Raw genomic sequence first — 42,164 nt, 5'->3', positions numbered from 1 at the left:
AAAACAACAAAAAAAACTTATAAAAAATCGATAATACTTTTTTATTATTAAATAGATAATTGTATTTTCGCCCTCTGAATAAAAAAAATCAATATAAAAATGGCAATTTTATCAAAAATTAGACAAAGAAAAGGATTACTACTATTTTTTATCGCAAGTGCTTTATTAATTTTCATAATACAGCTTTCTTTAGAAAAAGGATTTCTAAGTTCAAATGTGGATTCTATCGGTTCTGTAAATGGAACAAAATTTGAGTACCAAGAATTTATGAATAAGGTGGCTAACGCTCAAAAATCGCAACAAGGAGCTAGTAATACGCAAGCTTTAAATTCAGTTTGGGAACAAGAAGTTAGAAAAGTATTATTAACTGATCAATATGATAAAATTGGATTATTGTTAGGAAAAGAGCAATTAATGGCCGTTATTAAAAATGATCCACAATTGTCTCAATCACCACAGTTTTTAAACGCTGCAGGTAAATTTGACGATAAAAAATTTGCTGAATACATCAACTCTTTACAAAGTGCTCCAGACCAAACCCAATGGAATAGCTGGAAAGCATATGAAGTTCAAATTGAAGATTTTGCTAAAGAGCAAATATATAATACGTTGATTAAATCAAGTGTGTATACTACAAAGGCAGAAGGAAAATTAAAATACGAAAGAGACAATAATAAAGTTGATTTTGATTATGTTGCTTTAGCATTTTCTACAGTTAGTGATGACCAAGTTAAGGTAACTGACGAAGAAATTATGGCATATATGAAGAAAAATCCTAAAAAATTCAAGTCAGATAATACAAGATCTTTAGAATATGTATTAGTTGAAAATAAGCCATCTGCAGCTGATGAAGCCGTAATGAAATCTAAAATGGATGGGTTTGTGAATGGTAAAATTGAATTAAAAAACGGTATAAACGATACGATTGCTTCATTTCGAACAGCAACAAACGTAGCCGCTTATGTAAACAAATATTCAGAAGTTAAATTTGACTCTACGTATTTAGCCAAAAAGGATATTAATCCGCAGTTTGCAGAACAATTATATGCATTAGCACCAGGACAAGTTTTTGGACCTTATACAGACAATGGATATTCAAAATTGTCAAGAGTAGCAGGAAGAAAAGCTGGCGCAACGGCTAAAGTTAGTCATATTTTGGTTGCCTATAAAGGCGCTATGCAAGCAGCTCCAACAGTTAAATTAACTAAAGAAGAAGCTAAAGCTAAAGCAGAAGGTCTATTGGCGCAAGTTAATGCAAACCCATCAAGTATGGCAATGTTAGCTATGTTAAATTCTGATGACCAAGGTTCAAAACAAAACGGTGGAGTGTATGATAATGTAGCACCAAAACAAATGGTTAAACCTTTTGACGATTTCTTATTTGGTAATCCAGTTGGGAAAACAGGAGTAGTAGAAACAGATTTTGGTTTCCACGTGATGAAAGTGGATGGTAAGAATGATGCGGTTTTATTAGCTACTGTAGCTTTAAAAATACAACCATCAGAACAAACAGAGGACGTTAACTATAATAAAGCATTAAAACTAGAATCTGATGCTACAGCAAGTGGTCTTGATAAAGCAGCGAAAACAGCAGGTTTAAAGATTGCTCCAGTTACTAGCGTGAAAGCTTATGATGAAAATGTTGCCAATTTAGGTTTACAAAGACAAATTGTTATATGGGCATTTAACGAAGATACAAATATAAATGATGTAAAACGTTTTGATATTGCGAATCAGGGATTTGCAATTGTAAAATTAAAATCTAAAAATGACGAAGGGCTTTTACCTTTAGAATTAGCAAAACAACAAGTTGAGCCATTAATTAAAAATGAGAAAAAAGCTGTAATTCTTAAAAAGAAAATGACTGGTACAACTTTAGAAGCAATTTCTAAAGCAACTGGTTCTTCTATATCCCCTGCAGTCGGTGCAACTATGGCATCTCCAGTTATTCCTAATTTAGGATACGAACCAAAAGTTGTAGGTGCTGCAATAGGATTAGCTTCAGGTAAAACATCTAAAGTGATTGAAGGAAATTCAGGTTTATTTATGGTAAGAACTAAAACATTTACTAAAGCACCAATTGTAAAAGATTTCAAAACACAAATTGATCAGTTAAACCAACAAACAAAAGGTTCTGCTCCATACAGAATTGTTCAAGGATTAAAAGATAAAGCCAAAATTGAAGACAATAGAGGTAAATTCTAAAAATATAAATTGAAAAATAAAAAAAGGGCTGATTTATTCAGCCCTTTTTTTATTTTTGTAAAAAGTTAATATGTCATTTATACAATCTTTATATAAAATTTTAGGTGTAAAAACTAAAATTCAAACAATTGAAAAGACGGCAGCTAATTCTCCAAAAATGAAAAAATTTTTAATAGTTGGTTTAGGCAATATAGGTTCGGAATATGTAAATACTAGACATAATATTGGATTTAAGGTATTGGATTATTTTGCCAATCAAGAAAGTATTTCTTTTCAAACCCAAAAATTAGGCGATGTAGCTGAGTTTAAAATTAAAGGTCGAAACGCCATTTTACTAAAACCAAATACGTTTATGAATTTAAGCGGAAAAGCGGTTAAATATTGGATGGAAAAAGAAAAAATTGAGAAAGATAATTTATTAATTATTACAGATGATTTAAATTTATCCTTTGGAAGTATTCGAATTAAAACAAAAGGCTCTGACGGAGGACATAATGGTCTAAAAAACATACAACTTTTATTAAATTCCTCAGAATACCCACGCTTTCGATTTGGAATTAGTGATGCTTTCAAAAAAGGCAAACAAGTAGATTACGTTTTAGGCGAATGGTCTACCGAAGAAAAAGAAGCTTTGAAAGAAAGATTAAGCATTTCTTCTGAAATAATAAAATCGTTTGTTTTAGCCGGATTAAATACTACAATGAATGCATATAATGGCAAATAAATAATCTCATTTATTTGCTTAATATTATAAAATAATTATTATTTTGTTATATTTGTTTCTCATCTAACCAAATTCTTAAATAAAATGAAAAAAATTACTTTAGTCCTTTCGTTTTTAATTTGTTTCAGCACGATTGCTTTTGCTCAAATTGATAAGAAAGAAAAAACTGTTTTCGGTAAAAAAATTAATCCTGAATTTATTTCTCCTTCTGGGCACATAAGATGTGCATCTACGGAATATGATCAGTATTTAAGAGAGCAAAATCCAAAAACAGAGTCCATTGCCCTTTTTGAAAAATGGATGGATAAAAAAATTAAAGAACAAAAATCTTTACAAGAAGTTGCATCTCAAAGTGGAGGCATAATTTATATTCCTGTAGTAGTTCATGTAATTCATAATGGAGACGCATATGGAATTAATGAGAATATAACTGATGAACAAGTTCAATCTCAAATTACTGTCATGAATCAAGATTACAGAAAATTGACAGGAACTCCTGGTTATAATACAAATGCAGTTGGAGCTGACACTCAGGTAGAATTTGTTTTGGCAAAAGTAGATCCAAATGGAAATCCAACAAACGGAATAAATAGAGTGAATTTATGTCAAGCATCATGGTCTACTGCCGCAATTAATTCTACTGTTAAGCCTACTACTATTTGGGATCCTATGCAATATATGAATATGTGGTCTATTAATTTTACAGATACCTCTTTACTTGGTTATGCACAATTTCCAGAATCTAGTTTAGGCGGAATGGCTACAACAGCTCAAAATCCCAATACAGATGGAGTTGTAGCTAATTATACTACTTTTGGTAGTTCAGATTTAGCCTCGGGAAGTTTTGCACCGCCTTATGATAAAGGAAGAACGATGACACATGAAGTGGGACATTTTTTAGGGTTAAGACATATTTGGGGAGACAATTCAACATGTCCTGCTACAAATACTGCTAATGATAAAGATTTTGTTGCAGACACACCTGCAGCTAATGCTGCAAATTTTGGCTGTCCTACTGGTACTAATACCTGCACAGGAAATCCTGGTAATGATATGATTGAAAATTATATGGATTATACTGATGATACATGTATGAGTGTTTTTACAACGGGTCAAAAAGCAAGAATCGTTACAGTTTTAAATGGTTCTCCTAGAAGATCAACTCTAAAATCATCAGTTAAAGATGTTGCGATTCCTTTATTTGCAAATGATGCCGAAGTAAAAATTGAAAATTTATGTACTTCTTCTTCTGCAACTTGTACGAATACAAATCCAACTTCTCCAGCAAAAACTATATTATTATATAATAGAGGGACTTCAAATTTAACCTCTGCTACTTTATCCTATAATTTCAACGGGAGTACTAATTATACGCAAAATTGGACAGGAAGTTTAGCACCAAATAAATATGCTCAAATAACTTTAGCTAATTCTACATCTAATGGACTTCTTACAGTTACAGTAACAACTGCTAATGGTGTTGCAGATCAAAGAGCATCAAATAATGTGGCTACAAAAACTTTTGGCTCTGTTTTGTCATATGCAAATGCAACTACATTTACCTTTACACTTATTGGTGATTCTTACGGTAGTGAAACTACATGGTCTTTAAAAAATCAAGCAGGGACAACATTGTATAGTGGAGGACCTTATACAGATATCACAACTGGCACACAAACCTTAGTAGATGCAGAAGTTTGGACGTTACCTGCAAATGGTTGCTATTATTTGACAGTAAACGATTCATATGGTGATGGTTTGTATGATGGTGTAAGTCAAGGCGTTTATACTGTTACCGCAGGTTCAACAACAGTTGTAGATGTGCAAGATTTCGTTGTTGCAGGTAACCCAGCAAATACCCTTGTATCAAGAGTAAGTTATTTTACAAATAATGCTGCATTAGAATCTGAGACTTTTGATATTTTTGAATCAGTTTCTTTATACCCAAATCCAGCAAAAGATAGAATTACAATTTCTATTCCTCAAGGTTTGGCAGTAACAGGTAATTTTGATGTATATAATGCAATTGGTCAAAAAGTTACCACAAAAAAAGTAACTACAGAAAGCGATTTGACAATTAATACAAATAATTATCAAGCAGGAATTTATTTTATTAATTTAACTATCGGAGAATTCTCTAAAACATTACGTTTTATAAAAGAGTAATTTTTTAATATTTTTCTATAAAAAGGATTGGTTTTTGCCAATCCTTTTTATTTTTGCATAAATATATAATTGACTTTGAAAATATATCAATCTCTTAACGAGTTTATTCCAACTAAAAAAACAATAGTAACCCTTGGAACATTTGACGGAGTTCATTTGGGGCACAACGTTATTTTGGATAAAATTTGTAACATAGCCAAGCAAGAAAACCTAGAAAGTGTGTTGCTTACATTTTTTCCTCATCCGAGATTAATCGTTTCTAATGATACGGAAATAAAGATGTTAAATACATTGTCTGAGAAAGCTATTTTGCTAGAAGAAAAAGGCATTCAAAACTTTATAATTCATCCATTTGATAAGTTCTTTTCTGAATTATTTCCGAGAGAATTTGTGGAACAGGTATTAATTAAACAACTCAATATTCAGAAAATCATTATCGGATATGATCATAAGTTTGGAAAAAACAGAGCGGCAGATTTTAATGATTTAATCGCTTTTGGTAAAGAGTTTGGTTTTGAAGTAGAAGAAATTTCAGCAAAACAAGTCGATGAAGTTTCCGTAAGCTCAACAAAAATTAGAAATTCGCTTTTAGAAGGCAATATTTCATTAGCGAACGCTTATCTTGGATATTCGTATATGTTGTCTGGAATCGTTGTAAAAGGCAATCAATTAGGAAGAACAATTGGTTTTCCAACAGCAAATATTGAGATTTTAGAAAATTATAAACTAATTCCTAAAAACGGAGTTTACATTGTTACAGCAATTGTAAATAAAAAAACGATTTTTGGGATGATGAATATAGGCGTAAAACCAACTTTAGGAGATAATATTCCGTCAATTGAAGTACATTTATTAGATTTTTCAGAAGATATTTATGGTCAAAAAATTCAAGTAAATGTTATTGAGCGACTTAGAGACGAACAAAAATTCGATTCTTTCGAATCGCTTAAATCGCAATTGGAAATTGATAAAATAAACACCATTCAATATTTTGAAAATTCGCCCACGTTAAAAAATTATTTTACTTAATTTACTGTTTTTAAAATCCACTTCTTGTTCATCAAAATTTATAAAAACTTAGTGCATAAATTTTTTCTTCAAATGTAAATTACTACTTTTGAAGCATTAATTTATGAATTTATGAGTGTTACCAAACATAACTGGACGAAAGAAGAAATAATTGCTATTTACAATAAACCATTAATGGATTTGTTGTTTGATGCCGCTTCAATTCACAGAGAACATCACGATCCTAATACGGTTCAAGTTTCTACATTATTATCAATTAAAACAGGTGGATGTCCTGAAGATTGCGGGTATTGTCCGCAAGCGGCAAGATATCATACCGATATTGAAGGAAATGATTTGATGTCGGTTTCACAAGTAAAAGCACAAGCGTTACGTGCAAAATCTTCCGGTTCTTCACGTGTTTGTATGGGTGCCGCTTGGCGTAATGTTAAAGATGGTCCGGAATTTGATCAGGTTTTAGAAATGGTTCGTACGATTAATAAATTGGATATGGAAGTGTGTTGTACCTTAGGTATGATAACTGAAAATCAAGCACATCGTTTGGCAGAAGCAGGTTTGTATGCATATAATCACAATTTAGATTCCTCAGAAGAATATTATAAAGAAGTAATTTCAACTCGTGGTTTTGAGGACAGACTTGAAACTATTGAAAACGTTAGGAAAACCAATGTTACGGTATGTAGCGGTGGAATTATAGGAATGGGTGAAAGTATTGAAGACAGAGCCGGTATGTTAGTAGCACTTTCTACCTTGAATCCGCAACCAGAATCGGTGCCAATTAATGCATTAGTTGCCGTTGAAGGTACACCACTAGAAGATGAAAAACCGGTTGAAATATGGGAAATGATTCGTATGGTTGCTACAACAAGAATTGTAATGCCTGAAACACAAGTGAGATTATCCGCAGGAAGAACCAATATGAGTAGAGAAGGACAAGCGATGTGTTTCTTCGCTGGTGCAAATTCTATTTTCGCAGGTGATAAATTGCTTACTACACCAAATCCTGATGTAAATGAAGATATGAAAATGTTTGAAATGCTTGGATTAAATCCGCAAAAACCTTTCATTAAAAAAATGCAACCTGAAACAGTAGAAGCACAAGATTCTAAATTTGAAGCTTTAGGCGAGAAACCAAAATGGACACGACCAGAACATAAAATTGAAAGAAATTTAGAAGCTTCTGGAAAAAAGTAAGCGTTAAATTTTATATAAATATAAAATCCCATATCTTTTTAGGTATGGGATTTTTTTATTTATAAAAAGGAAAAGAGCGACTATTTACCAACCAAATAAAATGAGAAAAAACTACTTTCTGTCACCCTTTGTCCAATTTATACAAATATTAACTCGTTATTAGATTGTGTGTTTTCTAAAATAACGTCTTCAATTATGTCTTCAATATTGCTTGTATAATTTACAGGAATAATTCTATTAGATAAAACCCATATTTCTATTAAATTGAAATCCAAGTTTTTAGCTGTTAATACACCCATTTTTTTTAATGCGAAGGCATTACATTCTTGTTCAATTTGTTTTTTTATAGGAATTACAAATAATTTCTTTTTCAAGAATAACGTTTCGGCAGGTAATTCAAATCCAGCATTACATAAAACGCCGGCACTATTTGCTATTGATTTTAAAAATTCATTTTCATCAATTGGAAATATCGTACAATTATTTGCCGTGTACGATGCAGTTGCTTCTTTCGAAAATACAATCCAATTGGCAGATGTTTTTTTCAATTCTTTAATAATTTTTATATCTGAAAAAGACGGCAAATACACCACATAATGCCCGGCATTTGAGGTTTTTAAGTCGCTTATTTTTTTTCTTATAACCGGTTTAAAAATTTGTTCGTTGTATTCTTCAAAGTGAAATCCATATTTTTTAACAACTGGAGCGTAATTTTTAAAAATTTTCCAACTCAACCATTTTATTTTTTTTGGTTTTGGCGTTTCATTAAAAAACAAAGATGATTGATGTGATAATGCTACAATATTTCCGCCTTTAAATTTGCAAGCCCAAGCTGAAATAGGTTCGTAATCGTTAATAATTAAATCGTATTGATGTACGTTTAACTTTAAGACTTTATATATAAATTGAGCGTAATTGTTTTTAAATAACGTTTTCAAAAAAGAAACATTTCCGTTGCTTCCATAAAATAAAGAAATGCCTTTAAAATCTAAAGCTACAGGAATGCCCAATTGAATTTGCGATTGACTTCCACTTGTTAAAACAGTAACGTCGCCATATTTTTCTAATATCGGAATAATTTCTTGAGCTCTTGCTAAATGACCATTTCCGGTTTTTTGTACGGCATATAATATTTTCATATTCTTTTAGTTAAATGAAACTACTTCTTTAATTAATTCGTCAATATTTTTCAAATCCACATCTTGGTGTTCAGAATCTAATTCTTCTTTAAAATCGTATTTGTTGTAAGTGTATATGCTCCAATTTTTGTTGTGATATTCTAAAGCGGTTAAGTTTTCAATCCAATCGCCACTATTTAAATACACACAATTCCCGTTTTTGCTTTTTACTTCTCGTATTTGGGGTTGATGAATATGGCCACAAATTACATAGTCAAATTCATTTTCTATGGCTAATTCTGTAGCAGCGTTTTCAAAATCTCCAATAAATTTAATGGCATTTTTAACGTTGTTTTTGATTTTTTTCGAAAACGAATATTTTTCCTTGCCTAATTTTGTTAAAAACCAATTGGTTAAAAGGTTTAATCGAATTAAAAAATCGTAACCAATACCACCTAATTTGGCAATCCATTTTGAATGTTGTACAGAAGCATCAAAAACATCACCGTGAAAAAACCAAGCTTTTTTCCCATCAAGGGTCATTATTTTTTTGTTCGTCAATTCAATATTTCCAAAAGAAGTATCGGCAAATCGACGTAAAAATTCATCGTGATTTCCTAAAATATAAACTACTTCAGTCCCTTTTGAGGCCAAATCAATAATTTTTTTAATCACTTTTAAATGGTATTTTGGAAAATAACTTTTGCTAAATTGCCAGATGTCTATAAAATCTCCATTGATGATTAATGTTTTTGGAGAAACAGATTTTAAATAAGTAAAAAGTTCTTTTGCTTGACAGCCATAAGTTCCTAGATGGGTATCCGAAATAACTACAACATCAACATCTCTTGCCATAATACGATTCAGTATTGTTTTGGCAAAGTAACAGTTTGTTTGTTAAGTAAATACTATTAGAAAATTAAGAAATTAATGTAAATGAAACTACCTAATTAAATTAACGTTAATTAGGTAGTTTGAATATTTACTGCGTTACAATTTGCAAGGTTTCGCGGCTTATTTGTTTGACTAAAACGGTTTTGTCTTTTTCAATTACTTCTGCAGAAATGGCATCAAAATGACGAATGGTATATAAAGAAACATTCTCATTATAGGAAACTTTGAATTTTTTTGATAAAATGGTTTTCAAATCTTTAAATTTATCAAAGTTATCTTCAATACAAACTGAAAAACTAATAGCTGTGTTTTGAATTAAACTCACTTTAATTTTATGTTTATGAAATAAAGCGAAAATTTCACTAATATTTTCTTCCATAATAAATGAAAAATCAATAGAAGAAAGCGATACTAAAATTTGATTTTTCTTTACAATAAAACAAGATGTTTTAGGTTCTAAATCTACGCCAGTACCCACTTTTGTTCCAGGTAATGTAGGGTTTAGAAATGATTTTACATATAATGGAATTTCTTTTTTCTGTAAAGGTTGTAAGGTTTTTGGATGAATCACGCTGGCGCCATAAAAAGCCAATTCTATCGCTTCTCTGTACGAAATTTGATTTAATAATACAGCATTTTCAAAATACCTTGGATCGGCATTTAAAACCCCCGGAACGTCTTTCCAAATAGTTACACTTTCAGCTCCTAAGCAGTATGCAAAAATAGCAGCGGTATAATCCGATCCTTCACGACCTAAAGTGGTGGTAAAGTTATTTTCATCTGCACCAATAAATCCTTGGGTAATAAATAACGATTTTTTTCTGTTTATTTTAGATATCAATTTTTGAGTGTATTCCCAATTTACATTAGCATCTCGATAATTCGCGTCGGTTTTAATATAATTACGTACATCTAACCACTGATTTTGAATTCCTGCAGCATTTAGATAATGACTTACAATAGTGGTGGAAACCATTTCTCCAATACTTATTATCTGATCATATACAAAAGGATAATTTGGAGATTTATTGCTTCTAACAAAATATTCTAAATCATCAAAATGCGTATTTACATCAAAAAATACTTCATGTTCCTCATCGTCAAATAAATCTAATAAAATTTGATTGTGATATTTTCTTATGTCTTGTAATGAAGCATATAATTCGTTGGATTTTTCAAAGTAATTTTTTATTACTACTTCAAGCGCATTTGTAGTCTTTCCCATAGCGGAAATCACTAACATTACATCTTCGTATCCAACGGTTTGTAATACATTTAATACGTTTTTTATCCCTGCAGCATCTTTTACAGAAGCGCCCCCAAATTTAAATATTTTCATAACTTATCAATTACAATAGTAAAATTTCAAATCCCAAATGGGTATTGAATTTTAATTAGTTGTTTTTTCTATATTATTTATAAATGTGTTTATTCCTATTTCATCCATGTGTACCACGCGCCAATCATTTAAAACCGAAGCGCCACTTTTTTTGTAAAATTCTATAGCGGGTGTGTTCCAATCTAACACGTTCCATTCTATTCGTCTTACGTTATCTTTTTTGGCTTGTTTTATAACTTCGGCGTATAATGCAAATCCAGCGCCAGTTCCTCTGTTGGTTTCTTTGACAATTAAATCTTCTAAATGAATGGTTTTTCCCTTCCAAGTTGAAAATCGATAATAATACAAAGCTACACCAATAATTTTATTTTGTACTTCTGCTACAAAAGTATAAAATAAAGTATTTTCAGAAAAGCCATCTCGTATTAAATCTTCTACAGTAACAACGACCGCGTTCGGTTCTTTTTCAAAAATAGCTAATTCTTTAATTAAAGCCAAAACTTCTGGCATATCTTCTGGTATTCCTTTTCTTATAATCATTTTTTCTTGAAGCTATTTCCTGCTTTCCACTATATTCCCGATGAAAAATCGGGAGATGCCGTTGCAATCAGGGCTATTTTACATCCGTTTTCAATACATTCTTCTGCAAAAATACATATACACAAACAACTTTCTAAATTAATTTCGCATTATCACAAAAATAACGATATTTGCACAACAATTCTACTCAATCGATTTCGTAATGGAACAAAGCAACAAAACCTTAGGTGAATACATCATCGAAAATCAAAATGCATTTCAATATTCGTCTGGCGAATTATCCCGAATTATCAACTCCATCCGTTTAGCAGCAAAAGTAGTTAACTACAAAGTAAACAAAGCAGGTTTAGTGGATATTGTAGGTGCTGTAGGAGATCAAAACATTCAAGGTGAAGACCAACAAAAACTCGATGTTTATGCCAATGAAGTTTTTATTCAAACATTAATAAACCGAGAAATTGTTTGCGGAATTGCGTCTGAAGAAAATGACGATTTTATAACCGTAGCTGGTTCAGATAAAAGTCATAATAACAAATATGTAGTATTAATGGATCCGCTTGACGGCTCTTCAAATATTGATGTGAACGTGTCTGTTGGAACAATTTTTTCAGTTTACAGAAGAATTACACCAGTTGGCACGCCTGTAACTTTAGAAGATTTTTTACAACCAGGAATCAATCAAGTAGCGGCTGGGTATGTTATTTATGGTACATCAACTATGTTAGTATATACCACAGGACACGGCGTTAACGGATTTACCTTAAACCCAGCTATCGGAACATTTTATTTGTCACACCCGAATATGAAATTTCCAGAAAATGGAAGTATTTATTCTATAAACGAAGGAAATTACGTGCATTTTCCTCAAGGGGTTAAAAATTACATAAAATATTGCCAATTAGAAGAAAACGACCGACCATATACTTCAAGATATATAGGAAGTTTAGTATCTGATTTTCATAGAAATATGATAAAAGGCGGCATTTATATTTATCCAACAAGTTCTAAAGCGCCTAAAGGTAAATTACGTTTGTTATACGAATGCAATCCAATGGCATTTATTGCCGAACAAGCAGGAGGAAAGTCTTCTGACGGCTTTGGAAGAACTATGGAAATTATCCCAACCGAATTGCATCAACGCGTGCCGTTTTTCTGCGGGGTAAAAAGTATGGTGGAAAAAGCCGAGGAATTTATGGAACAAGCAAAATAAAATTACAAAGCGGCAGAATTGTCGCTTTTTTATTTCCTAAAAATTCTGTAAGTTTGAAAAACCTTTTAAATGAAATGGTATGCAAGAATTTTTAATATATTTCAATTTGGGATTAAAGCACGTGTTAGATATCACGGCTTATGACCATGTCGTTTTTCTAATTGCTTTACTAATTCCGTACACGTTTAAAGATTGGAAACGCGTGTTTTTATTAGTAAGTTTGTTTACTTTAGGGCATACTTTTGCATTAATTTTATCTGTTTTTGGGATCGTTTCTATATCGGTATCAGTAGTGGAATTTCTTATTCCTATTACAATATTAATCACTGCTTTATATCATTTATTTACTGCAGGTAAATCGGCAAAAAAAGATACTATAACTTTTGTAGCTATAGTAACGGTTTGCTTTGGATTAATTCACGGACTTGGATTCTCAAATTATTTTAATACAATAATGGTGGGTTCAGGAATGTCTAAGTTAGTTCCTTTATTAGAATTTGCTTTAGGAATAGAGGTCGCTCAATTAATAGTGGTTCTTGCCGTATTGCTTCTTGCGTATGTTCTTCAAACTTTTTTTCGTTTTTCAAAAAGAGATTGGGCTTTGGTATTGTCAGGATGTATAATTGGTGTAGTTTTGCCAATGATATTACAAAGCGAAATTTTTAAATAAAAGATACCTATTTCCTTTTACCCTAAACCCTTCACCTAAACAATGAAAGAAAAGAAAAAATTAAAATACGATTTAGCCTATTTACGCATCGCATCAGAATGGGGGAAGTTATCTTATTGCAAACGCAAACAAGTTGGAGCGATTATTGTTAGAGATAAAATGATAATTTCTGACGGCTACAATGGCACACCAAGCGGCTTTGAAAATTGTTGCGAAGATGAAGAGAATTTAACCAAATGGTATGTGCTTCACGCAGAGGCAAATGCTATATTAAAAGTAGCACGGTCTACACAATCTTGTGAAGGCGCTACTTTGTATATAACCCTTTCACCTTGTAAAGAATGTAGCAAATTAATTCATCAATCCGGTATAAAACGAGTGGTGTATTTAGATGAATACAAAGACACTTCTGGTGTAGATTTTTTAAGAAAAGCAGGTGTAGAAGCGGAACATTTACAAGGAATTGATGAGTAAAAAACAAAGTAAATACTATATTTTTATTCCTATAATTATTGCTTTATCTTTTGTAGGCGGTTTGCTTTTGGGTAGCAAATTAAATGTCTTAAATCAAGTAAATATTAATGCTAAAACAAAAGGAAAATTAAAATTAAATCAGCTAATTGATTTTATTGATAAAGAATATGTAGATGAAATAAATACCGATTCAATTGTAGATTTAACGGTTTCTGGAATTTTAGAAAATCTTGATCCACATTCTATTTACATTCCAAAAGAACAATTGGCCGCTGTAAATGAAAGTATGGAAGGTAATTTTGTTGGCATTGGCGTAAATTTTTATATGTATAAAGATACGTTAACGGTGATTAAACCCATTCCAAACGGACCCTCTGCAAAAGCGGGAATACAATCAGGGGATAGAATTTTATTTGCCAATAACAAGCAACTTTTCAAAAAAAAATACCAATCAGAAAATTTATTTCCAATTTTAAAGGGTGAAATTGATACGCCGGTTAATTTGGTAGTGTATAGAAAATCTGAAAACAGAAAATTTAAAGTTACAGTTGTTAGAAATTTAATTCCAGTTAAAAGTATAGATGTCGCCACAAAAATTAACGATAAAACAGGTTATATTAAAGTAAATCGTTTTGCCGAAACGACATATAGTGAATTTCATAACGCCTTAGTTTCTTTAAAAAAGCAAGGAAGTAAAGAGGTAGTTATTGATTTAAGAGGAAATGGTGGCGGTTACTTAGAAATGGCAGTGGCTATGGCTGATGAATTCTTAAAAGACAAGCAAGTAATTGTTAAAACCAAAAATAAAAAAGGGAATATTGAAACATCTTTCGCTACTTCAAAAGGTATTTTTGAAACAGGGCGTTTGTATGTATTAATTGATGAAAATAGTGCTTCGGCAAGTGAAATTTTTACTGGTGCCATTCAAGATAACGACAGAGGAACAATAATTGGACGTCGTTCTTTCGGAAAAGGATTGGTGCAACGCGAAATGAAAATGAATGATGGGTCTGCCGTGCGTTTAACAATTGCTAGATACTATACACCATCTGGAAGAAGTATTCAAAAACCTTATGAAGATAAAGGCGAAAAGTATTTTAACGAATTCGAAAAACGATTTTTTAGTGGTGAATTATACGAAGCAGATTGCATTAAAGTAGCAGATAGTTTAAAATTTAAAACCAAAAAAGGTAGAATTGTATACGGCGGCGGCGGAATTATCCCTGATGTATTTGTACCGATTGAAAAAAATCACAACAAAGAAGGTTTAGAATTACTTCTACAATCGGAAATAATGAGCTATTATGCCTTTGAAAAATTAGATGAAAATCGTTCATTTTTCAGTAAAATGAATGCGGTACAATTAAAAAACGAATTGTTTAAAAAGAACAAGTATTTTACCCAGTTTAAAGAATACATTACTTCAAATGGCTTGCTTTTTAATATTTCAAATCAAAAGGAACAAGTCTTAACGTTCCTATATGCTGAATTTTCTAAACAGTTATTTAACGACACTTCTTATTATCAAATTGTACTTCCAAAAGACAAAATGATTACTAAAGTTTTAGAAAAGCAGAAATAATTTATTTTTTCACAACATCATGAACCTGAACAGGATTTCCATCATTCCATAAAGTTAATACATCGGTAGCTGCACTTGCGCCACTTCCAGCTGCAATTACAAGTTGACTTCTGTGTCCAGCTAAAGTTCCGATAGCATAAATACCTTCTGTTACCAAATGATCATTATTTTCTAACTGAATTCTGTTTTTCTCTGGAGCCGATTTTTTGTGTGGAATAATGTAGTTTTCTAAACCTTCAATCGTAAACGGATTTCCAGCGCCAATACCAATCATAATTAGTTTTGAATGATAGGTGTTTTTGTTTGTAGTAATTGAGAAGTTTCCAAATTCACCAGAAATTCTTACAACTTTTTCGCCTTCAATTTGTAAAATTTGTGGGTATAAATTTTGTAAATGTTCCAAACTACTATTTAATAAATTACGACCTAAAGTTCCAGGTGCAATTCCGTAAGCATTATTAAATAAGGCGTTTTGTAAAGAAGAGGCTTTCTGATGTGCAATAATGCCAATTTTTTTATCCACCATAAAAGATTTCTCTTTAGCTGAACCAAAAATTATTGCCGCTGAAACTCCAGAAACTCCGCCGCCAATTATTAAAACGTCAAACATATTATTTTGTTTGTTCTACTACTTTTTTTGCAACTCTAAAAAGTGTTACTATAAGGATAGCGCAAAATGAAGCAATAATTCCAATTATAGCAATTGTACTTTCTCCTTCAAATGGTTTTTCAAAATCAATTTTTGTAGCATTAAAAATAATTGTGATTACGGATAATGCGATAATAATGTAACTAAATATTTTCATTTTTCATTTTTTTAGTTGCTTGAGGATCTCTATGGCAACGATTTATTTAAATTATACAAACAATCCTTTTACGTTTGCGGCAAATAACTTTATGGAAATGGCTAACAAAATTACTCCAAAAACTTTTCTAATAATTCCTAAACCATTTACACCTATTAATTTTTCAATTTTTCCTGATGATTTTAATACACCATACACTAAAACAACGTTAATTAATATGGCAATAATGATATTAATTTTATCATAGGCAGCACGCAATGATAATAAAGTTGTCATAGTTCCAGCGCCAGCAATTATAGGAAAGGCAATAGGCACAATGGAAGCGGTAGTTGGATTGTCTTCTTTATATAATCGTACGCCTAAAATCATTTCTAAAGCCAAGAAAAACAATACAAACGAACCTGCAACAGCAAACGAGTTGGCGTCAATACCAATTAATTTTAAAATTTCTTCTCCTACAAATAAAAAAGCAATCATAATGATAGCTGAAACTATCGTTGCTTTTTCTGATTGTATATGTCCAATTTTACTACGTAAATCTACAATAATAGGAATGCTCCCTAAAATATCAATTACAGCAAATAATATCATCGATATGGTAAAAACTTCTTTCCAGTCAATCATAAAATATTTTTTGCAAAGATACGGATTAAGTTCAATTGGCGTGTTTTCAAATTGAAATTTGCGGTATTTAATTCCTATCTTTGCGCTTTAAATAAAATAAGTATGTTTCAACTTCAAAAAACCATAGTTTCTGAAGAAATTTTAGAAAAAGATTTTGTTTGTAATTTATCTGCTTGTAAAGGTGCTTGTTGTGTAGATGGTGATGCGGGTGCTCCCTTAACACAAGAAGAGACTCAAATTTTAGCTGATATTTATCCGAGAGTGAAACCATTTTTACGAAAAGAAGGTATTGCCGCTATTGAAGCACAAGGCACGCATGTTATCGGCACGGATGGCGAATTAGAAACTACATTAATTGATGGGAAAGATTGTGCGTATGTAATTTTTGATAATAAAACAGCACTTTGTGGCATAGAACAAGCCTATAATCAAGGAGAAGTAACTTGGAAAAAACCAGTTTCGTGTCATTTATATCCTGTACGAGTAAAAGAATATTCCGATTTTTCAGCGGTTAATTATCATAAATGGCATATTTGTTCAGATGCCTGCGCTTTAGGGGCAGAATTGCAAGTCCCGGTATATAAATTTGTAAAAGAAGCCTTGGTTAGAAAATTTGGAATTGAATGGTATGAAGAATTAGAAAAAGTAGCCGAAGATTTAAAAAAATAGATCTAAAAAACACACCTTAAAAATCGTGTTAGTAGTTGTGTTTTCAGCTGATTAACCCGATTTTTTTATTTTGTTTAACTTTGTTTAACTAATTGATAATCAAATATTTATAAAAAATATTTTTAATTTTGTAATTAAGTATGATTGTTAAAAACTTAGTCAAATTGTGAATAAGTTTGACTTTTTTTATTCAATTGATTTATTGAAATTTGTAGAGTTAAAAATATAGAGATACAATCTCGTTTAAATAATAAAAATCAATTACTTATGTCAATCGTTGAGCCAATTTTACAAGAAAACAAAAACAGATTTGTAATTTTTCCTATCAAACACCACGATATTTGGGAATGGTATAAAAAAATGGAAGCCAGTTTTTGGACTGCTGAAGAAATTGATTTGTCTCAAGATTTAAATGATTGGAATAATAAATTGTCTGCGGATGAAAAATACTTCATCAAACATATTTTAGCCTTTTTTGCGGCATCAGACGGAATTGTAAATGAAAATTTAGCAGAAAATTTTGTAAATGAAGTACAATATGCGGAAGCAAAATTTTTCTATGGTTTTCAAATTATGATGGAAAATATTCATTCAGAAACCTATTCGCTTTTAATTGACACTTACGTAAAAGATGAAGCTGAAAAAAGTGAATTATTTAACGCTTTAGATGTGTTCCCAGCAATTAAGAAAAAAGCAGATTGGGCATTGAAGTGGATTGAATCAGATTCTTTTGCAGAACGTTTGATAGCGTTTGCAGCTGTAGAAGGAATTTTCTTCTCGGGAGCATTTTGTTCTATTTACTGGTTGAAAAAACGTGGATTAATGCCAGGTTTAACCTTTTCTAATGAATTAATTTCTCGTGACGAGGGCGTGCATTGCGATTTTGCAGTACACTTACACAACCACCATTTAGTTAATAAAGTTCCAAAAGACCGTATCCGCACTATTATTGTGGATGCGTTAAATATCGAAAGAGAATTTATTACAGAATCGTTACCTGTTTCATTAATTGGAATGAATGCTGGATTAATGACGCAATACTTAGAATTTGTAGCCGATAGATTATTAGTAGAATTAGGATGTGATAGAGAGTATAACACCTCAAATCCATTTGATTTTATGGATATGATTTCGTTACAAGGGAAAACAAATTTCTTTGAGAAAAAAGTGGCCGAATACCAAAAAGCAGGTGTGATGAATACCGATAACGAGGCACAAAAAATTACTTTTGACGCTGATTTTTAAAAGAAAAACTTACAATACAGATTTCCCCAAATCCTGCTATTCACTTTTCCTAAACGTAAGTCGCTTTTTCTTAATAAGCGGCAAGCCTTACTTACTGGCCAAAAAATAAGTAATACAAATAACCCGAATCAGTAAAGGGATTTGCTGTTTCAAAAAACAATAACTATGTACGTAATTAAAAGAGATGGCCATAAAGAGCCAGTAAGTTTTGACAAAATCACAGACAGAATTAAAAAACTGTGTTATGGTTTAAATGATTTAGTAGATGCTGTAAAAGTAGCTATGCGAGTTATTGAAGGACTGTACGACGGGGTAACTACTTCAGAATTAGATAACTTAGCAGCTGAAACGGCCGCCTCTATGACTATTGCCCACCCTGATTACGCACAATTGGCAGCTCGTATTGCCATTTCTAATTTACATAAAAACACCAACAAATCTTTTTCTGAAACGATGAGTGAAATGTATCATTATGTAAATCCTAGAACCAATCAATCAGCACCTCTTCTATCAGAAGAAGTACATAAAGTTATTCAAGAAAATGCAGAATATTTAAATTCTCATATCATATATAACAGAGATTTTAATTACGATTATTTCGGATTTAAAACTTTGGAGCGTTCGTATTTATTAAAAATTAACGGAAAAATTGTAGAGCGTCCTCAGCACATGTTAATGCGTGTTTCTGTAGGAATTCACTTAAACGATTTGCCAGCAGTGTTGGAAACGTACGACTTAATGTCGAAAAAATTCTTCACTCATGCTACACCAACATTATTTAATGCAGGTACGCCAAAACCACAAATGTCATCTTGTTTCCTTTTAGCAATGCAAGACGATAGTATCGATGGAATTTACGATACGTTAAAACAAACCGCAAAAATTTCACAATCCGCTGGAGGAATTGGATTGTCAATTCATAACGTACGTGCCACAGGGTCATACATTCGTGGAACTAACGGAACGTCTAACGGAATTGTTCCTATGTTACGTGTGTTTAATGATACGGCGCGTTACGTAGATCAAGGTGGTGGAAAACGTAAAGGAAGTTTTGCTATTTACATTGAAACCTGGCACGCTGATATTTTCGATTTCTTAGATTTAAAAAAGAATACTGGTAAAGAAGAAATGCGTGCACGTGATTTATTCTTCGCAATGTGGACTTCAGATTTATTCATGAAACGTGTTCAAGAAGATGGGTTATGGACGTTAATGTGTCCAAATGAATGCCCAGGCTTGTATGATGTTCATGGTGAAGAATTTGAAGCACTTTATACTTCGTATGAAGCAGCAGGAAAAGGAAGAAAAACCATCAAAGCACATGAATTATGGGAAAAAATTCTAGAATCGCAAATTGAAACTGGAACGCCATATATGTTGTACAAAGATGCAGCAAACAGAAAATCAAATCAGAAAAATTTAGGTACCATTCGTTCTTCGAATTTATGTACCGAAATTATGGAGTATACATCAAAAGATGAAATTGCTGTTTGTAATTTAGCATCACTTTCACTACCTATGTTTGTTGAAAACGGAGCATTTAATCACGATTTATTTTACACCGTTACCAAACGTGTAACAAAAAACTTAAATAAAGTAATTGACAGAAATTATTATCCAGTAATTGAAGGAGAAAATTCTAACAAACGTCACCGTCCAATTGGATTAGGTGTGCAAGGTTTAGCAGATGCTTTCATCATGTTAAGAATGCCTTTTACAAGTGATGAAGCCAAAAAATTAAATCAAGAAATTTTTGAAACCATGTATTTTGCAGCAGTAACTGCTTCCATGGAAATGGCAAAAGAAGAAGGACCGTATTCTAGTTTTGAAGGTTCTCCAATTTCACAAGGTGAATTCCAATATAATTTATGGGGAATTCAAGATTCGGATTTATCTGGTCGTTGGGATTGGGCTAGTTTAAGAAAAGAAGTAATGGAATTTGGAGTACGTAACTCATTGTTAGTAGCACCAATGCCAACGGCTTCTACTTCTCAAATTTTAGGAAATAACGAAGCATTTGAACCGTATACTTCTAATATTTATACCCGTCGTGTATTGTCAGGTGAATTTATTGTAGTAAACAAACATTTACTGGAAGATTTAGTAAAATTAGGCTTGTGGACAGAAGATTTGAAACAAGAATTAATGCGTGAAAACGGATCGGTTCAGAATTTAAATATTCCTCAAGATTTAAAAGAATTATACAAAACGGTTTGGGAAATGTCTATGAAAGATATTATTGATATGTCGCGTCACCGTGGGTATTTCGTAGATCAATCGCAGTCGTTAAACTTATTTATGCAAAATGCAAATTATGCAAAATTAACATCTATGCACTTTTATGCTTGGCAATCAGGTTTAAAAACAGGGATGTATTATTTACGAACAAAAGCGGCAGTAGATGCAATTAAATTTACATTAAATAACGACAAAAAAGCAGAACCGATACAAAACATTCAACCAAAAGAACAGTTGGAAGTAGTTCAAGCGGTGGAGCCAGTTTCTACAAATGCAATGTCTGCGGAAGAATACCGCGCCATGATAGAATTAGCAAAAAATGCAGGTCCAGATGATTGCGAAATGTGTGGTTCTTAATTAGAATAACTAAATTATATTATATAAAACAGGCATTATTTTTAATGCCTGTTTTTTTATACCTTTGAAAAAAAATAATATTATGGCAAAAGAAAAAGGAGTATATACAGGATTAATTGAACAAGACGCCGACGGAAATTTTTTCTGTGGTCCCTATATGTTAGATTATAAATTAGTGGTTTCAAAGTTTAAAATTGGCGATGAGGTAAATTTGAAAACCGTTATTGAAAATCCTAGCGATAAAAGTTACGATAAGTATCCAAAAAAATCAAGTTTGTTTTTCTTATCTAATTTAAAAGAGTAAATTAAAATCCTTCAAAACGAAGGATTTTTTTATTTCTAAATTCCTATCTTCGTATTTCTAAAACCGATCACTATGATGAAGTGGGAACAACTTTTGTCGTTAAAACGACAAGGCGACACGAGTAAAAGATTACGAAAAGAACAAGACGACACCCGTTTGGGTTTTGAAGTAGATTACGATAGAATTATATTTTCTTCAGAATTCCGTTTGCTTCAAGATAAAACGCAAGTCATTCCACTTTCAAAAACAGATTTTGTGCATACGCGTTTGACACATAGTTTGGAAGTTTCTGTTGTTGGTAGATCTATTGGAAGATTGGTTGGAAAAAAAGTATTAGAAAAATACCCACATTTACAAGAAATACACGGCTATCAATTAAATGATTTTGGTGCGATTGTAGCCGCGGCCTGTTTGTCTCACGATATTGGAAATCCTCCATTTGGACATTCCGGAGAAAAGGCAATTGGAGAATATTTTTCTTCAGGAAGCGGAAAAAAATACAAGTCGGATGTAACTGAAAAAGAGTGGCAAGATATTGTTGATTTTGAAGGAAATGCAAATGGGTTTTCTATTTTAACATCAAACAGAGAAGGTGTTGAGGGCGCGTTAAGATTATCATACGCCACTTTAGGAACGTTTATGAAATATCCGAAAGAAAGTTTGCCAAAAAAGCCAACTTCAAATATTTGCGATAAAAAATACGGATTTTTTCAACAAGACAAACAATTCTTTCAAGAAGTAGCTTCCGAGTTGGGAATGATTTCAAATAAATCGAATCCAGATGTGGGCTATTTTCGTCATCCATTAGCTTTTTTGGTGGAAGCTGCGGATGATATTTGCTATACCATAATTGACTTTGAAGATGGAATAAAACTTGGGTTAATTAATGAAGATTTTGCTTTAGAATATTTAATAAAGTTGGTTCAAAAATCTATTGATTCTAAAAAATACAACGAACTTCAAACTAAAGAAGACCGCATTAGTTACCTACGCGCATTAGCTATTGGAAGCTTAATAAATGATGCGGTTTCTGTATTTATGGATAATGAAACTGCCATATTGAAAGGAGAATTTTCAGTTTCTTTAATGGATAAAAGCCAGTATAAAGCTCAAATTTCTGATATTATTGAAATTAGCGTGAAAAACATTTACCAATCCAAAGAAGTAATTGAAAAAGAAATTATTGGTTATAAAGTCATCCATACGCTTTTAGATGTTTTTATTCAAGCTTATATTAACACATCAACTAATTCAGGTACAAATTTTGATAAATTAATAATGAATATCCTTCCAGAAAAATACAAAGGAAATAAAACAACCATGTATGATAAATTATTAAATATTTGTCAGTTTGTTTCCTTGTTAACAGATGGAAAAGCCATTGAGATTTATAAAATTATTAATGCAACTAAAATATAATTGAACAAAATAAAAAAGAATATTAATTTTTTTGTGTTTTACTCATTTATAGATTAATTTTGAGTTTTATTATAAAAACCAAAACTGTTTATGAAAAAGCACTTACTATTAGTTATTGGAATTTCTTTATTTAATTTTATCAGTTGTACTGAATCAAAAATACTTAACCAAAAAGCTAAAAAAGTAGTATCAGTAAGAAATACTGCATTTAAAAAATCTAATGATTATTCAACATTACCGAAAACTATTACAAATTCAGTTGATAACTTACAGCTAATTCCAGTAAAACCAATTTCTAAATTTGATGAATTAAGAGCATTACATGCTTGTTATTTATCTGAAAGCCCATATAAAGAAACACTTAAAAAAACAAAAATTGAGAGACAAGCTTTAGGACTTCCACCAAATAAATATTACGAAAGCGATTGGGAAGCTACAATGGATCCATCAATTGGACGACCTACTCCTGAGAAACTTGAACTATTAAGACAAAAACTTGAAAAGCAACGAAATGAAGATTTATTGGCTTACAGAGCACCCGGTGATGGAATTGATAATAGCTGGATTGAACGAGGCCCTACTAATGTTGGTGGTAGAACAAGAGCCGTAATTTTTGATCCAAATGACCAAACTAATGAAACTGTTTTTGCGGGAGGTGTAAGTGGAGGAATTTGGAAGAATACAAATATATCAAATGCAAATTCAGAATGGACTCGTGTAAACATACCAGATAATCTTAATGTAACTTGTATAGCTGTTGATCCAAATAATTCAAATATTTTTTATGCTGGAACAGGTGAATCATATGTTGGCGGAGATGTTAATGGGGATGGATTATGGAAGTCTACTAATGGTGGTAATAATTGGACGAAAGTTCTAGGAGGTGTAAGCGGAGCAACTTATTTTCAATCATCATCCAATGTTGTTGTAAATTCTCCAATTTCTGCTACATACGCTTCTATTGAAACAACTGCTTTTGGAATTCCTGTTACAACATCAATAACTTCAAATATTGTATTAGTAAATGATGGTACAGCACTTCCAACAGAAGGATGTGGATTGTTTACAAATGCAAGTTCTGTAAGTGGGAAGATTGCTTTAATTAGAAGAGGAACTTGTCCGTTTATTCAAAAGTGTACAAATGCTGTGAATGCTGGTGCTATTGCTGTAATTATGATAAATAATGCACCCGGGATTCCTGCTGCAATGGGAGGTACAGATACTAATGGAGATGTCACAATTCCATCTGTTGCAATTTCAAAAGATAATGGCGACGCATTAGTTGCTGCACTTGCAAATGGCCCTGTGAATGTAACAATAAATCCAATGAATTCTTCTATTGTAACTGCAAATTATGTTCCTGGAATTCAACATATTAACGATGTTGTTGTTAGAAATAATTCAGGATTTTCTGAAGTATATGTAGCAGCAGCTTCTACAGTTTCATCGGGTGCACTTTTAGGAGGAAATGATTATGGACTATATAAATCATTAAATGGAGGATCAAGTTGGACAGAAGTTAATTTACCATTAACAATTGATGGACATAAAACTGCTCCAAATGACATAGAAATTACTTCAGGTGGAAAAATTTGGCTTTCATCAACTAATAATTCTTTATTTGGTGATGGAGGTGGTAGAGTTTTTTCTTCAACAGATGGCATTAACTTCCAAGAAAAATATGCAATTAGTACAGGAGACAGAACTCAAATTGCAGTTTCTAAAACAAATCCAGATAAAGTATATGTCTTATCTGAAATTCCAAATTCTGTAGCTATAGTTAAAACAATAAATAGTTTTAATACAATTACAAATTTATCGTTACCAATTGATGCCGATTCTGGAATTCCTGCAACAGATTTTACTAGAGGACAAGCTTTTTATGATTTATTAATTGCTACTGACCCTATAAATGATGAAGTAATATATCTTGGAGGTATCGATTTATTTAAGTCAACAAATGGAGGTACTTCATACTCACAATTTTCTCATTGGTATGGTGGTTTTGGTTACCAAGATGTTCATGCAGATCAACATGGAATTGCTTTTGGAAACGGTACGGGAGGGAATGTTAAATTATTATTTGGAAATGATGGAGGTGTATATTATTCAGGCAATGGAGGTACTAATACAGCATCAAGAAATAATGGATTTAATGTAACGCAATTTTATAGTATAGGTGTAGCACCTGTAGGAGCAGTTGGGGGAAATTTATTAAATGATTACTTTGCAGCGGGTGCACAAGATAATGGAACTCAATATTTTTCTTCAGTTTCTTCTGGTCTCAATTCAAGTGTTTCAGCCCAAGGTGGTGATGGAGCATTTACAATGTTTGATCAAGGCTCAGATAAATATTTTATTTCAAATTATGTATATAATCAAAGTATAAATAGAAGGACTACAGCTGGTGGAGTAAAAGTAATTAATAGCGAAACTACATCTAATGGAGCATTTATTTGTCCAATGGTTTTAGATTCAAATTTAAATATTTTATATTCCGATTACACAACTGGAACAACCTATCAAATTAGAAGATATACAAATGTTGGGTTAACTGGAACAGTAGTAAAAACAACTTTAACTAATTCTTTATTAACTAGTCAACCTACAGCTTTTTCTGTTTCTAAATATACTTCGGGCTCAACTACATTATTAGTTGGAACTAGAACGGGTAAATTGTATAAACTCTCTAATGCCAATACAACTCCAACTTGGACAGATATTTCATCATCTGCATTTGTGGGGACAATTTCAGATATTGAGTATGGGGCAAGTGAAAATGAAATTTTTGTAACAATGAGTAATTATAATGTTACTAGTATTTGGTATACTTCAAATGGTACTTCTGCAACACCAACTTGGGTTAATAAAGAGGGGAATTTCCCTGACATTCCTGTTAGATGTATTCTACAAAATCCATTATTACCTAATACTGAAGTGATTGTAGGTTCTGATTTAGGAGTTTGGTATACAAATAATTTTAATGTAGCAAGTCCAACTTGGTATCAATCTTATAACGGAATGCGTAATGTAAAAGTTACAGATTTAGATTTGAGAAATGATAACGTAGTTTTTGCAGCGACCTACGGTAGAGGAGTTTTCTCGGGTACATTTACTAATACAGTTCTTAATAACGACATGTTTACTAACAATAAAAATGTTTCTATATATCCAAATCCAGTTAAAGATAATTTGAATATTAATATTAAAGATTTCTCAGGTGAGGTTTCGATAAAAATTATTGACATTAACGGGAGAGAAGTATTTAACAAGAATATTAATAATTTTAACACTTCAAATGTGTTAGATCTTTCAGCATTTTCTTCAGGAATTTATGTGTTAAAATTAAGTGGTGAAGGTTTGAATTACTCTGAAAAAATTATTTTAGAATAATAAAATTTATAAGCTAACATAATAATAAGCCTGTTTAATAAACAGGCTTTTTTGTTATTACGATTTATACTTTAACGGCAAATACACCACTTTTTTAGTTTCAAAAAAATCTTCTTCAAAAAAATCCGGTAAATTATATAGCTGAACGGTTTTATATGCGGCCAATTCTTCTGTTAAATCACCGCCTTTTAAATACAAAATTCCATTTTTTAATTCGTGATTCGAATTTTTCTTTGTTTTGTCTTTTATCCATTTTACAAAATCTGGCATATTAGTTACGGCTCGACTAACAATAAAGTCGAATTCTTCTTTTACTAATTCAGCTCTTTTTTGTTCCGCTTTTACATTTTTTAATCCTAAACCTTTTGCAACTTCTTGTACCACTTTTATTTTTTTTGCAATAATGTCAATCAAATAAAATTGTGTTTCTGGAAATAAGATTGCCAACGGAATTCCAGGGAAACCTCCGCCAGTTCCAACATCTAAAATTGTTGCTCCTGGTTGAAATTGTATCACTTTTGCAATGCCTAAAGAATGCAAAACATGTCTTGAATATAGCTCTTCTATATCTTTTCTTGAAATTACATTTATTTTTGAATTCCAATCTATATACAAATCGTATAATTTTGTGAATTGTTCAACCTGTAATGGAGTTAAATCGGGGAAATATTTTAATATCAGTTCCAAATTATTGTTTATTTTTTGCAAAAATACAATTTTTATGTCATATGATATTTGTCATAATTAATTTTCCAAAAATAGTAGTATATTTGTGAATTAATATATAACATTTTGATGAAAATGCAAACACCAACTTTTTCAAGAACAGATAAAAATCAATTTTTTAGAACTCTAAATAAAAGAGTTAATGACTATTTTAAAGAGCATAATATTGATAAAACAGGAAACTGGAAATTGCATTTAAAAGCAGGTGTAATGTTTAGCTTATTTTTCATCCCTTTTTTTGTAATATTTTTCATTGATATTCCTGTTTTAGCATATCTTTTTGCATCAATCATCATAGGTGTTGGTATGGCTGGTGTTGGTATGAACGTAATGCATGATGGAAATCACGGATCGTATTCTTCTAAAACTTGGTTAAATAAAATAATGGGTGGAAGTATCTATATTTTAGCAGGTAATGTATATAATTGGCAAGTACAACACAATGTATTACACCACACGTACACAAATATTCCTGGACATGATGAAGATTTAGACGCAGGAAGGGTAATCCGTTTCACCAAAGAAGCTACATGGTATAAATTCCATGCATTTCAACACTATTATTCTATATTTTTATATGGATTACTTACTATTAATTGGTGTTTAACTACCGATTTTAAACAAATGGGGGGTTATATAAAAAGAAAATTATCTTATGGGAATACACCAAATCCAAAAACACTTTGGACAGGATTAGTAATTTCTAAAATAGTATATTTTAGCTTTTGGATTGTATTACCTTTAGTTTTTGGAGTGGCAAGTTGGTGGGTAATTTTAATTGGGTTTTTCATAATGCATTATACGGCTGGAATGATATTAAGTATTGTTTTTCAATTAGCACATATTACAGAAGATACTATAAATCCTCATCCAAACGAAGAAGGTGAAATCGAAAATACTTGGGCCATTCATCAACTTTTAACTACAGTTAACTTTGCACCTAAAAATTGGATAGTAAATTGGTATACTGGCGGACTAAATCATCAAATAGAACATCATATCTTTCCAAATATAAGCCACATTCACTATGGTAAAATTGCAGAATTTGTAAAACAAACTGCTGCTGAATGCGAGTTACCTTATTTCGAATACCAAACCATGAGAAGTGCCGTAATTGCCCATTTTAAACATTTAAAAGAACTTGGCAAACGACCTCAATTAGCTTAAGAAAACAGAGACGCGATTTTTCGCGTTTCTTCATTTATATCATATTTAACTACACAACATGAATCACATTTTATCTGAAAGAATTAACAATCTTGCCGTTTCTCAAACCTTGGCAATGGCAGCATTAGCAAGAGAATTAAAACAACAAGGAAAAGACATTATTAGTTTAAGCCTAGGCGAACCAGATTTCAATACGCCAGATTTTATTAAAGAAGCAGCCAAGCAAGCTATTGACGACAATTATTCAAGCTATTCACCTGTAGATGGATATTTAGAATTGAAAGAAGCTATTTGTACAAAATTTAAGAGAGATAATAATCTAAACTATACGCCTAATCAAGTTGTTGTTTCAACAGGTGCCAAACAATCCTTATACAATATTGCTCAAGTTATGCTTAACGAGGGTGATGAAGTAATTCTTCCAGCACCTTTTTGGGTGTCATACTTTGAAATTATTAAGCTTTCTGGCGGTGTTCCCGTTGAAGTACCAACTTCAGTGGAAACAAATTTTAAAATCACACCAGAACAATTAGAAGCCGCTATCACACCAAAAACAAAAATGATGTGGTTCAGTTCTCCTTGTAATCCTTCAGGTTCAGTATATAATAAACAAGAACTAACTGCTTTAGTTGCTGTATTAAAAAAATATCCAAACATTTACGTGGTTTCAGATGAAATATACGAACATATCAATTACACAAGCGAGTATTGTTCAATTGGTTCAATTGAAGGTATGGAAAACAATACCATTACTGTTAACGGTGTGGCAAAAGCATTTGCTATGACAGGATGGAGAATTGGTTATATTGGTGCTCCAGAATTCATTGCAAAAGCTTGTACAAAAATACAAGGTCAAGTAACAAGTGGCGCCAATTCAATTGCACAACGAGCTACTATTGCTGCATTACAAGCAAATCCTTCTCAAATAAAATATATGGTTGATGCTTTTCATAAACGCCGTAATTTAGTTTTCGGATTAATGAAAGAAATTCCAGGGTTTAAATTAACTAACCCAGAGGGTGCATTTTATGTTTTCCCAGATGTATCAGCATATTTTGGAAAAACATTAAGAGGTACTGAAATTAAAGACGCTACAGATTTTGCTATGTATTTATTAGCAGAAGCTAATGTAGCAACAGTAACTGGTGATGCTTTTGGAAGTCCAAATTGCTTACGACTATCATACGCAACAAGCGAAGAACTACTAATTGAAGCCCTAAAAAGAATCAAAGAAGCTTTAATTTAATATATCGCCCCTTGGAAACTTGGGGCTTTTTTAAATTACTAATTGACTATGAAACAATTGTTTTTTGTATTTGCATTTTTCTCTATTTACTTTTCTTTTTCACAAAATTTGCATAAAGAATTCTTAGATAAAACTATAGTTGAATTAAAAAAAGATAGTAAAATCGATTCAAAAGATTTTAGAGCATATGATTTACTTGAAAGTTTTTATAATGAGGTTCTTCAATCAGATAATGTTGAATTAACTGAAGAAACTTCGAAAAAAATTGAAGCTTATATAGTAAAGGATAAAATTCCAAACAATCATTTATTGGTATTGTTTTTAATGTATCAAGAACATATCACACAGGCATTACAAAATAATGAAAGAACAAATTCAGAATATCAAGTAGCTTGTGTCAATCTCTTAGAAAATGAGATTAATGCAATTTATTCAAAAATTCCAGCTTTAATTTATATTTATAAATTTGAAGCTTTAAGCGCAAATGATAATGAGGCTGAATCTAAAAGAGTACTTTTTGAAGGAGTCAAGAAATATCCTAATTCAATTCCATTAAAAGTTTATTTTTATCTCTCATCTGGAGATATTAGTCTAAAAAAAGATTTAATTGAAAATCATAAGAATCATTGGATGATAAAACAATTCGAAATTAAATAATTAAAAATCTTATGAATAAAAAAATACTATTATTAGGTTCTGGTGAGCTTGGAAAAGAATTTGTAATTGCCGCACAACGAATCGGACAAACCGTAATCGCTGTGGATAGCTATGAAAATGCACCCGCAATGCAAGTCGCACACGGTTTTGAAGTAATCAATATGTTAGATGGGTCCGAATTAGACAGAATTGTAGCCAAACATCAACCTGATTTTATAGTTCCCGAAATTGAAGCCATTCGTACGGAGCGTTTTTATGACTATGAAAAACAAGGAATTACCGTAGTGCCATCAGCAAAAGCTGCTAATTTTACCATGAACAGAAAAGCCATACGCGATTTAGCGGCTAAAGAGTTAGGTTTAAAAACGGCAAATTATCGTTATGCTACTTCATATGAAGAATTACAAAAATCAGTTGCCGAAGTAGGAATGCCTTGTGTAGTAAAACCATTAATGAGTTCATCTGGAAAAGGACAATCTACAATAAAATTAAATGAAGATATTGAAAAAGCTTGGAACTATGCTGTAGAAGGTTCACGTGGCGATATTGTAGAAGTAATTGTAGAAGCATTCGTAAATTTTCATTCGGAAATTACACTTTTAACGGTAACTCAAAATAATAATTTGCCAACTCTTTTTTGCGCACCAATTGGCCACCGCCAAGAACGAGGCGATTATCAAGAAAGTTGGCAACCAGCCCGAGTTTCAGAAGCTGATATTTCAGAAGCACAAGACATGGCAAAAAAAGTTACTGAGGCTTTAGGTGGTGCAGGACTTTTTGGCGTTGAATTCTTCTTAACTAATGAAGGTGTATATTTCTCAGAATTATCACCAAGACCTCACGATACAGGTATGGTAACTTTAGCCAACACGCAAAATTTTAACGAATTTGAACTACATTTACGGGCTATTTTAAGTTTACCAATTTATGAAATCACACAAGAAAGAGCCGGAGCAAGTGCCGTTATTTTGGCTTCAGCAAATTCTAATCATCCCACTTTTTCTGGTATTGAAAACGTAGCGTTTCAACCAAAAACAGATTTCAGACTTTTTGGAAAACCAACTTCTCGACCTTACAGAAGAATGGGTGTGGTGTTACATTATGATACATTAAATACGCCAGTGGAAGAAATTGTTGAAAGAGCAAAAAAAATAGCTACTTTAGTAACAGTAAATGTTTAACACAATGAAAAAAATAGTAGTACTTGTTTTCAGTTGTTTATTTATTGTTTCTTGTGGCCCAAGAAGATTAGGTTGTGGTCCTAGAAGATGTGAAGTAAAAACATCAACTCCTGTTAACTCGGATATAAACAAAATACAAGTTACATAAATGAAAAAAAAGATTGAAATTTTAGCTCCAGCTAAAAATTTAATACAAGGAATAGCTGCTATAAATGCAGGTGCAGATGCTGTTTACATTGGCGCGCCTTTGTATGGTGCCAGATCTAATGCCACCAATTCTATTGAAGATATTGCAGAATTGGTAAAATACGCACACTTATTTAATGCTCAGGTTTTTGTGGTTATCAATACAATTTTGTACGATAATGAATTAGAATCTTGTCGTCAAATGATTTGGAAATTGTATCATATAAATGTCGATGCCTTGATTATTCAAGATATGGCGATTATGGAGATGGAATTACCGCCAATTGTACTACACGCAAGTACACAAGCCAATAATCGTGATGCGGATAAAATTAAATTCTTAGCCGATGCCGGAATCAAGCGTGTCGTATTAGCTAGAGAATTAAATTTAAGTCAAATTAAAGAAATCAGTCAAGCGTCTGATGTAGAATTAGAATTTTTTGTTACGGGTGCCTTATGTGTTTCGTTTAGTGGAAATTGCTATATGAGTGTGGCAAATGGCGAACGTTCAGCAAATAGAGGTTCTTGTGCTCAAAATTGCCGTTTGCCTTATAATTTAATAGATGGTAATGGCGATACGTTAATTAAAAATAGTCACTTGCTTTCTATAAAAGATTTTGATGTTTCGAATCAAATTCCAAATTTAGTTGAAGCAGGAATTTCGTCTTTTAAAATTGAAGGACGTTTGAAAGATATTGTTTATGTTAAAAACAACGTATCTTATTTACGACAAAAATTAGATGCTTTTTTAGCAGAAAATAACAATAAATATACCAAAGCTTCTTCTGGAAAATGCACGTATTCTTTTGATTCTTCTTTAGATAGAAGTTTCAATCGTGGCTATACAGATTATTTCGTAAATGAAAGACATCAAGCGATTGGTTCTTGGGAAAGTCCAAAATCAAAAGGACAATATATTGGAAAATTAATCAAAACGGTTGGTAATTCGTACGAAATTGAAAACGGACATTTCTTAAACAACGGTGATGGATTGTGCTTTATTAATTCTGATAATGAAGCGGAAGGCATCTACGTAAATAAAGTAGAAAACGGAATTGTATATCCAAATGTATTGAAAGAAATTGCAGACGGAACTTTCATTTACAGAAATAACGATGCTGCTTTCATCAAAATTGTAGAAAGAGAAGATAGTGCGATTAGAAAAATAAGCACAACTTTAGTACTAAAAGAAAATGAATCAGGTTTCGAATTAATTGCTACTGATGAAGATGGAAATGCAAGTATTGCTACATTAGTACATCCAAAGGAGCTTACAAAAAATAACGAATCTATAGCAGAAAATTTCAAATTTAATTTAGCAAAAACAGGTTTTACACCCTATAATGCGGATGAAATTACGATTGAATTTTCTCAAAATTGGTTTCTGCCGATATCAAAAATTAACGAAATGCGAAGAACGGTTTTCGAACAATTATCGGAAATTCGTTTAAATAATTATGTTCGAAAGGAGCATCAAATGGTAAAAACATCACATCCTTATCCAGAAACCAAATTGGATTTTATGTATAATGTTTCCAATAAAACGGCTCGAAAATTTTACGAACGTCACGGTGTTACCGAAATTGAAAAAGCATTCGAATTACAATGGGATCCAGGAAAATCACGTGTAATGACTACCAAATATTGCATCAAATACGAATTAGAGCGTTGCCCAAAATACCATCCAGAACATCGAGATAAAAAAGTAAAAGAACCGTTGGTTTTAAAGCAGGGTGAATTAGAATACAAACTAAAATTCAATTGCAAACCTTGCGAGATGGAAATTTGGGAAAAAGATGCCGAATTTGAAATTGAGGATGAAGATTAATTTAATACCATAATTATGAAGAAATTACTTTTGTTTTTATTGATTTGTAACAACTCAATTATTTTCGCACAAGAAAAAAAAGAAACAGCTAAGATTCAAATTGTAGAAGCATCCTGTGGACAATGCCAATTTGGGATGAAAGAAAATGGTTGCGATTTAGCTGTAAGGATTGAAGGTAAATCTTATTTTGTAAAAGGAACTTCAATCGATTCTCACGGCGATGCCCACGCCAAAGATGGATTTTGTACCTGTATTAGAAAGGCAGAAGTTGTTGGAGAAATAAAAGATAATAGATTTATTGTAACGTATTTTAAATTAATGCCTTTACAGCAACCTAAATTATAGAAAAATCTATGGAAAACACAGTTTTACACAAAGCAAATACAAGAGGTCACGCCAATCACGGTTGGTTAAACGCTTATCACAGTTTCAGTTTCGCAAGTTGGTACAATCCAGAAAGGGTACAATTTGGAATGTTAAGGGTCTTAAATGACGATACTATTGCCGCAGGAATGGGTTTTGGCACGCATCCACACGATAATATGGAGATAATTACCATCCCTTTAGAAGGTGATTTGGCGCATAAAGATAGTATGGGAAATGAATCGACTATTAAAACGGGTGATGTGCAAGTTATGAGTGCTGGAACTGGAATTCAACATAGTGAGTTCAACCCAAATGCTGATTTACAAACGAAATTATTTCAAATTTGGTTGTTTCCAAAATATAAAAATGTAACACCTCGTTACCAACAAATTACTTTAGACGTTACCAAACAAAAAAATAATTTTGCTCAAATTTTATCCCCAAACGCAGAGGATGAAGGCGTTTGGATTTATCAAGACGCCTGGTTTTATTTAGCGGATTTCGACAAAGATTTTTCTAAAACTTATGAAATAAAAAAAGCAGACAATGGCTTGTATGTGTTTGTGATTTCAGGAATAATTTCTGTTAATGGTCAGGAATTGGAAACTAGAGATGGTTTTGGAATTTGGAATTTTAAAAACTTAGAATTTACAGCTACAACAGATGCGAAGTTTTTATTAATGGAAATCCCAATGAATCAATAAAAATAATAAATGGTTCAGTATACAACAACGGTGCATGCTACTTTTGAAAAAGTATGGCATCATTTGATTTATAAAATTGAAAATCCAGAAAATTTTGTCCCTGGTATAAGTGATGTATTTGTTTTAGAAAAAAATGATGACTTTGTTATTAGAAAAATGACAGTTACCACGCCAGATAATACAACAACTTTAACGGAAAAGATTACGTTTATCCCATATAAAGTAAGATTTTTGTTAGTAGAACATCCAAAATTTGAAGGCTATGTAGATAATGACATTAAACCAATTTCGGACGATGAAACAGAAATAACTTTTACAATAAATTGGAAAGACAAAACTACCCAATCTGAAATAAATAATTTTGAATTGGTAAAAAACGCAGTTGAAAAAACGAAATTATATATTGAAAAAAATTAATGAAACAACCACCTAAATGGAAATTTGCAATCATGGTATGGTTAGCAATCTATCCTACAATTACTTTAGTTAGTTTTCTGATTGGAGATATAATAAAAAGTTGGCCCTTGCCTTTTAAAACATTATTGATGACAGGAATTTTAGTTCCGTTAATGGTTTTTGTTTTGCTTCCTTTATTAAGAAAGCTTTTAGGAGACTGGCTTCATAAATAAAAAAGAAAGGGAAACTTCAAATGAAATTTCCCTTTTTTTAATTTATAGATTTTTTTATTTCTTTAAACTTATATTTTCAAATGTGGAAACATCTACAATTTCTTCGGTATCAATATCAAATGAAATCTTTACCCTATCACCAACCGCAGTTAATGGCAATTGATTTGATATTTGTGAAGAGCCTACAAAAATATTTTGATATTCTTTAACAGTAAAATAATAAAAACTATTTCCGTTTTTTACATCGTTTTGAATTCTTACAATGGTAGATTCAACAACTTTTTTAGATGATTTGCTATCAACGTTTATTTTATTTCCGGAAGAATTAAATGCTGTTTTATAAGCGGTTAATGCTTCACGCATTGTATTTCCTGTTCCAACAATCGTATAATCTGAAATGGATACCATAGCATACATTTTTACTAATCCGCCATTGTCTTTTAACGTCATTACATAGGTAGGAATATTGTTAATGTTATACGGAATAGGCAACGAAGCCACAAATCCTTTTTCTTGTACTTTTCCTTGTGCTGAACTTTGTGCTGCAATTTCAGTAGCTCCACTTTGTTTGTAAAATGTAGTATGTTTGGTTCGTGTGTCAACTAAAACAAACCCTACTGCAGATTCATCTTTTCCTACTGAAGTAATTCCTGTATACCAATATGATTTATTGTCTTTTCCATACACTAACGTTAAATCTTCTGTAATTTGAAGCTTATTTTCATTAGAAAAATTCCAATATCCTTTTACATATTCACCCCAATCATTTAATTGGTCTTTAATAAAAGATATTGGTTGAATTCTATCTACCCAAGCTGGAGTGTTTTTAATGTCATATTCTTTAATATCTCCGTTTTGTGCATTTACTACAACAACGCCTGTAGCATCATTTCCAGAAAAGCCCACTTGTTTTTTGTATTTAGTAACTACCCAAAAAGGCATTCCTGAGTCATCAATTTCGAAAGAAAAATCAGTCAACCCAACCGTATTATAGCCATTAAAATATAAATAGCGATGTAAATTGCTTTGAAAATAGGCCTCTTGTTGGTATTTTAAAAAAATGGGTTTCCCATTTAATTCTTGAACTAATTTCACATCTCTTTCATTAGTTGCAGAAACCATTACATATCCTGTAGTTCCTTTTTTATTGTTTAGCCATTTAAAAAATCCTGAATGTTCTAAAGGGGCAATCCAAAATAATTTTCCGTTTACTTTTTGTATGTAAAATTCCCCCAAGTGCGCTTGACTTCCTAACGCTGGTTGACTTCCTAATATTTTTTCACCTAATAAATAGGCTAAAGATTCATCTACAACTCGAATTTCATTCATAGAAATAGGTGCTATATGATTGGTCAATTTATCGCCATTTTCTACTTTTCCAATTAAGTTTCTGTAGTCTTCACTTCTAAAAAGTGGATGTGAAGTAAAAAATGGTAAAATAAACGAATATATAATTGCAATACCTATTAATAATGCTGGAATCTTCCAAAAAACCTGAACTGGTTTGTAACTTTTTCCATCTGAACTAATTGTGAATTTAGAAAAAGTAAAAAACAATAAAGCTGCTATTATTATAAATAAAACAGTTATTCCAGAAAAGCCATAACTTATTACTGGAAGTGTTACATAAAAAAAGAAAAGAGTTACAAGTAGCACTAAAACTATTGGAAGAATTTTTTTCATTTTATTTTAATTTAGATGTTGTAAATATTAGTCATTATTTTGATAAGATTGTTACAAAATAAGTATTTTTGTTTTTTAAAAACTTGAAACAATAAACTTGAAACAAATAAATATGAAAGCATACGTTTTTCCAGGTCAAGGAGCTCAATTTACCGGAATGGGTAAAGATTTATATGAATCATCACCTTTAGCAAAAGAAATATTTGAAAAAGCAAACGATATTTTAGGTTTCCGAATTACAGATATTATGTTTGAAGGAACTGCAGAAGAATTAAAAGAAACTAAGGTGACACAACCAGCTGTTTTTTTACATTCGGTAATTTTAGCAAAAACTTTAGAGAATTTTAAACCAGAAATGGTAGCGGGTCATTCATTAGGTGAATTTTCAGCTTTAGTTGCTAATGGAGCTTTATCTTTTGAAGACGCACTTTTGTTAGTTTCGAAGAGAGCTTTAGCTATGCAAAAAGCTTGTGAAATTGTACCGTCAACTATGGCAGCTGTATTAAATTTAGATGATAAAATTGTTGAAGACATTTGCGCTTCAATTGACGGTGTTGTAGTAGCTGCAAATTATAATTGTCCAGGTCAATTGGTAATTTCAGGTGAATATAAAGCCGTGGAATTGGCTTGTGAAAAAATGAAAGAAGCTGGAGCCAAACGCGCATTAATTTTACCTGTTGGAGGAGCATTCCACTCACCAATGATGGAACCAGCAAGAGAAGAATTAGCTGCGGCTATTGAAGCTACAGAATTTTCTCAACCTATTTGTCCTGTATATCAAAATGTAACAGCAAGTGCGGTTTCTGATCCTGATGAAATTAAGAAAAATTTAATTATTCAATTGACTGCACCCGTTAAATGGACGCAATCTGTAAATCAAATGATAGCCGATGGCGCTTCAAGTTTCACAGAAGTTGGGCCGGGAAAAGTATTGGTTGGCTTGGTAAATAAAATAAACAAAGAGGTAGAAACTATTTCTGCGTAAAAAAAAGCTCCGATAATTTTATCGGAGCTTTTTTTATATAAAATTAACTTCTAATTTTCTGTTCCCATTTCCAAGCGCTTTTTAAACTATCGTCTAAATTTAGTGTTGTTTTCCATCCCAAAATACGATTTGCTTTATCAGTATTAGCATACGCTTCAGTAATATCGCCTTCTCGTCTTCCTACAATTTTATAATTTAGTTTTTGTCCTGTAACTTTTTCAAAAGATTGAATGACTTCTAATACCGAACTTCCTTTTCCAGTGCCTAAATTAAAAGTTTCAACTGAATCTATATTTTTTTTATTTAATAAACGCTGCATAGCTATTACATGTGCTTTTGCTAAATCTACAACATGAATATAATCTCTAATTGCTGTTCCATCTATTGTTGGGTAATCATTTCCAAAAACGGATAGCTCTTTTCGTAATCCCATAGCAGTTTGTGTAATAAACGGCACTAAATTTTGCGGAACACCTAGAGGTAATTCGCCAATTTCAGACGATTGATGCGCGCCAATTGGATTAAAATAACGTAGTAAAATAGCATTTAATGCGCTTACTTTTGAAGTATCAGTAATGATTTCTTCACCTATTTGCTTTGTATTTCCGTAAGGCGACATTGCGGTTTGAATTGGTGCGTCTTCTGTAATTGGCATTTTTTCGGCTTGACCGTAAACCGTACAAGAAGAACTAAAAATAAAATTTGCGGACTTTAATTTAATAAGTTCCTGCAACATGTAAATCAAAGCACTTATATTATTTTCGTAATACAATAACGGATTTTCAACACTTTCGCCAACGGCTTTACTTGCTGCAAAATGAATTACTCCAGAAATATCAGTATACTTTTTAAAGAAATTTTGAACGGCAGCTTTTTCCCTTAAATCGATATTTTCAAAAATTGGTTTTTTACCGGTAATTCGTTCAATTCCATTTAATACTTCCATAGATGAATTGGAAAGATTATCAATTGCAATAACCTCAAACCCTTCATTCTGCAATTCTACAACGGTATGTGAACCGATAAAGCCTAAACCACCTGTTACTACTATTTTCATTTATTTAAGATTATAGAATATAGATTATAGAATATAGATGTACTGTAAGGTCTTTTCTCTATTTTCTATTTTCTATTTTCTTATGTCATATATTCTAAAACCGTGTCGGTAATAAATTTAATTTGTTCATCGTCTAATTCCGTATGCATAGGTAACGCAATTACCTCTTTACATAACTGATTGGTTACTGGAAAATCTTCTTCTTTATAACGAGTATCAGCATACGCTTTCTGACTGTGTAATGGAATTGGATAATAAATAGCACAAGGAATACCTTTTTCTTGTAACTGCGCTAATAATCCATCGCGTTTTCCATTCGTAATTCGAATAACATATTGATGAAATACATGACAATCGCAACTTTCGCAAATAGTTGGCGCAACGATATTTTTATTCACACCTAATGCTAGTGAATATTTTCTCGCAGCAACTTGACGCGCACTGTTGTATGTGTCTAAATGAGGTAATTTTGCTTTTAAAACGCCCGCTTGAATACTATCTAATCGAGAATTTACACCTACAACATCGTGATGATATCGTTCATACATTCCGTGATTTACAATTCCTCTAATACTATGTGCTAAATTGTCATCGTTGGTATAAATCGCACCACCATCGCCGTAACAACCTAAGTTTTTAGATGGAAAAAAAGAAGTAGCAGCTACGTGCCCAATGGTTCCCACTTTCTTTTTAGAGCCATCTTTTGATGTATAATCCGCTCCAATTGCTTGTGCATTATCTTCAATTACAAATAAATTATGTGCGTTGGCAATTTCCATAATCGCATCCATATTGGCAGCTCGACCAAATAAATGTACAGGAACAATCGCTTTAGTTTTTGGAGTAATCGCTTTACGAATACATTCTAATGAAATATTCATATTATTCATATCTACATCCACCAAAACTGGAGTTAATTGCAACAAAGCGATAACTTCAACGGTTGCTGCGAAGGTAAAATCAGCAGTTATGACTTCATCGCCAGGTTGTAAACCCAATCCCATCATCGCAATTTGAAGCGCATCTGTTCCGTTTGCACAAGGAATTACGTGTTTTACGCCTAAATATTTTTCTAAATCAGCCTGAAATTGATGTACTAAAGGACCATTTATATATGTATTGTTGTCTAAAACATCTTGAATAGACGCGTTTACTTCTTCTTTTATTTTTTCGTATTGACTTTTTAAGTCAACCATTTGTAATTTTTTCATCTTCCTAATATAATTAAGTCAAGCAAAAGTAAGAAATTCTGCTTACATTTTTTGTGTTACATAAAAGAAACGTAATTTAGCGACATAAATTAGTACTATGTCATTTATTTATAACTTTATACTCCTTTTTGCTTCGCAGCTTTTAAAGATATTGGCGCTTTTTAGTCCAAAATTAAACTTGTTTGTACAAGGAAGAAAATCAGTTTTTGAAATTTTGAAAAATAATATTCAAGAATTTGATAAAACAATTTGGTTTCATGCAGCATCTTTGGGAGAATACGAACAAGGGTTGCCAGTAATTGAAAAAGTCAAACAAAAGTATCCAAATCATAAAATAATAATTACTTTTTTTTCGCCTTCGGGATATGAAGTACGTAAAAATAATACCGTTGCAGATGTTACGGTATATTTGCCTTTGGATACAATTTCTAATGCAAAACAATTCTTAAAAGTTGTGCATCCGGAACTGGTGTTTTTTATTAAGTACGAATTTTGGCCGAATTATCTTAGGGAATTAAGAAATCAAAATATTAAGACCTATTTAATATCTGGAGTTTTTAGAAAAAATCAGGCGTTTTTTAAATGGTATGGCAGATTTTATAGAAAGGCATTGAAAACATTTACCTATTTTTTTGTACAGAATGAAACTTCAAAAAAATTATTACAATCTATAGGTTTTGAAAATGTTAAAATTTCTGGCGACACCCGTTTTGATAGGGTAGTGGCGATTTTAGAAAAAGACAATACTTTAGATTTTATCGAACAATTTAAAAACAATCAAACTACAATTGTAATTGGTAGTAGTTGGCCAAAAGATGAAGAGTTATTGGTGAATTTCATTAATCAAGCAGCGGATAATGTAAAATTTATAATTGCACCGCATAATATCAAAGCGGAGCAAATAACAAATATAAAATCACAAATAACAAAATCTTCTGTTTTATTTTCAGAAAAAAGTAATATTGATTTATCCAGTTTCAATGTTTTCATAATCGATACCATTGGAATTTTAACGAAAATTTATTCCTACGCCGATATTGCCTACGTTGGTGGTGGTTTTGGTAATCCGGGTGTACATAATGTTTTAGAACCAGCTACTTTTGGAATTCCTATTATTATGGGCCCAAATTATTCACACTTTGCAGAAGCTATTGCTTTAGTTGGTTTAGGAGGTTGTATTTCAATTAAAGATACGAATTCATTAACGGAAACTTTTAATCTTTTGCTTCAAAACGAAGATGAACGAGTTGAAAAAGGGCACATTTGTAGTACATTTGTTCAAATGAATAAAGGTGCTACATCTCATATATTGAGTAATATAAAAATTTAAATTTTTAATAAAATGAAAAACAGAATCACATTGCTTTTTGGAAAAGTTAAACAATTACTTTTTAATTATCCTTTTGTTTTATTAATGTCTTTAGCGTTTGTATTAACAGTGATTTATGGTATTGAATATGAGCCAAAAAAAGAATCTGCATTTCTACTACTTAAGTTAGGACTCACATTTTCACTAGGTATTTCTTTGCAATTCGCATTAAAAATACTTTCTCAAAGAATTAAATACGGAATTGTCTGGCAACTTTTAGGATTTGTGTTTTTAATAATATATTTCTTTATTTTTCCAAAAAAGGAGGAGGATTTTTCAGGATTTTATGTTTTTTTAATTATACCAACATACATACTTTCGCATTTACTTGTTTCTTTTGTAGCCTTTATAAAGGAAGGTACATCCGAACTTAATTTTTGGCAGTATAATAAAAATTTATTTGTCAATTTGTTTTTAACAGCTGTATTTACTGGCGTGTTAATTGGTGGTGTAGAACTTGCTATTTTAGCTATTGAAGAACTTTTTAATTTTGATTTTGATGGTAAGTTGTACGCTGATACTTTTTTTGCTTTAGGAATTTTTGGAAGCACTTTTATATTTTTACTTTTTAACGAATCGGGTCTTGATTATTTAGAAAAAGAAGGGAAGTATCCTGTAGTATTAAAGTTTTTCACACAATTTATTTTAATACCACTTTTGATAATATATGTTGTCATTTTGTATTTCTATTGCGCAAAAATTGTAATTAATTGGCAATTACCTAGAGGCTGGGTATCTTACTTAGTTTTAGCTTATTCTATAGTTGGAATTTTCGCATTATTGTTGGTACACCCTTTAAAAGAATTGAAATTAAAATCTTGGATTGTAATTTTCAGCAAATTATTTTATTACACTTTAATTCCTTTAATTATTTTATTGTTTGTTGCTATTTTTACTAGAGTACTTCAGTATGGCTATACAGAGGCAAGATATTTTGTTTTGTTAATTTCATTATGGCTAACAATTCTT

Annotated in this window: 39 protein-coding genes and 1 pseudogene; 29 read left to right on the top strand and 11 right to left on the bottom strand. The window is 31.6% G+C overall.

Going from position 1 to position 42,164, the window contains the following annotated elements:
• Positions 1-99: 99 nt before the first annotated feature.
• The 5 genes from ACIQZ1_RS06215 to bioB all read left to right on the top strand — a co-directional run bounded on the left by ACIQZ1_RS06215 (position 100) and on the right by bioB (position 7,318).
• On the top strand, positions 100-2,205 hold the full coding sequence (locus ACIQZ1_RS06215; RefSeq protein WP_396160041.1) for a peptidylprolyl isomerase: 2,106 nt from the start codon (positions 100-102) through the stop codon (positions 2,203-2,205).
• A 157-nt stretch (positions 2,206-2,362) separates the two neighbouring features.
• Positions 2,363-2,929: an aminoacyl-tRNA hydrolase gene (gene pth, locus ACIQZ1_RS06210; protein ID WP_396160049.1), complete on the top strand. Its 567-nt coding sequence runs from the start codon at positions 2,363-2,365 to the stop codon at positions 2,927-2,929.
• Between the two features lie 84 nt (positions 2,930-3,013).
• On the top strand, positions 3,014-5,095 hold the full coding sequence (locus ACIQZ1_RS06205; protein ID WP_396160039.1) for a M43 family zinc metalloprotease: 2,082 nt from the start codon (positions 3,014-3,016) through the stop codon (positions 5,093-5,095).
• Positions 5,096-5,170: 75 nt separating this feature from the next.
• Positions 5,171-6,124, top strand: a complete 954-nt coding sequence (locus tag ACIQZ1_RS06200) for a bifunctional riboflavin kinase/FAD synthetase (RefSeq protein ID WP_396160037.1) — start codon at positions 5,171-5,173, stop codon at positions 6,122-6,124.
• A gap of 111 nt (positions 6,125-6,235) precedes the next feature.
• Complete coding sequence (gene bioB, locus ACIQZ1_RS06195; RefSeq protein WP_396160035.1) at positions 6,236-7,318, top strand: biotin synthase BioB; 1,083 nt, start codon at positions 6,236-6,238, stop codon at positions 7,316-7,318.
• Between the two features lie 137 nt (positions 7,319-7,455).
• Here the strand turns inward: bioB and ACIQZ1_RS06190 are convergent, their stop codons facing one another.
• The 4 genes from ACIQZ1_RS06190 to ACIQZ1_RS06175 form a co-directional block, all read right to left on the bottom strand.
• On the bottom strand, positions 7,456-8,457 hold the full coding sequence (locus ACIQZ1_RS06190; RefSeq protein WP_396160033.1) for a glycosyltransferase family protein: 1,002 nt from the start codon (positions 8,455-8,457) through the stop codon (positions 7,456-7,458).
• Positions 8,458-8,463: 6 nt separating this feature from the next.
• Positions 8,464-9,291 carry a UDP-2,3-diacylglucosamine diphosphatase gene (locus tag ACIQZ1_RS06185; RefSeq protein WP_396160031.1) on the bottom strand — a complete coding sequence of 276 codons (828 nt, stop codon included), beginning with the start codon at positions 9,289-9,291 and terminating at the stop codon, positions 8,464-8,466.
• A gap of 127 nt (positions 9,292-9,418) precedes the next feature.
• A complete protein-coding gene (locus ACIQZ1_RS06180) occupies positions 9,419-10,669 on the bottom strand; it encodes an aspartate kinase (protein ID WP_396160029.1) in 1,251 nt (416 codons plus the stop codon).
• A gap of 51 nt (positions 10,670-10,720) precedes the next feature.
• On the bottom strand, positions 10,721-11,209 hold the full coding sequence (locus ACIQZ1_RS06175) for a GNAT family N-acetyltransferase (protein WP_396160027.1): 489 nt from the start codon (positions 11,207-11,209) through the stop codon (positions 10,721-10,723).
• A gap of 202 nt (positions 11,210-11,411) precedes the next feature.
• Here ACIQZ1_RS06175 and fbp point away from each other — a divergent pair, with 202 nt between their 5' ends.
• The 4 genes from fbp to ACIQZ1_RS06155 all read left to right on the top strand — a co-directional run bounded on the left by fbp (position 11,412) and on the right by ACIQZ1_RS06155 (position 15,145).
• Positions 11,412-12,419, top strand: a complete 1,008-nt coding sequence (gene fbp / locus ACIQZ1_RS06170; RefSeq protein WP_396160025.1) for a class 1 fructose-bisphosphatase — start codon at positions 11,412-11,414, stop codon at positions 12,417-12,419.
• A gap of 79 nt (positions 12,420-12,498) precedes the next feature.
• Positions 12,499-13,089 carry a HupE/UreJ family protein gene (locus ACIQZ1_RS06165; protein WP_396160023.1) on the top strand — a complete coding sequence of 197 codons (591 nt, stop codon included), beginning with the start codon at positions 12,499-12,501 and terminating at the stop codon, positions 13,087-13,089.
• Between the two features lie 42 nt (positions 13,090-13,131).
• Positions 13,132-13,563 (top strand): deoxycytidylate deaminase, encoded by a 432-nt coding sequence (locus ACIQZ1_RS06160; protein ID WP_396160021.1) that lies wholly within the window; start codon positions 13,132-13,134, stop codon positions 13,561-13,563.
• Positions 13,556-15,145, top strand: a complete 1,590-nt coding sequence (locus tag ACIQZ1_RS06155; protein ID WP_396160019.1) for a S41 family peptidase — start codon at positions 13,556-13,558, stop codon at positions 15,143-15,145. Before ACIQZ1_RS06160 ends, ACIQZ1_RS06155 begins: the two co-directional genes overlap by 8 nt.
• Position 15,146: 1 nt before the next feature.
• Here the strand turns inward: ACIQZ1_RS06155 and ACIQZ1_RS06150 are convergent, their stop codons facing one another.
• From ACIQZ1_RS06150 to ACIQZ1_RS06140, 3 genes are read right to left on the bottom strand one after another with little or no spacing between them, the layout of a single operon-like run.
• Entirely contained in the window at positions 15,147-15,755 is a 609-nt protein-coding gene (locus ACIQZ1_RS06150; RefSeq protein WP_396160017.1) for an FAD-dependent oxidoreductase, read from the bottom strand.
• 1 nt (position 15,756) lies between these two features.
• Positions 15,757-15,951, bottom strand: a complete 195-nt coding sequence (locus ACIQZ1_RS06145; protein WP_291241761.1) for a hypothetical protein — start codon at positions 15,949-15,951, stop codon at positions 15,757-15,759.
• Between the two features lie 51 nt (positions 15,952-16,002).
• Positions 16,003-16,575: a MarC family protein gene (locus ACIQZ1_RS06140; protein ID WP_396160015.1), complete on the bottom strand. Its 573-nt coding sequence runs from the start codon at positions 16,573-16,575 to the stop codon at positions 16,003-16,005.
• Between the two features lie 102 nt (positions 16,576-16,677).
• Here ACIQZ1_RS06140 and ACIQZ1_RS06135 point away from each other — a divergent pair, with 102 nt between their 5' ends.
• From ACIQZ1_RS06135 to ACIQZ1_RS06110, 6 genes are all read left to right on the top strand, one after another.
• Positions 16,678-17,244, top strand: coding sequence for a DUF3109 family protein (locus ACIQZ1_RS06135; RefSeq protein WP_396160013.1), 567 nt, complete (start codon positions 16,678-16,680; stop codon positions 17,242-17,244).
• Positions 17,245-17,511: 267 nt separating this feature from the next.
• A complete protein-coding gene (locus tag ACIQZ1_RS06130; protein ID WP_396160011.1) occupies positions 17,512-18,489 on the top strand; it encodes a ribonucleotide-diphosphate reductase subunit beta in 978 nt (325 codons plus the stop codon).
• Between the two features lie 165 nt (positions 18,490-18,654).
• Positions 18,655-21,084 carry a ribonucleoside-diphosphate reductase subunit alpha gene (locus tag ACIQZ1_RS06125; RefSeq protein WP_396160009.1) on the top strand — a complete coding sequence of 810 codons (2,430 nt, stop codon included), beginning with the start codon at positions 18,655-18,657 and terminating at the stop codon, positions 21,082-21,084.
• An 82-nt stretch (positions 21,085-21,166) separates the two neighbouring features.
• Complete coding sequence (locus ACIQZ1_RS06120) at positions 21,167-21,388, top strand: hypothetical protein (protein ID WP_291241755.1); 222 nt, start codon at positions 21,167-21,169, stop codon at positions 21,386-21,388.
• A gap of 75 nt (positions 21,389-21,463) precedes the next feature.
• Entirely contained in the window at positions 21,464-22,807 is a 1,344-nt protein-coding gene (locus ACIQZ1_RS06115; protein WP_396160047.1) for a deoxyguanosinetriphosphate triphosphohydrolase, read from the top strand.
• A 90-nt stretch (positions 22,808-22,897) separates the two neighbouring features.
• Complete coding sequence (locus ACIQZ1_RS06110; protein ID WP_396160007.1) at positions 22,898-26,200, top strand: PA domain-containing protein; 3,303 nt, start codon at positions 22,898-22,900, stop codon at positions 26,198-26,200.
• A gap of 57 nt (positions 26,201-26,257) precedes the next feature.
• Here the strand turns inward: ACIQZ1_RS06110 and rsmG are convergent, their stop codons facing one another.
• Complete coding sequence (gene rsmG, locus ACIQZ1_RS06105) at positions 26,258-26,887, bottom strand: 16S rRNA (guanine(527)-N(7))-methyltransferase RsmG (protein ID WP_396160045.1); 630 nt, start codon at positions 26,885-26,887, stop codon at positions 26,258-26,260.
• 108 nt (positions 26,888-26,995) lie between these two features.
• Between rsmG and ACIQZ1_RS06100 the strand changes: the two are divergent.
• From ACIQZ1_RS06100 to ACIQZ1_RS06050, 11 genes and pseudogenes are all read left to right on the top strand, one after another.
• Positions 26,996-28,006 (top strand): annotated as a pseudogene (locus ACIQZ1_RS06100) (fatty acid desaturase family protein); the annotation flags it as partial.
• Positions 27,994-28,053, top strand: coding sequence for a (2Fe-2S)-binding protein (locus tag ACIQZ1_RS06095; protein ID WP_396160043.1), 60 nt, complete (start codon positions 27,994-27,996; stop codon positions 28,051-28,053). The pseudogene ACIQZ1_RS06100 and the gene ACIQZ1_RS06095, both read left to right, overlap by 13 nt.
• A 98-nt stretch (positions 28,054-28,151) precedes the next feature.
• Positions 28,152-29,339 (top strand): pyridoxal phosphate-dependent aminotransferase, encoded by a 1,188-nt coding sequence (locus ACIQZ1_RS06090; protein WP_396160005.1) that lies wholly within the window; start codon positions 28,152-28,154, stop codon positions 29,337-29,339.
• A 108-nt stretch (positions 29,340-29,447) separates the two neighbouring features.
• The gene (locus ACIQZ1_RS06085; RefSeq protein WP_396160003.1) at positions 29,448-29,996 is read left to right on the top strand and encodes a hypothetical protein; all 549 of its coding nucleotides are present in this window, start codon (positions 29,448-29,450) and stop codon (positions 29,994-29,996) included.
• Positions 29,997-30,007: 11 nt separating this feature from the next.
• Positions 30,008-31,177: a formate-dependent phosphoribosylglycinamide formyltransferase gene (gene purT, locus ACIQZ1_RS06080; RefSeq protein ID WP_396160001.1), complete on the top strand. Its 1,170-nt coding sequence runs from the start codon at positions 30,008-30,010 to the stop codon at positions 31,175-31,177.
• A 4-nt stretch (positions 31,178-31,181) separates the two neighbouring features.
• On the top strand, positions 31,182-31,325 hold the full coding sequence (locus tag ACIQZ1_RS06075; RefSeq protein WP_396159999.1) for a hypothetical protein: 144 nt from the start codon (positions 31,182-31,184) through the stop codon (positions 31,323-31,325).
• Positions 31,326-33,191 (top strand): U32 family peptidase, encoded by a 1,866-nt coding sequence (locus tag ACIQZ1_RS06070; RefSeq protein ID WP_396159997.1) that lies wholly within the window; start codon positions 31,326-31,328, stop codon positions 33,189-33,191.
• A gap of 15 nt (positions 33,192-33,206) precedes the next feature.
• Complete coding sequence (locus ACIQZ1_RS06065; RefSeq protein ID WP_396159995.1) at positions 33,207-33,536, top strand: DUF6370 family protein; 330 nt, start codon at positions 33,207-33,209, stop codon at positions 33,534-33,536.
• Between the two features lie 8 nt (positions 33,537-33,544).
• Positions 33,545-34,261, top strand: a complete 717-nt coding sequence (locus tag ACIQZ1_RS06060) for a pirin family protein (protein WP_396159993.1) — start codon at positions 33,545-33,547, stop codon at positions 34,259-34,261.
• A 9-nt stretch (positions 34,262-34,270) separates the two neighbouring features.
• Complete coding sequence (locus ACIQZ1_RS06055) at positions 34,271-34,678, top strand: AtaL-like protein (RefSeq protein ID WP_396159991.1); 408 nt, start codon at positions 34,271-34,273, stop codon at positions 34,676-34,678.
• 32 nt (positions 34,679-34,710) lie between these two features.
• Positions 34,711-34,890, top strand: a complete 180-nt coding sequence (locus ACIQZ1_RS06050) for a hypothetical protein (protein ID WP_396159989.1) — start codon at positions 34,711-34,713, stop codon at positions 34,888-34,890.
• Between the two features lie 54 nt (positions 34,891-34,944).
• On the opposite strand, the gene ACIQZ1_RS06045 is transcribed toward ACIQZ1_RS06050, so the two are convergent.
• Complete coding sequence (locus ACIQZ1_RS06045; RefSeq protein ID WP_396159987.1) at positions 34,945-36,573, bottom strand: hypothetical protein; 1,629 nt, start codon at positions 36,571-36,573, stop codon at positions 34,945-34,947.
• 112 nt (positions 36,574-36,685) lie between these two features.
• On the opposite strand from ACIQZ1_RS06045, the gene fabD reads away from it, so the two are divergent.
• Positions 36,686-37,558, top strand: coding sequence for an ACP S-malonyltransferase (gene fabD / locus ACIQZ1_RS06040; RefSeq protein ID WP_396159985.1), 873 nt, complete (start codon positions 36,686-36,688; stop codon positions 37,556-37,558).
• A 43-nt stretch (positions 37,559-37,601) separates the two neighbouring features.
• On the opposite strand, the gene galE is transcribed toward fabD, so the two are convergent.
• Positions 37,602-38,615, bottom strand: a complete 1,014-nt coding sequence (galE, locus tag ACIQZ1_RS06035) for a UDP-glucose 4-epimerase GalE (RefSeq protein WP_396159983.1) — start codon at positions 38,613-38,615, stop codon at positions 37,602-37,604.
• Positions 38,616-38,695: 80 nt separating this feature from the next.
• Positions 38,696-39,826 (bottom strand): DegT/DnrJ/EryC1/StrS family aminotransferase, encoded by a 1,131-nt coding sequence (locus ACIQZ1_RS06030; protein ID WP_396159981.1) that lies wholly within the window; start codon positions 39,824-39,826, stop codon positions 38,696-38,698.
• 97 nt (positions 39,827-39,923) lie between these two features.
• Here ACIQZ1_RS06030 and ACIQZ1_RS06025 point away from each other — a divergent pair, with 97 nt between their 5' ends.
• The gene (locus ACIQZ1_RS06025; RefSeq protein ID WP_396159979.1) at positions 39,924-41,156 is read left to right on the top strand and encodes a 3-deoxy-D-manno-octulosonic acid transferase; all 1,233 of its coding nucleotides are present in this window, start codon (positions 39,924-39,926) and stop codon (positions 41,154-41,156) included.
• Positions 41,157-41,168: 12 nt separating this feature from the next.
• Positions 41,169-42,164 (top strand): DUF4153 domain-containing protein (locus ACIQZ1_RS06020; RefSeq protein WP_396159977.1); only part of this gene is annotated, 996 nt, incomplete at its 3' end.

Source organism: Flavobacterium sp. (assembly GCF_044341185.1).
GTDB lineage: Bacteria > Bacteroidota > Bacteroidia > Flavobacteriales > Flavobacteriaceae > Flavobacterium.
This window is presented reverse-complemented; position numbering and strand designations above follow the sequence as displayed.

What these genes read in the sequence shown, in the direction of transcription:
- ACIQZ1_RS06050 (WP_396159989.1), top strand. Translation starts at nt 34,711, where the DNA reads ATGGTATGGTTAGCAATCTATCCTACAATTACTTTAGTTAGTTTTCTG.
- fabD (WP_396159985.1), top strand. Translation starts at nt 36,686, where the DNA reads ATGAAAGCATACGTTTTTCCAGGTCAAGGAGCTCAATTTACCGGAATG.
- ACIQZ1_RS06125 (WP_396160009.1), top strand. Translation starts at nt 18,655, where the DNA reads ATGTACGTAATTAAAAGAGATGGCCATAAAGAGCCAGTAAGTTTTGAC.
- ACIQZ1_RS06060 (WP_396159993.1), top strand. Translation starts at nt 33,545, where the DNA reads ATGGAAAACACAGTTTTACACAAAGCAAATACAAGAGGTCACGCCAAT.
- ACIQZ1_RS06025 (WP_396159979.1), top strand. Translation starts at nt 39,924, where the DNA reads ATGTCATTTATTTATAACTTTATACTCCTTTTTGCTTCGCAGCTTTTA.
- ACIQZ1_RS06150 (WP_396160017.1), bottom strand. Translation starts at nt 15,755, where the DNA reads ATGTTTGACGTTTTAATAATTGGCGGCGGAGTTTCTGGAGTTTCAGCG.
- fbp (WP_396160025.1), top strand. Translation starts at nt 11,412, where the DNA reads ATGGAACAAAGCAACAAAACCTTAGGTGAATACATCATCGAAAATCAA.
- ACIQZ1_RS06055 (WP_396159991.1), top strand. Translation starts at nt 34,271, where the DNA reads ATGGTTCAGTATACAACAACGGTGCATGCTACTTTTGAAAAAGTATGG.
- ACIQZ1_RS06205 (WP_396160039.1), top strand. Translation starts at nt 3,014, where the DNA reads ATGAAAAAAATTACTTTAGTCCTTTCGTTTTTAATTTGTTTCAGCACG.
- ACIQZ1_RS06135 (WP_396160013.1), top strand. Translation starts at nt 16,678, where the DNA reads ATGTTTCAACTTCAAAAAACCATAGTTTCTGAAGAAATTTTAGAAAAA.
- ACIQZ1_RS06115 (WP_396160047.1), top strand. Translation starts at nt 21,464, where the DNA reads ATGAAGTGGGAACAACTTTTGTCGTTAAAACGACAAGGCGACACGAGT.
- ACIQZ1_RS06140 (WP_396160015.1), bottom strand. Translation starts at nt 16,575, where the DNA reads ATGATTGACTGGAAAGAAGTTTTTACCATATCGATGATATTATTTGCT.
- ACIQZ1_RS06190 (WP_396160033.1), bottom strand. Translation starts at nt 8,457, where the DNA reads ATGAAAATATTATATGCCGTACAAAAAACCGGAAATGGTCATTTAGCA.
- bioB (WP_396160035.1), top strand. Translation starts at nt 6,236, where the DNA reads ATGAGTGTTACCAAACATAACTGGACGAAAGAAGAAATAATTGCTATT.
- purT (WP_396160001.1), top strand. Translation starts at nt 30,008, where the DNA reads ATGAATAAAAAAATACTATTATTAGGTTCTGGTGAGCTTGGAAAAGAA.
- ACIQZ1_RS06215 (WP_396160041.1), top strand. Translation starts at nt 100, where the DNA reads ATGGCAATTTTATCAAAAATTAGACAAAGAAAAGGATTACTACTATTT.
- ACIQZ1_RS06030 (WP_396159981.1), bottom strand. Translation starts at nt 39,826, where the DNA reads ATGAAAAAATTACAAATGGTTGACTTAAAAAGTCAATACGAAAAAATA.
- galE (WP_396159983.1), bottom strand. Translation starts at nt 38,615, where the DNA reads ATGAAAATAGTAGTAACAGGTGGTTTAGGCTTTATCGGTTCACATACC.
- pth (WP_396160049.1), top strand. Translation starts at nt 2,363, where the DNA reads ATGAAAAAATTTTTAATAGTTGGTTTAGGCAATATAGGTTCGGAATAT.
- ACIQZ1_RS06110 (WP_396160007.1), top strand. Translation starts at nt 22,898, where the DNA reads ATGAAAAAGCACTTACTATTAGTTATTGGAATTTCTTTATTTAATTTT.
- ACIQZ1_RS06090 (WP_396160005.1), top strand. Translation starts at nt 28,152, where the DNA reads ATGAATCACATTTTATCTGAAAGAATTAACAATCTTGCCGTTTCTCAA.
- ACIQZ1_RS06185 (WP_396160031.1), bottom strand. Translation starts at nt 9,291, where the DNA reads ATGGCAAGAGATGTTGATGTTGTAGTTATTTCGGATACCCATCTAGGA.
- ACIQZ1_RS06145 (WP_291241761.1), bottom strand. Translation starts at nt 15,951, where the DNA reads ATGAAAATATTTAGTTACATTATTATCGCATTATCCGTAATCACAATT.
- ACIQZ1_RS06045 (WP_396159987.1), bottom strand. Translation starts at nt 36,573, where the DNA reads ATGAAAAAAATTCTTCCAATAGTTTTAGTGCTACTTGTAACTCTTTTC.
- ACIQZ1_RS06070 (WP_396159997.1), top strand. Translation starts at nt 31,326, where the DNA reads ATGAAAAAAAAGATTGAAATTTTAGCTCCAGCTAAAAATTTAATACAA.
- ACIQZ1_RS06180 (WP_396160029.1), bottom strand. Translation starts at nt 10,669, where the DNA reads ATGAAAATATTTAAATTTGGGGGCGCTTCTGTAAAAGATGCTGCAGGG.
- ACIQZ1_RS06075 (WP_396159999.1), top strand. Translation starts at nt 31,182, where the DNA reads ATGAAAAAAATAGTAGTACTTGTTTTCAGTTGTTTATTTATTGTTTCT.
- ACIQZ1_RS06165 (WP_396160023.1), top strand. Translation starts at nt 12,499, where the DNA reads ATGCAAGAATTTTTAATATATTTCAATTTGGGATTAAAGCACGTGTTA.
- ACIQZ1_RS06120 (WP_291241755.1), top strand. Translation starts at nt 21,167, where the DNA reads ATGGCAAAAGAAAAAGGAGTATATACAGGATTAATTGAACAAGACGCC.
- ACIQZ1_RS06155 (WP_396160019.1), top strand. Translation starts at nt 13,556, where the DNA reads ATGAGTAAAAAACAAAGTAAATACTATATTTTTATTCCTATAATTATT.
- ACIQZ1_RS06065 (WP_396159995.1), top strand. Translation starts at nt 33,207, where the DNA reads ATGAAGAAATTACTTTTGTTTTTATTGATTTGTAACAACTCAATTATT.
- ACIQZ1_RS06175 (WP_396160027.1), bottom strand. Translation starts at nt 11,209, where the DNA reads ATGATTATAAGAAAAGGAATACCAGAAGATATGCCAGAAGTTTTGGCT.
- ACIQZ1_RS06130 (WP_396160011.1), top strand. Translation starts at nt 17,512, where the DNA reads ATGTCAATCGTTGAGCCAATTTTACAAGAAAACAAAAACAGATTTGTA.
- ACIQZ1_RS06160 (WP_396160021.1), top strand. Translation starts at nt 13,132, where the DNA reads ATGAAAGAAAAGAAAAAATTAAAATACGATTTAGCCTATTTACGCATC.